We start from the raw sequence: 57,671 nt of genomic DNA on the forward strand, positions 1-57,671 counted from the left end.
GGCTGCGGTTGTTGGCTGCGGTTGTTGTTGGCTGCGGTTGTTGGCTGCGGTTGCTGATCGAGGTTGTTGGTTGCGATTGCTGATCGAGGTTGTTGGTTGGAGTTGTGCGCGCGGTTGCTGTTCAGAGCGGCTCGTCTGGCTCGCTTTGCGCACCGATGCCGGCGCGCGCCGCTGCCCGCGCTTCGCGGCTAGCACGCCGCCGTTCTGCGAAGAACGACTTCAGTGCGGCGCCGCATTCGCTTTCGAGCACGCCGCCCGTTACCTCGGTGTGGTGATTCAACTGCGGGTTCGCGAACGCATCGACGACGCTCCCGCACGCGCCCGTTTTCGGATCGCGTGCGCCGAACACAACCCGGGCGATGCGCGCATGCATGATCGCGCCGGCGCACATCAAACATGGCTCGAGCGTCACATACAGTTCGCAGCCCGGCAAGCGATAGTTCTGCGCAACTTGCGCCGCGGCACGCAACGCGACCATCTCCGCATGCGCCGACGGATCGTGCGCGCCGATCGGATGGTTGAAGCCCGTCGCGATTACTTCGTCGCCGCGCACCAGCACTGCGCCGACGGGCACTTCGCCGGCCGCGCGCGCCTCTTCGGCGGCGGCCTGGGCGAGCGCCATGAAGCGGCGGTCGCGGTCGGAGATGGGGGTGGGGATGCCGGTGGGCGGTGCAGCCGGATCGCTTGCGGCGGTTGCGGCGGTTGCGGCGGTTGCGGCGGTTGCGGCAGTTGCGGCAGTTGCGGCAGTTGCGGCAGTTGCCGGAGTTGTGGCAGTTGCCGGAGTTGCCGGAGTTGTGGCAGAGGCAGCGGTTTCAGCAGAGGCAGCGGTTTCGGCAGGTGCAGCAGTTTCGGCAGTCGCCGCGGCTGCGGGGATCGCGGCAGTTGCAGCAGGAGCACCAGACGCAGCGGTTTCAGCAGAGGCCGTTGCAGTTGTAGTTGCGGGCGAAGGCTCAGCCACGGCCGACTGCGCGACCAGCGGCCGCCCTGGCGCGGACACGCCAGTGGCGTCGACGCGCGGCGTGCCCCCCGCGCAAGCACCGCTCGCCGTGTCAACGCCCTCGACAACAGCAGGCGATCCATCCGACGCCTTGCTGCCCTCGATCCGATCCGGCTCGGCATGCGCCGCGCCCCGATGGACGACGGGCTCGCTCACCGCGACCTCGCAGCGACGTTCTCCGCGCCGGACACAACCGACGCCGCGCTTTCCAATCGAGACGTTTCGTCATTGGAAGCACGCTCGGACAGCCGTTCGGCGATCCGACGGCAATATTCGCGCGGCAACGCCATAGCGCTCCCGCGCAGCGATTCCAGCGCCATATCGAGCGCCAGCATGCGCGCCTGGAGGCGACAGCGCGTAGCCTTGTCGCTCACGGCATTCAGCTCGGCCTGCAAGTCACGCAACGCGCGCAACTGCTCGACGGCAGGCGGCACGAAACCCGCATTTTTCAGAATCCGGTTAGCGACGCGCACCTCTTCCGGGACGAGTGCATCGTCGTCGAGGCAAAGCGGCGCGCCCGCGCCCGGCAAATCGTCGAACTCGCCGCGCGCGGCGGCGGCGGCAATACGCTGTTCGACTAACGCATCAAGCAATCTCATCTGCAATCCACTACGTTGCGGCCCAAGGCATTCTATCAGGGCGCGCGACGGTTGCCTCCGCCGGGGCGACAGGCGCCGCCGCCCCTTCGCATCTTGCGCGGACATTTCGTGGATGCTGTGTATGCGGCGTTTGTGGACGCAAGCCGGCCATGTGAGCGCGCCGAGCGTGCAATCAATTCGAGCCCAGTTCCGCAGTACCGCCGGGCCCTCGTACGATCCACAGCAAGCCCGAGAGCCCACGATGCGGACTTCCCTCCCCTATGACTCGGCAGCTTCGAGCGGCCACCGCGCAAGCGCGATATGCCGGGTACGCCCCAACAAGCTATGTATCAACGCAAAACCGCGCACATTCCAGCAGACCGGCTCGACCGGGCGCGGCGCAGCCCACGGCAAACCGTAAGCCAACGTCACATGCGGCGTAAAAGCCACGGCCCCCGAGCCCCGATGACTGTCGAGGCCGCAGCTCTCCAACGCGCTGCGCAATGCATCATGAAGCGCATGCAGGCCGACGACGCCCTCAGTTCCCGTCAGCACCAATGGCCCCGGCCGTGGCTTCGAAGCGAAGCTCTCGACCGTATCGAATTCGACGGTAAACGGCGCCACCCGGACCGACGCGGCCGCCTGCATGGCCGCCGCCACCTGGGCCTGCGGCAGCCCACCTGCAAAAGTGCCGAGATGACGCAGCGTGACGTGCAACCGATTGGCGGCGAGCGGCTTGCCGCGGGCGCGCGCCTCCCCGCAAAGCTCCTGCGCGAGCTTTGAAATGCTGGCCGCCGTGCTAGTGTCCGGAAACACAGCGAAGAACAGACCGTCTGTCGGTGTTGGCGGCGCCTCGAGCCCGGGCAACCACAGTTGTTCAGGCATCTTGCTCCTGCGTGGTGAAAGCCGGCATCTACACGGATCCTCCTTCACATTAACTGGCCATTAACTGACTCGGGGGTGCTGCGAGCGCGAAAGCCACACTGCTGCCCCCCCAAAAAAAGCTTGCCGTACCAAACCGTCTACGTAGAATACTGTACATTCATACAGTATCGGCGGCAACGTGAAATTGGAAAAAAACCAGAAGAAGTTCTGGCAGAGAAAACAACAGGTCCACCTCAATGAAAGACGACGTCGCGCAGGTCCCTTTTTCTACGGCGTTCTTGTACTGGCTGCGGCTCGGCTTCATGAGCTTCGGCGGTCCGGCGGGCCAGATTGCGCTCATGCATGAGGAACTCGTCGAACGAAAGCGCTGGATCTCGGAAAAGCGCTTCCTGCATGCGCTGAATTTCTGCATGGTGCTGCCGGGCCCGGAGGCGCAGCAACTGGCCACGTACATCGGCTGGCTCATGCATCGCACGTGGGGCGGCGTGATCGCGGGCGGACTGTTCGTGCTGCCGTCGCTCTTCATTCTGATGGGCCTTTCGTGGGTCTATCTCGTGTTCGGCAGCGTCCCGGCCGTGGCCGGCGTGCTTTATGGCATCAAGCCGGCCGTGACGGCGATTGTCGTGTTCGCCGCGTATCGCATCGGCTCGCGAGCGCTCAAGAACGCGTGGCTATGGACGATCGCCGCCGCCGCGTTTCTCGCGATTTTCGTCGGCAATGTGCCCTTCCCGCTGATTGTTCTCGTCGCCGGCATCATCGGGTACTTCGGTGGCAAATATGCGCCGGCCCGCTTCGCGATGGGCGGGAAACACGCCGCCGCCGCACAGCTTCATGGTCCGGCGGTGATCGACGACGACACGCCGACGCCTCGCCATGCGCTCTTCACCTGGAAGCGCTTTTTTATTGTGCTGGCGAGCTTCGTCGCCCTTTGGCTCGCGGCGATCGGTACGCTGGCAGCGCTCTACGGATGGAGCGGCGCGCTCACGCAAATGGCCTGGTTTTTCACGAAGGCCGCGCTGCTTACGTTCGGCGGCGCCTACGCTGTTTTGCCGTACGTCTATCAGGGCGCGGTCGAGCATCAGCATTGGCTCACGGGACTTCAGATGATCGACGGCCTCGCACTCGGCGAGACGACGCCCGGCCCGCTGATTATGGTCGTCGCGTTCGTCGGCTTTGTCGGTGGATGGACGAAAGCGATATTCGGTCCGCACGCGCTGCTGCTGTCGGCGGTCGTCGCGTCGACGGTCGTGACGTTCTTCACCTTCCTGCCTTCGTTCATGTTCATTCTGCTTGGCGGCCCGTTCATCGAGACCACGCACGGCAACCTGAAATTCACCGCGCCGCTGACGGCGATCACCGCAGCGGTGGTCGGCGTCATCGTGAATCTCGCGGTCTTCTTTGCGTTGCACGTTTTGTGGCCGCACGGCCTGCACGGAAGTTTCGACTGGCCGTCGCTCGTCATCGGGTTCGCGGCGGCGCTTGCCCTGTTTCGGCTGAAGGCCGGCGTGATACCGGTGGTGCTGACGTGCGGCGCGGCAGGGCTCGCGTTCCGGCTGCTTGCATGAAGCGCGGAACGCTGCTGCGTCGCTGCATCCGTCAAGAACAGGCCAGGTACTCGCGACACTAAGCGCGGAACGCCGCTTCCCGGCGTCCGCCAAGAACAGCCTTACGTACTCGCAACCAATAGCTCTTCAGCATTACTCGGCGGACGCAAACCGTCGGTCCTGTCCGCGAAGTAGCGCTGCGTGAGATCTGCCGCCGAAACGTGCTGGGCCTGCGTGAACCCGGCTTCGTACGCAAGAGCCAGCATATCCGCCGGCGTGAAGAAGCTGAGAAAGGGCGTGCCGCTTGCGCGCGCGCCCTTCTCCGCCATTTCCAGTCCGGGGCGTACCTCGGGGTCTGCCATCTGCAGCGGCAACAGGAAAGTCATGGCGAGCGTCGATCCGCGCGGGAAGGCCGCGACTTCGCGCAGCGTGGCCGCGTTTGCATCGCGTGTCAGATACATGCTCACGCCCGTCGAGACCACGATCGCCGGCTTGCTGCTGTCGAAGCCCTCGGCCATCAGCCGCTCGCGCCACGCTTCGCCGGCCTCGAAATCGACCGGCACGAAACGCAGCCACTGTGGAATGCCGAAGCCGAGCTCAATCAGCCGCCGACGTTTCCACGCCTGCGGCACAGGCTGATCGATCTCGAACACGGTGAGGCGTGAAGCAAGCTCGGGCCTGCGCTGCGCAAAACTGTCGAGGCCCGCGCCAAGTATCACATACTGATCGATTCCGTGCGCGGCCTGCTCGGCCACGAGATCTTCGATGAAGCGAGCGCGAGCCACGATCGACGCGCGAAACGGACGCGTGAATTGCGGGTCCATGTCGCCGCGCTGACGCCAGCCGTCGCCAGGGGCCAGCAGCTCCAGCCCAATGGAATCGTCGAAAACATGCGGCGCGGCGTCTGCCTCGGTATGCAACGCACGCCACAGGGCGACGCGGGCCGCGGTGCTGTCGGGTGCCAGCTCTCGCTCTTCGTTCATGATCGCCGATCCTCCTCATTTATGCGATGCGTGTGCTTCGCTTCATCGCCGGCTGGGGGAGCAGCAGCACAGAGCGCAGCACCGCAGTCTCAGTACGCGGCAACCCACGCACGGAAAGCTCCGCGCCATAACCTCTGCTCTGCGCGCCCAGCCCGCAGCAAACAAAAAGCATAGCATCGGCACACAACACCATACAGATCCCCACCGCGCCGAATCGCCACTCAACATCCGATCCATCCACCTCTCTATGCGATCATCCTATGAACCAGACCAGACCTCAGGGAGATCGCCATGAGCAGCAGATGGTTTTCGAACTTCGCGAGCTATCTTTCGACGATGACCGGCCGTCCGGGCACCTTCGTCATCGCCGTCTCGCTCGTGATCGTGTGGGCCGTTACGGGGCCGTTCTTTCACTACAGCGACACGTGGCAGCTCGTGATCAACACATCCACGACGATCGTCACGTTCCTGATGGTCTTCCTGATTCAGAACACGCAGAACCGCGATACGGCCGCGATGCAGATCAAGCTCGACGAACTGATCCGCGCGATCGAAGGCGCGCATAACGCGCTGCTCGACCTGGAGGAACTCGAGGAAAAGGACCTCACGCGCTTTCGCAAACAGTACGAAAATCTTGCGAAGGACGCGCGCGTCGCGCTGCGCAAAGGCGGCAGCGATACCGATTCCCCGTTCGTCGACAATCGCGACATGAGCGACGAAAAGCGGAGCGACGACGACAAGCGCCACGGCGACCATGACGACGACAAACACGACAAGCGAGACACACAAAACACACCAAACCCACACGAGCGAAAAAACTAGCCCACGTTTCCCAACGCAACGCAACGCAACGCGGCCAGGCGAGGCGAACCACGCACCCATCGATAACAGCAAAGAAGGCCGCTTCGCCTCACCGCACCACCGCGTCTCCCTTCAAACGAAACACGGCCACCGCATCGTTCAACTCGCGGCTCTGCTCCTCAAGCGACACCGGCGAAACGTCGAGCGCTTGCCGCGCACCGACGCTCATCCGCCGTGCAGGCCCTTGCAACACGCGCGCGCAATCCTTGTGAATTCCGTTTAAGATCGAACGCTTCGCGCGGCTTCACGCGCGCTCGCGCGTCGGCACCTGATCCGCCTTACGCCAACCACGCTGCAACAGAAAACCATGAACATCGCTCAAGCCGTTGTCCCCGCTTTCGCACCCCCAAGTCCGCTTCCCGCACTCCTGGCCTGACCCGCGCATGCTCAGCTATACCGGCGGTCTCGTCCTCGTCGCGGCCCTGCTTCATGCAAGCTGGAACGCGTTGCTGCACGGCAATCGCGACCGTTTCCTGTCGATGACGTGGATGAGCATCGCCATCGCGGCGGTCAGCACGGTCATCGTTCTGTTCGCGCCGCTGCCGGCCGCCGCGGCGTGGCCGTATGTGGTCGCATCGGGGCTCGTGCATATCGGCTACAACGCGAGCCTCGTGCACGCGTACCGACGCGGCGATCTGGCGCAGGCGTATCCGGTCGCGCGCGGCTCGTCGCCGCTTCTCGTCACGCTCGGCGCGGCGCTGTTCGCTCACGAGGCGATCGGCCCGCTGCACGCGCTCGGGATCGCGATGATCTCCGGCGGCATCATCGCCATTGCACTGCAAGCGGGGCGCGTGTCGCGCGCGGGCGTGCTGGCCGCGTTGACGACCGGCGCGACCATCGCGCTGTACACGGTGATCGACGGTATCGGCGTGCGGCTGTCCGGCGGCGAGGCGCTTGCCTACACCGCGTGGATGTTCCTGTTCTACTGGCTGATGCCGCTGCTGTTCATCGCGAGGCGCGGGCTGCCCGCGCTGTGGATGCCGATACGCTCGGCGCCGGCGGCGGTCGGCTCGTCGCTCGTGGGCGGGCTTGTGTCGGTGGCGGCGTACGGCATCGTGATCTGGGCGATGCAGTCGGGCGCGATGGGCACCGTCTCGGCGTTGCGCGAGACCAGCGTGGTGTTCGCCGTGCTGATCGGACGCGTGTTCCTCGGCGAAACGGTCAACGGCAAGCGCTGGCTTGCCTGCGTGGTGGTCGCGGCCGGCGCGGTTTGTCTCGGGCTTTGATGCTCAAGCCCTCGCCGCGCCGCGCTTGCCGCACTTCCTGCGCACCTTACATCGGCGGCGCGACGCCATCCTTTTCGACGACCACGCGCTGAGCGACATACGCGCCGCCCTGCGATGCGGCGGTTGCCACGACGAACACCTTCTTGCCCGGCGTCAGATCCGAACGGGCAGCCGGCGTGAAGGTCACGACAGGCACGTTCGGCGGCACCGTCACCTCGTTGCTGCCGCCCTTGTACGAGAGCTTCAGGTTGCGGCCGCTCGTGCCCTGGACCACCGTGTCGACGTTCGCATTCGTCATCGTGCTGTTGGGGCCGAGGTCCCAGCCATAGTGACCCTCGCCCGTGCCGCGCGCGGCTTCGGGGAAGACGACGACTTCGGTTGCGGTGAGCTTGCCGTCGGTGCCGGTCGTCGCGGCCGTGCCGACGAACGAGCCCGGCTTGATGTCCGAAAGCTGCATCGACTTGACCGCCGATACGGCGACAGCCGGCTTCAGTTCAATCGATACCGTGTCGCCGCTGCGGCGATGCACCTTCAGCACGTCGCCGTCGAGCGAAACGATATCGCCGCGAATGCGCGACGGTTTGGCGGCAGGCGTCTGTGCGAGCGCGGCGCCGGCAAAGACGAGCGTCGCGAGCGTGATGCCGATTTTCAGGCGAATAGACATGAATGAATGCTCCGTGAGAAACGATCGAAAACGATCAAAAAGAACTGCAAAGCGGGGACTGCACAAGCGAGCACTGCAAAACGACAATGTATAAGCGAGTACTGCAAACCGAAACTGCAACACCCTGAACGGCCCGCTGCAAATCACGAACCGCCGAACCAGTTATAGCCCTGGTTCTCCCAGTAGCCGCCGGGATAGTCGTTCGTCACGCTGATCGCGACGATATGCTTCGGATTCTTGTAGCCGAGCTTGGTCGGCATGCGCAGCTTCATCGGGAAACCATATTTCGGCGGCAGCGTCTCGCCGTCGTAACCGAGCGTGAGCTGCGTCTGCGGATGCAGCGCCGTCGGCATGTCGATGCTGGTCCAGTAGTTGTCCGCGCAATGAAACGACACGTATTTCGCGGTCAGATCGGCGCCCGCTTGCTTGAGGAACGAGGCAAAGCGCACGCCGTCCCAGCGGCCAATCGCACTCCAGCCTTCAATGCAGATATGGCGCGTGATCTGACTTTCCTGCGGCAACGCGCGCAGTTCGTCGAGTGTCCACACGCGCTTGCCGTTGGCAAGGCCGCTCACTTGCAGCCGATAGCTCGCCGCGTCGACCTCGGGCACGTCGTCGATATCGTAGAACGCGTTGAACGGAAACGGCCGCGTGATCATCGACTCCGGATAGGTCGGCGCGAGCGTAGTCGGACTGAAGAGCAGCGCCTGCACGTCGTCGTTGAAGGACGACATCTTGCGCAACATGCTGTTCACGGACTTGTCGTTCGTCAGATCGCAGCCCGACAGCATCGCGATTCCGCCGAGCGTGAGAATGCGCTTGCCGAGCAGGCGGCGTGCGGGATTCTTGAGCTCGTTGCGCGCATCCTTGATGATGGTCTCGGCATGCGACGAAGCAAACTCGCTTAGCCTTCCTGACTTGTTTCGAAGCGTCATGATCAGCGCCCCCGAATCATTACGAGAAGCGAGCGCGGCACGAGCGCCACCATCGCCACATGCACGACGAAGAACGCCACCAGTACGCTCATCCCGACGAAATGCACGACTCGCGCGTTGTCGTATCCGCCCATCAGCGTGCGCAGCAGCGGGAACTGCACGGACTTCCAGATCGCGAGCCCCGACAGGATGACAAGCACAATATCGACGATCACCACGAGGTACGCGAACTTCTGCACCGCGTTGTAATGCGCGAGGTCGTCGTGCCCGAGCTTGCCGCGCAGCGCGGCGGCGAGATCGCTCATCAGCGAGCGCATGCTGAGCGGCAACAGCTTGCGCTGCAAACGGCCCGAGGCAACATTGAGCGCGACGTACACGGCGAAATTCGCGACCAGCATCCACATGATCGCGAAATGCCATTGCAGCGCGCCGCCGAGCCAGCCACCCAGCGTGATCGCGGCAGGAAACCGCAAGCCCGCGAAGATCGGCGAAGCGTTATAGATTTGCCAACCGCTCATCACCATCAGCGTGACGGCGAGCGCGTTGACCCAGTGTGAGATCCGAACCCATGCGGGCTGAATCGTGGCATGACGAATCCTGGCGTAATTCAAGGCGGCCTCGTGGTGGATAGCTGCAAAAAATCGGCACTGTCATGGGCGTTAACAGCGCGTGTGGGCAGCTATTCCATCGCACGATAAATTTATTTCGGCTCCACCCTTCATACGCCAAACGGATACAGGTCCGGCGCGCGTTCGGTCGCGCGCGTGGCCAGCGGCTCGACGGCGCGCGTCGTGTCGAACCAGACATAGGCATCGAATTGCTCGGGCAACACGGCTTCCGCATAGTGGCTATGCAGTTCGGTCTCGGGCCGGTAAATCACGCCGATAAAGCGTTCGAGCCGAGCCTCGCTCAAGCGCGCGCGCAGCAGCGCGTCGGCGTCGCTCGACAGGTCCACGACGCAGCGCGGCTCGCCGGACGCATGAAACTGATATTCGTAACTGTCCTCGCGTGAAGGCCGCACCGCCTTGATTTCCATTGGACCGTCCCAGTCGGATGCCGCGGCGACGTCGCCAGCATGCGTGCCGAATCCGATCAATGCCGCGGCGTCACCGAAACGTTCGCGGCATAGCTGCCCCACGTTCAGCTCGTTGCGCACGCGGCCCATTTCGGTCGCGGCCGCGTTGCCGATGTGCGAGTTATGCGCCCACACCACCGCGCGGCTGTCGGGGCCTTGCGAGTCGAGCAGGCTTTCGAGCGTCTCGAACATGTGCGTGTCGCGCAGGTTCCAGCTTGCGGCGGAGCTGCGGTACATGGTCCGGTAATAACGTTCCGCCGATGCCACGAGCCGCGCATTCTGCGTCGCATCGAACCAGTGCTCGCCGTCGACGTTGGCCTCGTCGAGCCGTTTGCGCAACAGGTCCTGCAACTGCTGGATCACCGCATTCTCGCAAGTCCTGAAGCCCGCTGAAAACGCCGCGCGTCCGTACACTTGCGGGTCCTTCTGCCACGGCGTGAGGCAGCCGTAGCGCTCGCGTGCGATCCTGGCCGCCTCGGGATCGGTGCGATCGAGATAATCGAGCACGGCGGCAATCGACGCCGACAGGCTATACATGTCGAGCCCATAAAAACCACAGCGCCGTCCGTCGCTCTGCTGTTCGTTATGCGCGCGCAACCAGCGGACGAACGCCGCGAACTCTTCGTTGCGCCACATCCATACCGGAAAGCGCTGGAACGGCGGCTCGCCGTTGCGCGGCTCGCGCGCGCGTGCGTAACTGTCGATGACTGCGGCATCGGGCCAGTCCGCTTCCACCGCGACGATCGTGAAGCCATGCCGCTCGACGAGCCGCCGCGTAATCGCCGCACGCGCCCGGTAAAACTCCGACGTGCCGTGACTGCATTCGCCGAGCAGCACGACTCGCTTCGTGCGCAGATGATCGAACGCGTCGGCGAAGGTTTCGTCTTCGGGCTCAGGCAGCGGACGCGCGCTCGCTGCGATCAGGCCGGCGAGCGAATGGGGTTGGCGCTGGGTTCGCGCTTGCTTAGGCGTTGGTCTTTGCGTTGGTCTTTGCGTTCGCGCTCGGGTTGGCCCTCGCTGTTGCCCCTGCGGCTCATCCACCGAAACCCCACCACCCGCTTCACTCGACTGCTCAGCACCCGCCGCCGCAACGCCGTCTTCCTCCGGCCAGCCCTGCTCGCCGATCAGCGGCACGAAATGCACGCCGCAGATGTCCTCTTCGTCGAACTCCGTGTCGCTGCGGCGCGTGACCTTGATAAGCCGCTGCGTCTCCGTCGACGCCCCCACGGGCATCACGAGCCTGCCGCCGATCGCCAGTTGCTCGCGCCACGCCCGCGGTACATCCGGGCCGCCGGCCGCCGCGATGATCGCATCGAACGGCGCCGCGGCGGGCCAGCCGCGCGTGCCGTCCGCGTGATGCACGGCGACATTGTGGAAAGCGTGCTTGTGCAGCGCTTGCCGCGCGCTGTCGGCGAGCGACGCATGCCGTTCGATGCTGTCCACGTGGGCCACAATCCTCGACGCGACGGCCGCCGCATAACCCGAACCGGTGCCGACGTCGAGCACGCGATCGCCCGGCGACAACTGAGCCGCCTCCAGCATGCGCGCGACGATCACCGGCTGCGAGATGGTCTGGCCATCGTCCAGCGGCAACGGCGTGTCGCTGTAGGCAAACTCGGCAAGCTCCGGCGGCACGAACAGATGCCGCGGCACCTCGCGCATCGCGTCGAGCACGCGCGCATCGCGCACGCCGCGCGCGGCGATCTGGCTTTCGACCATCTGCTGCCGCGCTTCGTCGAACGCCTCTTCATTGACTGTCGATTCGTCCATCATGGGCCTTCACGCATCACGATGCCATTGCGCGGCACGCCTTCGCGCACGCGCGGCACGACGCAGCACAATCCTTGCAGTGCTGCGCTTCGTGCTTTTCGCATTCCGCTGCGCAGGCGTCGCAAATGTCGGCACACATGCGGCAGATCGTGGCTGCCTCGCTGCTGCCGCGCGCCATCGCGGCCGATGCGAAGTGGCAAGCCGCCGCGCAATCGATGTCGAGTTCGATGCATCGGGTCATGTCGGCCACGCCCTCTTCCGCGAGGCAAGAGCCGGCGCAGTGGCCGCAGGCGAGCGCGCACGCATCGCAGGCTGAAATACAGGACTGAAACTGTTCGTGCGTCATGGTGACCTCCATCTGACGAGTCGAATTTTCAATCGACGACGCAACGCGCTCACGCGTCGCGCGTCCTGCATGATGAGCAGCAAAGCGCATTCCGGCTGCGGTTTTTCTGCTTGGGCAGCAGCGTCGCGCAGCAGCGTTTCTGTGCCAATGCGCTCGCGATTCGCAGGCGCGGGTATTAGGCAAACCTCGCGTGCCGATGCGTGTCAGCGCCGCAGATTTCTCACGTCCACTTCGGCCAACGTCAGTTGCACGGTCTTGCCGCTCTCCCACGCGTTCGCGCCCTTCACGACTTGCGGCTCGGCGATGTCGGCGCGCTTGCGTCTCTCTTCGACGGTCGACGTGCGAAACCGCGTGTCGCGGGCGTCGAGCATGGGCGGATTGATCTGCCCGTCGCGTGTGAAGCCCATCATCAGTTGCGGGATGCCGAGCGGCAGGCTCGCGTCGCGGTCGATCTGCCATGTGTGCCACGTCTTGCCGTAGGTCGTCACGAGGTCCTGCATCAGCGCATGTTCGGCGAGTTCGGGAATGCGCGGCGCGACGAGTTCGCCCGACTTCACCTCGTAATGATGGCTGTGCCAGAGCTTCTTTTCGTCGTCGGGCAGCGACCTGAAAATGCGCTCGCTGACGATGTACTCGATGCCGATCAGCTTCGCGTTGCTCTCGTTGGAATCGAAGATCACGCACTGGTGAAAGTCCTCGGTCACATGCGTGCAGAAGTGATGCGCCTCGACCTGGCGGCCCATGTCGTCGGCGTAAAAATGAAAGCCGTTCAGGTAGGCGCTCATCGCGTCGATCGGCTTGCGGTTCTGCAACACGTCGGCGCCCGCGTCGAGCGCCTTGCTCTTTGCGCTCTTTTGCGACCCCGGCGGCGGCACGCCGAGATTGTGCTGCGCCCGCGCCTCGGGCACGAAGAGGCTCGCGAACGGCAGCAGCAGCACGCTTTTGAGTATCGACGACGTGAAAGCGCGGCGGCAGCCGCACGCGGCAGGTCGGTTCATACGGGTTTCCTCCACGGATGGGCGCGGCCGGCGCGTGGCAGTCCGGCTTCGCGCGGCGGTTCGGTTTCAAGGCGAGGCGGCGCTGACGCGTCCGCACGGCGGGTTGCCTGGCGGCGGCGCCGTCGAAGGCTCAGGCTCAGGCCCGGCCTGATCAAAACCAGCATCGCCTATGCCCAGCCGCGCGCGATTCGCAGCAAGCCGGCCGCCAGCCGACCGCCCGCCCGAGCCGCAAATCCCGCCAAGCCGGCGCGGTCCAATCCGCCCAATCCCCCCAACGGCGGGCGATGCGCACGAACACACGGACAAAAACTATTGGATTTCTCTAGAGTTGATGGATCGCCGGCCAATGGCGGCTGGCGAAGCCGCGCTAACACGCAGCGCGGGTCATCCAGAGGAAACCAGGGAAAAACAAATGGGAACGTCTCTTTACAACGATCGATCGACCGGCCAACACGGGCACGGCACCTCGAGGCTGCATCTATCCGGTGCGCCGCTGACACTCAAGCACACGATCCACCCCGAGCAGATTCGCGACAATCTGCCGGCGGGCCAGGGCGGTGTCGGCTTTCTCTTTCACGCTACAGACTGGGATACGCTTGCTTTCTCCTTTCACAATGTCAAAACCCGAAGCGAGTCATTCGAAGAAGAGCTTTGGCGCACGAAGCCTTTTATCGCGTCGCCGATCTATTCGGGCTCGCAGATGATCGGCGCGAACATTGCCTGCCCGGTGCCGCTCGAGCTTTGGCTCGGCAGTCCGCGCGGCATCAAGCGGTTTCGCGAAACGCAATTCTTCCCCGCGCTGGAACTGGCGAGGCAGGCTGGCTTGAACATGGTGGCAATGGGCGCCTCGACGCCTTATGCCTGCAACTATGGGGCGCTGCCGCGGCAGACGAAGCCGCCCCACATCACCACGGGCCATGCTGCGACCGCGGCCATGCTGAAGGACTGGGCGATTCACTGCTGCAACGAGCTCGATCTCGAGTTCGGCAAGACGAAGCTCGCGCTCTTCGGCGCGGCCGGACGGCTCGGCACCACGGTGGCGAAGTATCTGCTGTACAAGGAAACACCGACGGAACTGGTGCTGATCGACCTGCCCGACAAGGTCAATCTGCTGGCGGACCAGGCGCGCGAACTGATGGCGGCCGACCTGCTCGGGCGCACGAAGGTATCGGTCCACACCTTCAGCCCCGACACGCCGTTGCCGCAGTTCGACGGCGCGATCCTCGCGAGCAGCACCAGCGTGCCGTATCTCACCGCCGCCGATCTGAAGCGCGCGCGCTTCTGGATCGACGACTCGCATCCGCGCGCGGCAAGCGTGGAAGCGGAACTCGCGTCGCGCGGACATACGCTATATATTGAATGCTTCGCGCGCGGCCCCGCCGGTCTCGATTCGAGGTTCCCGTTCCGACTGCCCACCACGCGCGACTGCTATACCTGTTTCGCCGAGGGCTATGCCGCCTGGCAGGAAGGGATTGCTTCGGACTTCATCATCGGCAGTCCGCCTGTGTGGTCCGTCTCCTATACTCATGGCCTGCTGAAAAAGTACGGATTCTCGGTCGGACCTTTTCACGGCAAAGACGGCTCGGCGATCAACCTCGATCTGGGCGTGACTGCAAATATGACTTGACCGGGTCGTCAATGTCTCTGGAGGCCAGATGATCATACCGCGCGAAAGCATGCAGGACGTGCTTGAACGAAGCCGGTTTGCAATTCGATGGGGAGGCGTACTCGGCCTCGTGTGCCACCCCATCTATTACCTGGTCTGGACTTACATCCTGCCGCAGCCGTACGACAACCTGGCGCTGCGTCTGAGCGCCGCGTTGCTCTGCATTCCGTTGATCTTCCAGGCGCGCTGGCCGAAGCGCTTCAACCAGTACCTGCTGATCTACTGGCACATCTGCCTGATCTACGTGCTGCCGTTCGTTTGCACGTTCCTGGCTATCCGGAATTCGTTCTCCACCATGTGGATGATGACGGAGGTCATGATGATCTTCATCATGGCGCTGTGCATCGACAACCCTTTCCTGCTGATGGGCTGCATCGGCATCGGCATGCTGTCGGGCGCATGGGCCGCGGTGGCCAGTTCGCCCGCTCCTATCGTGCTCAGTACGGCGAATCAATCGGATCTCGCGGTGCTGCCGGTCGTCGTGCTGTGCAGCATGGCCTTCGCTCATGCGATCAGCAAGGGACGCATCTTTGTCGAGAAAAATCGCGCGCTGCAGGCGCTCGCCGGGTCGATCGCGCATGAAATGCGCAACCCGCTCAGCCAGTTGAAGCACGTTCTGGATCGCGTCGAAGAAACGCTGCCCGCGCTCACCGAAACCGGCCGCGGGCCCGCTCTGTCCGGTGCAGGCGCGGGCCTGCTGTACCGGCATATCGCGCATGGGCAGTTGTCGATCGAGCGCGGCCTGCGCGTGATTGCGATGACGCTCGACGAAGTCAGCGCGAAACAGATCCGCTCCGACTCGCTCACTTACCTGAGCGCGGCGGCCACCACGCGCAAGGCGCTCGACGAATACGGCTTCGCGGATAAAAAGGAGCGCGGCAAGGTTCGCCTCGTCGTGCTCGAGGATTTCATGTTCAAGGTCGACGAAACCGTCTACCTGTTCACGCTTTTCAATCTGATCAAGAACGCGCTGCATCACATTGCGCCGCTTGCTTCGGCCACGCTCACGCTGACGGTGGACCGGCATACGGTCACGGTGCACGACACCGGCAGCGGCGTCGCGCCGGAAATCCTGCCGCATCTGTTCGAGCCGTTTCGCACCGCCGGCAATTCGGCCGGCACTGGCCTCGGGCTCGCGTACTGCCAGCGCGCGATGCGTGCGTTCGGCGGCAGCATCGCGTGCAAGTCGGAGCCCGGCAAGTTCACGCAATTCACGCTGCAGTTCCCGCCCGTCACCGAAAGCGAGGTCGCCGCGCACGAGCGCGCTGTCGTTGCGCGCGCAACGACGGTGCTCGACGGCAAGCACGTTCTTCTCGTCGACGACGACGCCGCTCAGCGCATCCGCACGCGACGCACGTTGTCGAAGGTCGGCATGCAGGTGAGCGAGGCCGACAACGGCCATGCGGCATTGACGATGCTGCGCGAAGCGACGGCTTACGACCTCGTGCTGATGGACGTCAACATGCCGGTGCTCGACGGCTACACCACCACCGAACAGTTGCGCGCCGACCGCGATCATCCGAACTGGAACGTGCTGGTTGCCGCGTACACGTCGGAGCCGGGCAACATCGCGCGAGTGCTGGCGCGCCGTGCCGGCATGGACGACATGATCAGCAAGTCGTGCAGCGTGATGGAACTGTTCACGTCGCTGCAGGCGCTGTTCGAGAACGGCAACCGGCGCCATCTGAACCAGCGCTTCGACGACTTCTCCGGCAAGTCGATTCTCGTCGCCGACGACGACACCTACAGCCGGCTCGTCGCCAAAGCGTATCTGGAGCGCTTCGGCGCGAGCGTCGTCGAAGCCGAACATGGACAGGCGGTGCTGGAGCGGCTCGACGAAGAACCCGTCATCGATGCGATCGTGGTGGACATGAACATGCCGGGCATGGGAGGGCTCGAGACGGCCGCAGCCATTCGCGCGCGCACCGACGCGCACGCGAGCGTGCCGATCATCGCGCTCACGAGCCAGTCGGATATCGGCTCGGTGCAGGCGTGCATGAGCGTGGGGATGAACGAGGTCATGGTCAAGCCGGTGCAAGGCGGATCGCTGTACGCGTGTCTCACGAGGCAGTTTGCGCAACAGCGTGGTGGTGGCGGCAACAGTGGCAAAAGTGGCAACGGTGCCGGCGCGGCGGTCGAGCTGCGGCGCTTGCCGACGCTGCTCGACTCCGGCAACGCGCAAAACGCAATCCTCGACAACGATCTCCTCGACACGAACCATCTGCGAGAACTGGCCGCGCTCGGCCTCATCGACGAGACGTTTTCAAGCGGTATCGAGCAGATTCGCACGCTGATTTCGCAGCTTCGTGCGCACGCCGCGGATCGCGATCTGGACGCCACGCATGGCGCGCTGCATCTGCTGCTCGGCGCGAGCGGCAACATCGGCGCGAAGGCGTTGCACCAGTACACGCGGCAAATTTATCCACGCACGCTCGAAGGCACATGGCCCGCGGAACCCGACTGGCTGGAACGGATTGGCGAACTCGGCGAGCGCTCGACCGAGGCGCTGCGTCGGTATCTCGAGTCGGTGACAGTAAGGCCTGGCCTGCCCGAATCGTCAGGCGATCCCGCGTCGGCAAGCGCGAACGGCATCGCGATGCGCGAGCATTAACTAAGACTAAGGCGTCCGCGTCAAAGGCGCGAGTCAGATCGCGCCGTTGTCGCGCGCTTCGCCGACGCCACTCTGCACCCGGCCTCTGATGCCCGGAAAGCGCATCGTCACGGTCGTGCCCTCGCCGACCGCCGATTCGATCCGCAGCCCGCCGCCGAACGATTGCATGATGCGGTTGCAAAAGATCATGCCCATGCCGTGACCGCCGCGGCCGGCGTGCGTCGTCACCGGATCGAGCAGCAAGCGCGCCTTGACCTCCGGTTCGATGCCCGGACCATTGTCGTGCAGACGAATTTCCGGCTCCGGTTCGCTTACCACTTCGACACGCAACGAAGGCGCGGGGCAACCGTCGAGCGCGCGCAACGCATTCGAGATCAGCGACGAGAGAACCAGCGCGACGCAATTGGGCATCGCGTGAATGACAAAATCGCCGCGCGCGTCGACGGCGACCCATTCGCGCTGTGCGCCCGCAAACGGATACGAGTCGAGCAAGGTGGCGATGAGGCGCGTCGCCTTCACCTCGCGCGCCGCGCTGCCCGACGCCGGCTGCGGGCCGCCACTCTTGTGCACCGTCGCCCAGAACGACGAGATCAGCGTCAGGCAATACTGCGCGTTGTTGAGCATGGACGTGGCCGCGAGACCGATCTCGCGCTGACGCTCGGGATCGTAGTCCTGCGCGACGTCGTTCTCCACCGAGCGCGCAAAGAGCGAGATCGCGGCGAGCGGCGTGTTCAGTTCGTGAGCGAGGAACGCAAGCGTCTCGTCCATCGCGAGCAGCCGCTGCTGACGCGTTTCGCGCTCGGCGTAACGCGTCACCGCCTGCCGCAGCACCTCGCGCACGGACTCCACGCGAAGCGGCTTTTCGAGGATGCGGAACAGGTCGCCGGTATTGAAGGTTTGCAGCAGCATGTCCTTGTCGGCATACGCCGTCACGAGGATGCGCACGATCTGCGGATACGTTTCTCCGACTTCGCGCAGCAGATGGCCGCCGTCGCGGCCCGGCATGCGAAAGTCGGTGACGAGCACGGCAATCTCGGGACCCAGATCGTGCAGCAGCGCCATCGCTTCGTCGGCGTCGCGCGCGAGATGCACGCGGTAATCGTCGCGGACGGCGCGGGCGAAGTGGTTGCGCGACATCTCATCGTCGTCGACGAACAGGACGGAGAACGGTGTTTGGAGCGGCGCGGGCGTTGCCGTCTGATTTGTCGTTTGGGTTGAATCGCTCATTGCGTTTTCGGGCACATCCATTCGTGGATGCCGACAGTCGGCGGTCGATTGCATTCTACCGTTGCGGCGCGAGCGCATCGGAAAAGCTTGCGGGGCTACGCAAAACGGCGAAGTCATTGCGACCGGATGAGGCCGCGTTTGCAATTGATCGGGCAATTGATCGGCAATCCATTCCGCAATTCATTTCATTACATATCGCATGCACTTTTGCAAACAAGCCCAATACAATAATTACATTGAACCGACACTCCGCCTCAGTTGCGCATTCAGCACGATAATTGCTCCAGGATTAACACCGATAACGCTGCGCGGATTCCTGCAGACGCTTAAAGGTCGGCGTACACTCGCGCTCGAAGACCATGCCACGGGCGTGTCGGTCATCGGCATCGCGCGCGGCTTACCGAAAACGGAATGGAGACCAGGAGAACAATCCATGAGCTGGACACGCGAGCAGAGAAACGTCACGATCGCCGCCTATCTCGGCTGGACACTCGACGCATTCGATTTCTTTCTGATGGTTTTCGTATTGAAAGATATTGCAGCGGAATTCAATACGAAAATCCCCGATGTCGCGTTCGGCATTATGCTGACGCTGATGATGCGGCCGGTCGGCGCGCTGATTTTCGGCTGGCTCGCCGACCGCTACGGCCGCCGGCCCACGCTGATGGTGAACATCGCGTGCTTCTCGCTGCTCGAATTGCTGTCTGGCTTCTCCCCTAACCTCGCCACGCTGCTGGTGCTGCGCGCGCTGTTCGGTATTGCGATGGGCGGCGAATGGGGCGTGGGCGGCGCCTTGACGATGGAGACCGTGCCGCCGAAGTCGCGCGGCATCGTCTCCGGCTTGCTGCAAGCGGGCTATCCGAGCGGCTACCTGCTCGCGTCGGTGGTGTTCGGCCTCTTCTTTCCGTATATCGGCTGGCGCGGCATGTTCTTCGTCGGCGTGCTGCCCGCGCTGCTCGTGCTGTACATTCGCGCGCACGTGCCGGAATCGCCCGCGTTCAAGACACTCGAAAAGCAGGCACGGCCCGGCCTCGTCGCCACGTTGAAAAAGAACGTGAAGCTGTCGCTGTACGCGATCGTGCTGATGACCGCGTTCAACTTCTTCTCTCACGGATCGCAGGACCTGTACCCCACTTTCTTGCGCGTGCAGCATCAGTTCGACGCGCACACGGTGTCCCTGATCACGATCACGCTGAACATCGGCGCGATTTGCGGCGGGCTCTTTTTCGGCATGTTGTCGGAGAAGATCGGACGCAAGCGCGCAATCTTTATCGCCGCGCTGATCGCTCTGCCGGTGCTGCCGTTGTGGGCTTTTTCGAGCACGCCGGTGCTGCTTGCAGTGGGCGCGTTCCTGATGCAGATTTCCGTGCAAGGCGCATGGGGCGTGATACCGGTTCATTTGAACGAGATCTCGCCCGACGAAATCCGCGCGACCTTCCCTGGTCTCGTGTATCAGCTCGGCAATCTGATTGCGTCCGTGAACGGACCGCTGCAGGCGAGCGCCGCCGAAGCCCACGGCAACAACTATGCACTCGTGATGGCCGTCGTGATCGGCGTCGTCGCGCTCGTGATCTGCGCGCTGATTCCGTTTAGCCGCGAGCGCCGCGGCATCGACATGACGCAGTCGGCCGCGCATGTCGGCGAACACGTGCAAGGCCGCCCCGTTGGAGGACAGCTTTAAGCGTTCGAACCAAACAACTGTTTCGCCGCGCGGTTATCGGGCACAATAGACGACAAGGCGGCTCGAACCGCCACGGCACGCAGCCTGTATGCACAGAGCACCACGGCATACATAGCGCGCGTGCCGCTTGAACTAGCGCATAAGCGCAGGCCAAACAGAGTACCGATCAGCACCGATTCATACGAGGCCGTTCCGATTCGTCGGAACGGCCTTTTTATTTTTCGCGCGCGAAGCGTTGCGCCCAACCTTGAGTCTTCTAGAGGAGTTAATCGACACGCAACCCTTGCTCAGCTTCACCATCCTTCATATCCTGAAAAAAACGGCTGTTTCAAATTGACATTTGAATCGCCTGTTTGCGGGCCGGGCGCCCGGCAACTGGGAGACGCAACATGGCAGGTCGCACAACAAGCCGGCACGCCGGCGATACGAAGTCACGCATTCTCGACGCCGCTGAGACGCTCTTCATCGATTGCGGATACGAGGCCATGTCGCTGCGGCAGATCACTTCGCGCGCCGAAGTGAATCTCGCGGCGGTCAACTATCACTTCGGCAGCAAGGAATCGCTGATTCACTCGATGCTGTCGCGCCGGCTCGACCGCCTCAACGAAGAGCGCGTCAAGCTGCTCGATCGCTTCGATCAGATGCTCGGCGAGCGGCTCACCTGCGAGCACGTGCTCGGCGCGATGTTCATTCCGGCGCTGCGGCTGTCGCGCGATCCGCGCGTCGGCGGCAAGGCGTTTTTGCGCTTGCTCGGCCGCGCTTACACGGACCCGTCCGCCTTCATTCGCGACTTTCTGAATGCGCACTATGCGTCGGTGGCCGTGCGTTTTTTCGACGCGTTTCAGCGCGCGTTGCCGCATCTGCCGCGCGAGGAACTCGGCTGGCGTCTGCACTTTGCGATCGGCGCGTTGTCGGGCGTGCTGGCGGGCGCCGACACCGAGAGCCTGATCGCGGAGTTCTCGCAGGGCAAGTCGATGAACGACCTGCAACTGATCGCCCGTCTTGCATCGCTGATGGTCGCCGCACTGAAGGCGCCGCTGCCCGACGCGTCGCAACTGGCGATGTTCGCGGCGGTGCTCGGCGACGCGACGGATACGGATGCCGAAGCGGATGCGGACAGCGACGCGAGCACCGCCACGGCCGCGCAGAACAGCCAACACGCTACGAACGATGCCGCGAACGAAGCACATCGCGACGCTGACGACTCAGCGAGTTCATCTGCTTCGCGAGGCAACCCAGGCATGTCGGCTGCATCAGCACATGTACATGCACATACACATGCACATACACCGGCACATGCGAGCCTCGACGGCGAGTCTCGCGGCAGTGCGATAGAAGCCTGTCCGTTGCAGCAGGTGTGGCACGGCGCGACATAAAAACGCCGTTCGACAAAAAGCAGGCCAAGCGCCAATCGACGCCAAGCCTGCTCGCACAACATCAAAAAAACGAACCGTCCACGCGCCGTGGATGCGTTCGCACGCATCATCGAAACAGGGAGGAAACGTCATGTCGTGGTTCGTTCTACTGCTGGTCGTCGGCGCGCTTGCGCTCGTGTACGTTCAGGCACGCGCGCTCTGGTGGCTGGTCTTCATGGTCGCGTGGGTCGCCGCCGTACGCCTGAGCGGGGCGGCGGGCGTGGCCGCGACCACGCTGTTCGCCGTCGTGCTGGTGCTGCCCGCCCTCGTGCTCGCCGCGAAGCCGCTGCGCCGCGCGTGGCTTGCGAAGCCGGTGCTCGACACGTTTCGCAAGATCCTGCCGGACATGTCGCCGACCGAGCGTGACGCGATCGAAGCCGGCACCGTCTGGTGGGACGCCGAACTCTTCTCCGGCCGTCCGCATTGGGACACGCTGCTAGGCTACGGCCCAGCAACATTGACGGCCGAAGAGCAGTCCTTCCTCGACAACGAATGCGAACAGCTATGCGACCTCGCGAACGACTGGGAAACCACGATGGTGTGGCAGGACCTGTCGCCGCAAGCGTGGCAGTTCATCAAGGAGCGTGGCTTTCTCGGCATGATCATTCCGAAGCAGTATGGCGGCAAGCAGTTCTCCGCGTACGCGCATTCGCAGGTCATCATGAAGCTCGCCACGCGCTGCTCGGCCGCGGCCGTTTCGGTGATGGTGCCCAATTCGCTCGGCCCCGCCGAACTGCTGATGCACTACGGCACCGACGAGCAGAAGAACCACTATTTGCCGCGTCTCGCGCGCGGCGATGAAATCCCCTGCTTCGCGCTGACGAGTCCCTACGCCGGCTCGGACGCCGCCGCGATTCCCGATGTTGGCATCGTGTGTAAAGGCATGCACGAAGGCCGCGAGACGCTCGGCTTTCGCGTCACCTGGGACAAGCGCTACATCACGCTCGGGCCGATTGCCACCGTGCTCGGCCTCGCGTTTCGCGCGCTCGATCCCGACCGTCTGCTCGGCTCGAACGACGAACCCGGCATCACCTGCGCGCTGATTCCGACCGATCATCCCGGCGTGAACATCGGGCGCCGTCACTGGCCGCTTAACGCGGTGTTCCAGAACGGCCCGAACTCCGGCAAGGACGTCTTCATTCCGCTCGACTGGGTGATCGGCGGACGCGCGCAAGTGGGCAACGGCTGGCGCATGCTGATGGAATGTCTCGCGGCGGGCCGCGCGATTTCGCTGCCGTCGTCGAATGTGGGAATGGCGAAGCTCGCCGTGCGCGGCACGGGCGCGTATGCCGCCGTGCGCCGCCAGTTCCGCACGGCCGTCGGCAAGTTCGAGGGCGTGCAGGAAGCGCTCGGCCGCATGGGCGGCAATCTGTACGTGATGGACGCCGCGCGCCGCCTGTCCGCGCATGCGGTAGATCTCGGCGAAAAGCCTTCGGTGATTTCGGCGATCGCGAAGTATCACATCACCGAGCGCGCCCGCATGGTCATCAACGACGCAATGGATGTCACCGCCGGCAAGGGCATTTGCATGGGGCCGTCGAATTTTCTCGCACGCGCCTATCAGCAGGTGCCGATTGCGATCACCGTCGAAGGCGCGAACATTCTCACGCGCTGCCTGATCATCTTCGGTCAGGGCGCGATTCGTTGCCATCCGTACGTGCTGAAGGAAATGACCGCAACGCGCGAAGCCGACCGCGCCAAAGCGCTGCGCGATTTCGACGACGCCTTCTTCGGCCACGTCGGCTTCACGCTGTCGAACGTGGTGCGCAGCGTCGTGTACGGCATCACGGGCGGCGCCTTCATCGCCACGCCGCGCGCCGCGCATGCGCCGCTGCACGCGTACTATCGCGCGGCCACGCGCATCGCCACGGTTTTCGCGCTGCTCGCGGATGTCTCCATGTTCGTGCTCGGCGGCGATCTGAAACGCCGCGAACGCATTTCGGCGCGTCTTGGCGACGTGCTCTCGCAGCTCTATCTGATCTCCGCAACGCTGAAGCGTTTCGAGGACGAAGGCCGTCAGGAAGACGATCTGCCGCTCGTGCGCTGGGGCGTGGAGGACTCGCTGTATCGCGCGCAACAGGCGCTCGACGGCGTGCTCGCCAATTATCCGAATCGCCTTGCCGCCGGCCTCGTGCGTGTGCTCGCCTTTCCGTTCGGCCTGCCGCATCGCGAGCCGTCCGACCGCCTCGGCAGCGCGATCGCGGAACTGATGCAGACGCCGGGCGCGGCGCGCAACCGGCTGGTGTCCGATTCGTACGTGCCGCATCCCGACGTCGATGCGCTTGGCTACGGCGAACTCGTGTTCGAGCTGAACCCGCGCTTCACGCAGATCGAGCAGAAGCTTCGCGAAGCGGTGAAAGCGCGCCGCCTCGAGCCCATGCCGCAGAGCGTCGTGCAACTGGGCGCATGGGCCGACGCCGCGCTGCAGCAAGGCCTGATCGACGCCGACGAGCGCCGCGTGCTCGACGAGTACGCGCGCTACGCGGCACACGTCGTGAAGGTCGACGACTTCCCCGCCGACTTCGACCTGCTCGCCAGTCTGCAACGACGCAAGGACGCACTCGAAACGGCGCTCGAAGTCGCGCTGTGACGCGCAGCAGGGCTCGGGCCTCGCCATGAAAAAACCTCGCTGCGAAACACGCCGATGCGCGAAACTCAGTGCACACTGACGGACGTGCGGACGTGTCCAGCGGAGCAACCAACAACATGAACGACTCTTACCTGAACTTCGTCAATTCGCCGTTCGGCGCGCGTCTTGCGCGTTCGCTGGGTCTGCCGAAGCCCGAGGTGCTGCGCCGCTATCGCGCGGATCGCCCCGAGTTCAACGGCCTGATTGCGATCGGCGCGGGGCGCGGGCCGCATCTGCTGGATGCGCTCGCGAATCTCGTCGCAAGCATCGGCGTGACGAGCGTCGCGCATGAAAGCGCCGGCTTGTGGATGCCGCTCGCGCATCGTCACGGTCTGATGACGGGGCGTTTTCAGGCGGCGGAGGCAGGCTCGGCCACGCGTCTTGCCGCGTTGATCTTCGATGCGAGCGGTATCGAGGACAGCAGCCAGATGGAGCCGCTGCATGCGTTCTTCCACGACACGCTGCGCTCGCTCGGCAAGTGCGGGCGCATCGTCGTGCTCGGGCGGCCGCCGCAGGACTGCGCGAATCCGCGGCAATGGACCGCGCAGCGCGCGCTCGAAGGTCTCACGCGTTCGCTCGGCAAGGAAGCGCGGCGCGGCATCACCGCGAACCTGGTCTATGTCGGCGAAGGCGCTGAAGCGCGGATCGAGGCCACGCTGCGCTTTTTTCTGTCGCCGCGCTCGGCGTACGTGTCGGGTCAGGTCGTACACATTACCGCCGACGGCCCCGACTCGAGCGCCACGCGTTCGCTTACGAAAGACGGCAAAGCCGCGGCCTTCGATTGGCAAGCGCCGCTCGCGAACAGGCGCGCGGTGGTGACGGGCGCGGCGCGCGGCATCGGCGCGGCCATTGCAAGCGTGCTCGCGGCGCAAGGCGCGCATGTGATCGGCATCGACATTCCGTCGGCACGCGACGCGCTCGACGCGACCATGCGCCAGTTGAACGGCACCGCGCTCGCCTTCGACATCGCCGCGCCCGAAGCGCCCGCTCAGATCGCCGCCGCGCTCGACGATCTGGGCATCGACATCATCGTGCACAACGCCGGCATCACGAAGGACAAAACCATCGCGAAGATGACCGCCGCTATGTGGCAGAACGTGATCGACATCAACCTGTGCGCGCAGGAGCGCATCGACGACGCCTTGCTCGCGGCCGGCATTCTGCGCGACGGCGGCCGCATCGTCGCCGTGTCGTCGATCAGCGGCATTGCGGGCAATCTCGGGCAGACCAACTACGCGACGTCGAAAGCGGGCGTGATCGGCCGCGTGCAAAGCATGGCGCCGTTGTTGCGCGCGCGCGGCATCACGATCAACGCGGTCGCGCCGGGCTTCATCGAAACGCAGATGACCGCGAAGATGCCGTTCACGCTTCGAGAAGCCGGCCGCCGCATGAATTCGCTCGCCCAGGGCGGCCAGCCGGTCGACGTCGCGCAGACCATCGCGTGGCTCGCGCATCCGGGCTCGGGCGGCATCAGCGGCCAGGTGGTGCGCGTGTGCGGACAAAGCCTGATCGGAGCCTGACCATGCAAGAACCCGGTGATCCGTTCGGCGGCCAGCACGCGTCGACTCTCGCACAACGCGATGCAGTCCGGCCGAAGACCGTCGTAATCGATACCTTGCCCACGCCGGCGCGTCTTTATGCGCGCGCGTTGTCGGGCGTCGTCAAGCGCGGACGTCCGGCGCAGTTGCCGGCGTTGCGTCTCGTGCGCCCCGCCGTCGCGCTCGATGCCGGGCCCGCGTGGCGTTATGCGCGCGTGTGCGGCTTCATTCCCGAACACGGCGTGCCGCTCACGTATCCGCATCTGCTCGCGTTTCCGCTGCATCTGCTGATGCTCACCGATCCGGCGTTCCCGTGGCCCGCGGTCGGGCTGCTGCATCTCGCCAATCATGTGCGTCTGCGCCGGCCGCTTGCGTACAAGGACGTTTTGCGCATCGAAGTGGAGTTCGGCGCGCTGCTGCGTCACGACAAGGGCCAGGCGTTCCTGCTGCATACGCGCATTTACCGGCGCGGCGAAGCGGTGTGGGACGGCGACAGCGTTTATCTGAAGCGCGGCGTGGCGGCGAGCGGCGCGCCGCTCGATCCGCTCGTGGTGGATGCCGCCGCGTTGCAGCGCATCGCGCGCTGGCAGCTCGCGCCGCAACTCGGCCGCGATTATGCGAGCGTGTCCGGCGACTACAACCCGATCCATATGAGCGCGCTTTCCGCGAAAGCGTTCGGCTTCCCGCGCGCGATCGCGCATGGCATGTGGACGCTCGCGCGCGCGGCATCGTCATTGCAGCCGCCGAAGCCGCTTGCCGAAGCCACGCTCAGCGCCGAATTCAAGTTGCCGATGCTGCTGCCCGGCGAAGCAACGCTATGGAGTGCGTCGTCCTCGCTGATCGAACGCGATATCGAGGTGCGCGACATCGCCGGAGAAAAGCCGCATTTGCGCGGGCGCATGCAATGGAGACTGCAATGAACGCATGTCCTGCAATCAGACCCGCGCCGGAACAACGATAGCGGCGCTTGCCGCTGTCTACGCGAGCCAAATCAATCCAACACGCCACAAGAAGGAGCCGAGCATGCCTCACCCGCTGCCACCCGTGCGCCGCGTCGCGATTATCGGCGGCAACCGGATTCCGTTTGCCCGCTCGAATACGGCCTACGCGACCGCGTCGAATCAGGACATGCTGACCTTCACGCTGCAAGGACTGATCGACCGCTACAACCTGCATGGCGAACGTCTCGGCGAAGTCGCGGCGGGCGCCGTCATCAAGCATTCGCGCGACTTCAATCTCACGCGCGAATCCGTGCTGTCCACCACACTCGCGAAGGAAACACCCGCGTACGATGTGCAACAGGCGTGCGGCACGGGTCTCGAAACCGCGATCCTCGTGGCCAATAAAATTGCGTTGGGACAGATCGACGTGGGCATCGCAGGCGGCGTGGATACGACCTCGGATGCGCCGATCGGCGTGAACGAGAACCTGCGCAAGATTCTGCTCGAGGCGAACCGCGGCCGCAGCACGGGTCAGCGTGTCGGCGCGCTGGCGAAGCTGCGGCCCGGCATGTTTTTCAAGCCGCTGTTGCCGCGCAACGGCGAGCCGCGCACGGGTCTTTCGATGGGCGAGCATTGCGAACTGATGGCGAAGCGCTGGAACATCTCGCGCGAGGCGCAGGACGTGCTCGCCTACGACAGTCATCGCAAGCTCGCCGAAGCGTACGCGCGCGGCTTCGTCAACGATCTGATGACGCCGTACCGCGGCCTTGCGCGCGACAACAATCTGCGCTCCGACCTCACGCTCGAAAAGCTCGCTTCGCTCAAGCCCGCGTTCGATCGCGACGCCGGTACGCTGACCGCCGGCAATTCGACGCCGCTCACCGACGGCGCATCGGCGGTACTGCTCGCGAGCGAGGACTGGGCCGCGCGCCGCGGGCTGCCGGTGCTGGCGTATCTGAGCTGGTCGGAAACGGCGGCCGTCGACTACTTCGACAAGAAAGAGGGCCTCTTGATGGCGCCTGCGTATGCGGTGCCGCGCATGCTCGCACGCGCGGGACTGACGTTGCAGGACTTCGATTTCTACGAGATCCACGAAGCGTTCGCCGCGCAAGTGTTGTGCACGCTCGCGGCATGGCAGGATGACGAATATTGCCGCACGCAGTTGGGCCTCGACGGCCCGCTCGGCGCGATCGATCGCGCGAAGCTCAACGTGAACGGCGGCTCGCTCGCGACGGGTCATCCGTTTGCGGCGACGGGCGGGCGCATCGTCGCGGGTCTTGCGAAGATGCTCGCGCAGCTCGATAAGCCCGCGGGCACCGCGCGCGGATTGATCTCGATCTGCGCGGCGGGCGGCCAGGGCGTGGTGGCTATTCTGGAGCGCTGACCGGCGTCGCGCGAACCATAAGCAAAGCACTGCACAAACAGCACACAAACATATGAAGCCCAGGCTTCAGGAGACGACCGATGACCGAGCCCACTCAAGCCTCGCCCTCGCCCGCCGCTGCGAATCAGGCAAGCGGGCGTGCCGGGCGCGCGCCCAACACCGACGGCATCTGGTACGCGTCGTACCCCGCCGGCGTGCCGCATGAAATCGACGTCAACAAGTACGAGTCGCTCGTGCAATTCTTCGACGAATGCATCGCGCAGTTTCGCGAGCGCGTTGCGTACGTGAGCGTCGGCGCGAGCATGACGTATGGCGAACTGGGCCGCAAGGCGACGGCCTTCGCCGCGTATTTGCAGAGCATCGGCGTGAAGCCCGGCGAACGCGTCGCGATCATGCTGCCCAATACGTTCCAGTATCCGGTGTCGCTGTTCGGCGTGCTCAAAGCGGGCGCCGTCGTGGTCAACGTGAATCCGCTCTACACAGTGCGCGAGCTTGCGCATCAGTTGAAGGACAGCGGCGCGCAAACCATCATCGTGTTCGAGAACTTTGCGAAGACAGTACAGGACGCGCTGCCGGGCACGAAGATACAGAACGTGATCGTGACGGGACTCGGCGACCTGCTCGCCGACGGCCTGAATATCAAGGGACGTCTGCTCAATTTCATGCTGCGTCATGTGAAGAAGATGGTGCCCGAGTATCAGTTGCCGCAAGCGGTGCCGCTTCTGAAGGCGCTCGCCGTCGGCTATGCGCGGCCGCTCACACCGGTTCGCCCGACGCATCACGACATCGCGTTTCTTCAGTACACCGGCGGAACCACGGGCGTCGCGAAGGGCGCGATGCTCACGCATCGCAACATCATCGCCAATCTGCTGCAGGCGAAGGCGTGGTCCGAAGGTCAATTGAGCGGCGAGATAGAAACGGTGCTCACGCCGCTGCCGCTTTATCACATCTATTCGCTGACGGTGAACGCGCTGATCTTCATGGGACTCGGCGGGCGCAACATCCTGATCGCGAATCCGCGCGACATGAAGCGCGTGATGATGATCATCCGTCATGAGAAGTTCACCGGCATGACCGCGGTCAATACGCTGTACAACGCGTTTCTCGAGAACGAGGAATTTCGCAAGCGCGATTTCTCCGACCTCAAGCTCGCGATGGCGGGCGGCATGGCGACGCAAAGGTCGGTGGCCGAACGCTTCAAGGCGGTGACGGGCAAGCCGATTATCGAAGGCTACGGCTTGACCGAATGCTCGCCGATCGTGTCGATGAATCCCGTCGACGTCTCGAACCTGCGCGACTTCGAAGGCTCGATCGGCTTGCCCGCGCCGTCGACGCAAGTGCGCTTCAGAAAAGACGACGGCAGTTGGGCGGACATCGGCGAGGCAGGCGAATTGTGCGTGATGGGACCGCAGGTCATGAAGGGCTACTGGAACCGCCCTGAGGAAACCGTCAAGGTGATCGACGACGAAGGCTGGCTCGCGACCGGCGACATCGGCGTGATGGATTCGCGCGGCTTCATTCGTCTCATCGACAGGAAGAAAGACATGATCCTCGTGTCGGGCTTCAACGTTTATCCGAACGAGATCGAGGACGTAATCGCGGCGCACCCCGACGTGCGCGAAGTAGCGGCAATCGGTGTGCCCGACGACGCCCAGGGCGAGCGCGTGAAGGTGTTCGTCGTGAAGCGCAATCCGTCGTTGACCGCCGAACAGGTGATCGCGCATTGCCGCAAGAACCTGACGGGCTACAAGGTGCCGAAGGTCGTGGAGTTCCGCGATGAGTTGCCGCAAACCAATGTCGGCAAGATTCTGCGCCGCGCGCTGCGGGACGAGGAACTCGCGAAGCAAAAGTCTGCCTGACTCCCAAGGCGCTCGCGTGAAGCGTTGCGCCACCTTTCGGGAGAGTTTTGATGACGCCTTGCCTGTTCGCACGCTTGCGGTTGTTTCGCGCGATGCGCTTGAACGCGACAGCCGCTGTTTGCGCGCCGCCGGCTCAGCGCGACAAGCTGCCGTTTCGCAAGCTGCGGTCCGGCGCGTTCGTCGCGTGCGCCGTAGCATGTGCAATCGTAAGCATCGGCGTCTCGCCCGCCTTCGCACAAAACGACGACAAGCCGCCGCCGCTCGAAACCGCAAGCGCGGTCAAGCCACCTTCCACGCCCGCTTCGCAAGTCGGCAAGTTGACGCTCGATCAGCAGGTCAAATGGCTGCGTGCCGCGCAACAGAGCGGCACGCTCGAAGCGCTCGACGACGCGCAACTGGTCGCGCTATTCAAGTCGCTCGATCCGCTCGCGCTGCCTCGCTATATCAAGGAAGGTCCGAACGGCTACGCGTCGTATGAGTTCACGATGTCGCGCTCCGAGCGCGTTCGCGGCCAGTGGCCCGACAAGCCCGATCACATGCTGGTGCGCGTCGCGCACGACCCGCTGCGCATCTACGCAAAGTGGCTGCCCGACGGCGGGCACGCGGGCCAGGAAATCATCTACGACGAGTCCAAGCGCAGCGACGAAATGTATGGGCACCTCGGCGGCATCATGAACGTGATGCCGTTATGGACGTCGTTGAACGGCGCGCTCGCCCGCTCGCAATCGAATCACCAGGTGCGCGATCTCGGCACCGAATACATCGCGCAGCAGTACCTCGCCGAGGGCAAGAAATTTATCGAGGCCGGCTTGCCGCGCTCGATGCAGATCGACGTGCAGACCATCGACGGCGTGCGCGTGGTCGCGTTCACGTTCGAGACGCCGACCGGTCAGCCGCAGTTCTACGCGAAGAAGGAGACGCTCGGGCTCGATTTGCGGCATCCGTATTTCCGCACCGTCGAGTCTTATGACAACGACGGCCGCATCTTCGAGAAGATCGTGTTCGAAACCATCACGCCGAAAACATTCGACGACTCCACTTTCGACCCGCAAAACAAGGCCTATAAGTTCTAGTCCTAGCGTCGTCGCGGCTCAACGCGGCGCGAATACGAAGCTGACGTGAGCGGGCTTGGCATCGGCGGACTGCGCGGCCTGTTCGTGACTATGCTCGATGCGATGCGTCGCGCGAGTCGCGAGTTCTTTCAACACGAAGTAATCGGACGCGCGCGTCACGCCGATCAGCCAGCGCGCCGCGTTTGCATTGGCAGCCGATCCGTGTAGCAGCGGCGAAAGCGTGGTGTGCCATAGCAAGCCGATGTCGTCGCCGGTTTCGAAAGTGGGCAGGTTCATCGCGGCGGCGTAGCGGGCAAACGCGGCGCTTGACGGCAGCGTCGAATCGGCAATCGCGAAGGTGTCGCCGCGTGCCGCCGCGTGTCCGAGCCAGGGCCACACGGAGCCTGCCGTGGTGGAAAGCCATGCGCTCGTCATCATGAAAGTGCGCCGGTCCATGCTCGTGCTCCGGTTGTTCGATGCGGCTCATTTCGCCGCTTGCACCACGTTGCGCTCCACTTTGCGCTCATGTTGCGCTTACGTATAGCCGCGCCGTCCGCGCCACGCCGCCGGCCAGATACCCTGCTTGCCCGGCGCAAGAATGCCGTTCGGGTCGAGCGCGTCCTTGATCGTTTCCGAGAGCCGCAGCAAGGCGCCTTCGTTGAAGCTGTACTGCGCGGCGGCGAAATCCATATACGCGAGATGCGCGCGGTATTGTCCGTAACCGGCCGCGCGCGCGTCGCTCATCAGCGAGCGCAATAGTGCGCCGGCCTGCTCGACCTGGTTCGCGTCGTCGCGATCGAAAATCGCCGCGAAGATGTGATGCAGATGACGCACGCCCGCCGTGAATCCGCCGTAGTAATCGAAGCCGTATTCGGCCGCGCGCGCCTTCACCATGAAGTACTGGCGCAGCGCATCGCGCCCGGTCGCCGGGCACACCGGCGCGAAGTCCACATGCGCGCCCGCGCCGCCGCGCCAGTCGAGCATGCGAAACGCGCTCATCGCCGGAATGCCGGCCAGATTGCGATCGCCGCCCGCGGTGGGCTCGGCGTCGCCCGCATAACGCTTCGCGAAGACTCGCGCCTGCGGCACGCGCGCGAACGCGCGCTCGACGATCGCGTAGCGTGCGTCGATCAGCTCGGGCGTGCCGTACAGCGCGAAATGCAGATTCCAGCGGCCGACGTTCAGCTTGTCGAGCATCGCCGTCACCGCGCTTTCCGGCATCGCGCCCGGACCGTCGTACCACTGCGCGCGCGCCGACAGTCCGGCAGCGCGACGCAAACCGCCTTCGATCACCGCATGATTGCGGATCGTCTCGTCGAGCCGCAACGGCCGCAATATTTCGACGATGGCTTCGAGATCCGTTTCATGGCGAAACTGAATTTCGCCGAGCAGATACGCGGGCGGTGCGGGCATCAGCCACACGCCGATCTTGGTGACGATGCCGTAGTTCGACTGCATGAACATCGCGTCGAACGACGGCCCGTAACCCGGCTGATAAAGCTGCCATGCGGTGCTCGTGTCGATGCCGCCCATGCCGGTGCGCAGCACGTCGCCGTTGGCGAGTATCACTTCCATGCCGCACTGCGTGGCCGCATGATCGCCATACGACGTGTAGCCGAAGCCGCGCTCCAGCGTATTGCCGACCACACTGCCCCAACCCGCCGCCGGTGGATCGACCCACAGCCGATAGCCTTTCTCGCGCAAGTGCGCGTGCAGATCGAAGTAGCTCACGCCCGGTTCGACGAGCGCATACGCGAGCGATTCGTTGACCTCGAGGATGCGCTTCATCCGTTGCAGATCGAGCACGACCGAACCGGTCAGACGCGGCGCGGCGCCGCCGTACGCGAAGTTGCGTCCGGTGGAAACGGTCCACAACGGAATGCGATATTGATTGGCAATGCGCAGCACCGCACGGATTTCATCGACGGATGCGGGCAGCAGCGCGGCGCTCGCCGCGAACGCCTCGCGCTCGCCGGGCGCGAACGGGTCGAGATAGGCCGACAGCGCGGTCGCCGAATTCACCACATGCTGAGCGCCGACGATCGCGCGCCAGGCAGCCAGCGCCGCGTCGAACTGCGCGGCGGAAAGGTTCGGCGGCAAGGTGCGGTTCAAGGGGTCTCCGTTTGTGGCGCGCGCGTCGCTACTGCCACGCTTCCGGCTTGCCGCCGAGCGCGCTGCAGACGTCGACGGCAATCGAGCGCAGCTTGCCCTCCGCGATCGGTCCGGACAACGCGTAGCCCATGCCGTCGCTGATCCAGTAGAAGGTGCGCCGGTTGCCGTCGCGCAGCAGACGGAACGCGTTCTCATCGCGCGCGGTGCCGGTCACGTACAGCGTGAGGCGCGCGCCGCCGCGGTTCTCGTACATGAACTGCGCGGCCGGTCCCGCCTCGCCGGGCAACAGGCGGCCGCCCACGAGCGAGTAGCCGTATTCCTGCAACGACGGCACCGAAAGCGGCCGGTTCAGACGCTTGGAGAGCCAGGCGATCAGATGCTCTTCCTCGCTCGCCGCCACTTCCACCGGATGTCGCCGCTCGGGCGTATAAACCGCATACGCGATGTCGGCGCGTTCGGCGAAACTGGGCGCGCTTGCGCCGAGACCGTTCCATACGCCGCCCGTCAAACGCGGCGCGAGCGGGCCGAGCGCGAGCGCGAGGCCGGCGCCCGCCGCGAGCCAGCACGCGGCCACGCCGACGCGCCGCCACCACGGCGTGCGCGGACGCAGCACGATGACGGCGGGGTCGTCGGCGGCATGAGGTTCATCGGGTCCGCCAGGCTCGGCATAATCCGCCGATGCGCGCTCCGCTTCGCCAGGCGACACGCCGCACAACACGCGCAGCGCGGCCTTTTGCGCGCGCCAGGCGGCCACCCGCGCGGCCGCTTGCGGATGTCCGGCGACGAGCGCCGCGATGCGCTCGCGCTCGTGATCCGGCATCTCGCCGTCGACGAACGCCGACAGCGCTCGCAGGTCCACCCCGTCGGGCAAGCTGGAATCGTGGTCGTCGTGGTCGTTATTCATCGCGGATTTCTCACTACTTTCAACGGCGGCGGCTTGCGCGCCGGCCCTTGCGCGGGCCCCTCCAGCAACGCGCGCAGATGCTCGCGCCCGCGCGACAGCCGCGACATCACCGTGCCGACGGGCACACCGAGCGCCTTCGACGTCTCCTGATACGTCAGTTCCTCGACGCACACGAGCAGCAGCACCTCGCGCTGTTCGAGCGGCAGGCGATACAGCGCGCGCTGCAGATCGCGCAGCACGAGACCGTCGACCTCGCGTTGCGGCGCCTCGAGATTGCGCCACGGGGCGCTTTCTTCGTCGACGGCGATTTCGCGGCGGCCGCGCAGCTGATCGATATAAAGATGCCGCAGGATGGTCAGGAGCCACGCGCGCAGATTGCTGTTCGGCCGGAACGCCGCCCAGCGCGCGAGCGCGCGCTCGGCCGTGTCCTGCACGAGGTCATCGGCCCACGCGCGGTCCCCCGTCAGCGCGCGCGCATAGCGGCGCAACTGCGGGAGCCACGAAATCACTTCGGCTTCGAAGCTCACCCCGAGCGCAGCGCTCAGTAGCCGCCGCTGCTGCCGCTGCCGCTCGTGCCGCTGCTGGACGCGCCGCTGTCCGTCGACGAGCACGCCGTGGTGGCGAGCGAGCCCAATGCGAGTGTGAAAAGCATGACGATCATGCCGAGGATGCGAGTGCGTTTCATGTGAGTCTCCGTTGTCATGCAGGGCGCTTACTCCCGTCCCATGCGAGGCTGTCGATCAAACTGGGTGCTCCATCTTTCCCGCACCGTCCCTCTCTTAACGCTGCAGCCAGGCGATTTATTCCGACGATGCATCCCGCCGTGCCAGCTTTTTCCGCCATCGGCATCGGGAAGCGCCCGCTGTGGCCGAAGAAGCCGGGCAATCATCGGCTGATTTGGTAACTCAACGTTACAGCCCATAGTTACCAGGTGCTTATGTGGGCGCAAGCCGTTATAGTGGACGCAGTTCGCCCGCCGACGCGTTCCGCCCCGCACAGGGTAGAATCGCGGCGAACAACCGTCTTTCTAACCTGAATTGTCCATGGCTTCCGCAGAATCGCATCCGCAAAACGACTTCATGAACGCCGCGCGCAAAGAACGAAAGCGCGTTGAGATTTACCTTGTCAACGGCATCCGCCTGACAGGGTGCATCGAGTCGTTCGACCAATATCTGGTGATGCTGCGCACGCCCGTCGGCCTGCAGGGCATCTACAAGCGCGCCATCTCGACGATCCAGCTCGATACCGGAACCCGTCCGGCTCCGCGCGCGGGCCGCCCGTCGCATGGCGAGCACACCACCCGCGGGCCGCACGGCTCGCGTGAGCCGCGCGAGCATCGGGAACCGCGTGAACCGCGCGAATCGTACGGCGCACCGTCTGACCGGCCCGCATCGGAGCGCGGCAGTTCGTCCGATACGCCGGTGGTCGTCACGCGCCGGCGCCGTCTGTTCGGCACGGGCGGCGACGGCGGCAACCACGGCAATCACGGCAGTGGCGGCAGCAACGGTAATGGCAACGGCAACGGCGGCCACGAGTAAGCAATAAGCGGCGCGCAGCGCCGCTTACTTCTGCAGAGGGCCGAGCCGCTGCAGAATTTTCTCCACCCTCGCCACCTGTTGTTCTGACAGCTCGAACCTGCATTTGACCGCCAACAGACGACGCCGCCAGTAGCCGGCGTCCAGCATCCGTTGCGTCGGCTGTTTCGTTGCCCAATCCAGATGATCCAGTTCTGCTTCCACCACGTGTGAAGCGTTGAAACGCCTTGTGCGCACGTGTTTCGTGTTCATGGTGTTCGCTGCCTTGTTGTTGGTCGTTTGAGTTTGCGCCCCTCCCGAAGCTGGACAGTGTCGTTGCGCCGCATGCGGTGCGATGGGCCGGTCCACGCGACCGTCCGATGATGGTTGTTTTCCGCACTGCATTCCTGCGACACACGGAAAACGAGCCGGCGAACCTACGTTTGAAGTTTTTCTTTACTAGATGGCGCGGTGTTGGCGTTGCGCGTCGCGGTCCTATGCCATCCGGCTAATGTCGCCGGCGCAGTGTTTGCGCTATGCTGGATCGTCGATTACGTCTAAGGGAGCCCGTCATGACGAGCAAGAAGCACACTGCGCCGCCGTCCACCGGAAACCAGCCGGAGCGGGTGCTCGACTCTACGGAAAGCCGCCTCGACGAGGCGCTGGAAGAAAGCTTCCCCGCGAGCGATCCGATTGCCGTCCACGAGAATCACGCGCCTCGTGCGTCGGAGGCGCAACCGCATTCGCCGGGGCAAGCGCAGAAGCCAGGGGAAGAGAAGAAGCGGCGCTAGCGCGCAACGGCAACGCAGTCGCGCGCCACGAACGCATGGCGCGCGCAGGCACAGTGCGCAATTCGCAAGCGCCTTCGGCACGCGCGCCGTGATGACGCCGGCCGACAGATACGCTGATTTATGCCAAGGACAAAGCCGGTCGAGTAACGCCTCGTATGAAAGCAAGCCGAGCGAGCGTATTGAGCATCGCCCACCCGGCTTATCTGGTGCGAGCAGACCGTCAGACGGTCAGCCGCTTCCGCCTCAATGCACCGGCAAGCCGCTTTCAAGCTGCCGCTGCAGTTCGCGCACCTGACGCTGCGCCGCACGCAGTTGCTCCTGCGCGGCAGCCTTTTGCTGCGCGAGCGCCACGGCTTCGGCGCGGGTCTGTTGCTGCTGGTTGGCCACGATCGTCTGCTGCTGGCGCGCAACATCGAGGTCGGCCTGCAGGCGATTCGCACGGTTCTGCGACAGCGCGATCATGCGTTCGGTGAACGCCTTTTGCGCCTCGAGTTGCGTGCGGCGAATTTCCACGTCCGACAGTTGCAGCGTCTGGCGCGCGAAATCGCGGTAGATCATTTCGGCGCGCGCCGCGTCCTGCGTCTTGATGACACGCCAGAAGTTCTTTTGCTGGAAGAGCGCGACGTAGTACGTCATCTCCTTGCCGTGGAACAGCAAGCTCGCGCCGTAGCTGCCGTTGTACGTGGTGCGCAGTTCGCTGAGGTCCGAGCCCTTGATCATCTGCTGCAATTCGGCGACGTTGCCCGCGGCGGATTGCTTCGCTTCGTCCGGCGTGAGCGCGGAAGTCTGAACCTGAGGCTGCGCAGGCTGCGTCGACGGCAGCGCGACTGTCGCACCCGGTTGGGAAACGACGCCGGATGCGCCATTGTTGTCAGACTGAGACTGAGACTGAGGCAAAGACTGAGCCTGTGCGCATGCGCCGTGTGCTACCCCCAACGCCATGATCGCGGCAACGGCGATCTGTCGTAGTTTCGACTTTTGGTCCATGTAATTCCTGCTTCGACAGTTTTTGTTTTAGTTCCCAATCGTCTCATTATTACTCACTTTCGCGGGTTTCGGGCTCTTCGTCGAAAATTTGGTACTTGCGCATTTTCTCCCACAGCACCTTGCGGCTGATGCCCAGATAGAGCGCCGTGTCCTGACGCCGCCAACTGTTGGCGTCGAGTGCGGCGATCACGCGGTTGCGCTCCGCCATGTCCCATTTGCTGCGGTCCACCAGCACTTCGGCCGCGCTCTCGGCCGGCACCGGCTGACTGCTGCGGGCAAGCGCGAGCAGACGCTGCAGGCGCGCGGCGTCCCATGCGCCGATCTGCCGCACCGTCACGCCGATCCGTTCGGCGAGATTGCGCAGTTCGCGCACGTTGCCCGGAAAATACGTATCGGCGACGGCGTCCGCGAGCCAGTACGGCAAATCCGGCAAGCCGGCGAGGCGCTCGGCGCCCACCACATGCGCGATAAACGCCTTGAAGATCGCGATCTTGTCGACGGCGCCCCGCTCTTCCAGCGACGGGATTTTCAGCTCGATCACGGCCAGCCGGTAATACAGATCCGCGCGAAAAGTGCCGTCCTTCACGAGCTGCGGCAGATGCTTGTTGGTCGCGGCGACGAGCCGGAAGTCGAGCTTCACGGGTGTCGCCGAGCCAATGCGCGTGACGGCGCTGTCTTCGAGCACGCGCAACAGCTTGACCTGCTGATAAAGCGGCAAATCGCCGATCTCGTCGAGAAACAGCGTGCCGCCGTCGGCCTGCTCGAAGTAGCCTTTGTGCGCGACCACCGCGCCCGTGAACGAGCCCTTCGAGTGCCCGAAAAACAGCGACTCGAACAGGCCATCCGGAATCGCGCCGCAATTCACCGCGACGAACGGGCCCTTGCCGTAGCGGCTATGTTTTTCGTGCAGCAGTTGCGCGATGCGCTCCTTGCCGACGCCGGTCTCGCCGTGCACCAGCACGCTCGTGTCGCAGTCGGCGAAGGTATCGACTTCGTGCAGCAGCGTCTGCATGCATTCCGAGTTGGCGATGATCGCGTCCGACTCGTGCGTCTTCGCGCTGTGCGCGCGCATTTGCAGCACGAGCTTCGTCACCATGCCGCGCAACTCGGCGCACGTAAAGTCGAGCGGCAGAATGTGCGAATACTCGGCGGGATACATCGACGGATCGTGGTCGCGCGGCGCGGCGCCGACCCACACGACCGGAATGCCGTGAGCGGCCTGCCAGTCGCGCACGATCAGCGCGCCGCTGTCGATCACCGAGACGCTGATGATCGCGAGCGACGGCCGCTGCGCGGTCCGCTCGGGCGAGATCGCGATGTCATCCGCACGGATCACTTCGACGTCGAAGCTCGCCATGCAGCGCGCGACCCGGTCGACGATGTCGGCCTTGCCCTCCCAGACGTAAATATCGAGTTCCTCGATTTTGGTGGTGGTTCTCATGGTCGCCGAATCAATAAACCAGTTGTGCCTGACCGCAGGCAAGTCCGAGGCTGTGAACCGTGCTGACGCCGACCTGCACGCCGAGGAGTTGCAGAAGCGGAACGAGCAGCAGGTCGAGCGAATTCAGTACGGGCGTGAGCGTCCCGGCGAGCGCGCCAACGAGCGGCGCGGCAAGAACGGTGATGTCGAGGCCGAGCGCGCTCGCATGCATCGAGCCCGCGAGGCCGGACGCGAGCTGGCCCACAAGACCGCTCGTCGCCGAACCGAGCGCGTTGGTGTTGGTGCTCTGAAAGTCGTCGGCATCGCCGGCCACGTTGTTAAAGCGCAGCACGCTCGACTGCGGCTGTATATGGAGGTTAAAGCCGTTCGCCGGCGAACTGGTGCCGACCGTCACGTCGATTACGCCTAGACTCAGCAGCGGCACGCTCACTGAAGTCAACGACGCGGGCGTCGAGCAGGTGGTCGGCACGCTGCTATTGGTCAGGTTGCTGGACGCGTCGCCGCCCACGCACATCGACAGCAGGCCTGGCCTGACGTCGATCCCGCTATAGCTCGTCGACTTCTGCGTCGAACACTGCGTGCTTTGCAAGCCGGCGGTGCCGGGCGCGACTTCGAGGTAAATCGGCAGATTGAGAAGGCTCACGTTGACAAGCGAAGGAAATCCCGCCCCGAGCCCGAGCTTGGCGTTGACCAGTTGCACGTTCAGATAAAGCTGCACCGACGCCGAATGCGCGCTCGTCCGATAGCGGCCGTCCGGATAGGTGCCGGCCTCGCCCACCGCGATCACGGGCGGCTTCAGAACCCGCGCTTGCGCCGTGACGTTCGCGACCGGGCTCAGATTGAGCGCGGTGCCCAGGTTCACCGCCGAGCTGCCGTGCGCGATCTCGGCCGCGATCATCAGCGCGTCGAGCGCGTTGATGGTGGCGGACGCGGCCGCCTCCGGGTTCGCCAGACCGATCGCGAGCAAGCCGTTTGCGCTCGTCGTGTCGCCGAGCCGGATCGCCGTCGATCCCGTCGATGCGCTCGCAATCGCGCCTAGCGCGCTGGTCGCGCTCGCGCTCGCCACGTTGCTCTGACCGAGCACGGTCGCCATCGCGGTGGCGAGCTGGCTCACCGTCACCTGCGTCTGCAGCAACTGCGACATCGACGCGACGCCCAATGCGGCCGCCAGATCCGCCAGCTTGACCTGCGCGGTGGCGAGCCCCTGATAAGAGCCGACGTCGAGATTCAGGCTGGTGCCGAGCAAGCCGTTCAGCAATCCGTTGAGCAGACCGCCGGAAAGGCTCGCCACCGACGTGCTCAGCGAGAACGAGCTGATGTTGGTCGCCTGCGCGACGGCGCTCGCGCTCAGGTCGCGCGCCTGGCCGATCAGAAACAGAAACGGCACGGGCCGGCTCGCCACCACTTGCACCGCATTGAGCGGCGTGCCCGACGCAACGAAATACGACTGGCCCGCATTGGCCGACGGGTCCCATCGTCCGCAAGTGACCTGGACCGTGCCGTCGCCCGGCAGGCCGTTTGCGGTTGCGTTCAGCCGCGCCATGCTGGCGGCCGCCGCGCAGCCGCCCGCGCTGCCGATCACCTGAGCGCCGGCCGCCGCGGCGAGATCGGCGGTTCGCTGCAAATCGCGGCGCGCGTAATAGAAGTGGCCGATGTCCACGGCGCCGAGCGCGATGACCGCGACGCTCACGAACACCGCCGCCAGCAGCGCGATCGCGCCGCGCTGCCGGCGCGGGGTGAGCGCAAGGGCAGCGCCTGCGCGACGATGCGTGCGCAGCGATCGCGAATGACAGCGGACGGAATCGGCTGATCGCATATCAGTTCTGCGGCAACTGGCCCGTGAGCCCGCCGCCTTGGCCGCCGCCGCTGCCCTGATTGAGCGCCGAACCGTACAGATCGGGAATGCGAGATTTGAACGACTGCATGTAGCGTCGGTACGCGAGCCCCGCCTCTTCGCCGAGCATCGGCTGAGGGGCCGCGGCTTGCGCGTTGCTGCGCTGAAGCTCGAGCCATGCGGATGTCGAATGCCCGACTTCGCTGCGTGCGACGGCCGGCTCCCCCGCTGCCGCCGACTGAGCCCCCGCGTGCGCGGCCGCGCCGGCTGCGAGCACGAGCACCGACGCGCGCACTGCAAAGCACCACGAGCGCCACCGCATCCCGTTTCTTTCGTTATTTTTCACGCTACCCTCCGCGGCCGCGCCGCCTGTTATTGTGCGAACCGTTGCAAGAGACGCGGCGCCGGTTCCATCGTGTTCTGCGTGCTCGCGACCGTGCCCGCCGGCGCGTTTCGCGCACTCGACGGAACCGTCATGCCGGCGGCGGCAGCGCCCGCATGCGCACCGTCGCGGCTCGCGGCGGCGACTTTCGCCGCATCGCTGCGAATCGCCGCGCGCACGTCGAGCGCGAGCTTCTGCTGGTTCATCAGCGCCTGTGCAGCGGCCGCCTGCCCGTTCGCCAGCAGAAAAAGCGCGACATTGCTGACGACCTTCGGGTTCGTCGAATCGAGTTCCGCCGCCTTCATCAACGGCACGCGCGCGCCAGCGACGTCGCCCGCACGCAGGCGCGCGTAACCGAGGTCGGAGAGCACCGTCGCATCGGTCGGCGCGAGCTGCGCCGCCTGTTGCAACTCGCTCGCCGCGCGGCCGAAGTCGCCCTGTCCGCCCGCGATCAAACCGAGCCCGCGATGCCCGCGCGCCGCCAGCGGCGTCTGTAACAACTGCGCGTAAGCGGCCGCGCTCGCCTCGGGCTGATCGGTCATGCGCAATGCGTCCGCGCGCAACAAGATCGAATCCGGCGTGACGCCGTACTGCTTCTCGAACGCGTCGATATGCGCGAGCGACGCGAAGTAAAGCCCTTGCGACTGCATCCGGTCGATCAGACCCAGGTACATGCCCGGCGTGTCCGGCGCCGGATCGCGATTGGTCCGCTGCAGCATGGCCTGCCGCTCGGCCTGCGGACCGATGCCGTAGCCGGACTGCTGCGACGCGCACGCGCCGAGCAACGCGAGCGCCAACGCACTGCAAGCGCAGCGCATCGCACGCGCGGAATAGTTCGGTATCTTGATCAATTGCATTGCTGTTTCCTTACCGATGCATCGACTTCAGCGAATGGGACACCGACATAACACCCGGCCCCGCGGTGACGATCATCAGCGCGGGAAGCAGTGTCAGGATCATCACGCCGGTCATCTTCACCGCCATCCGGCCGATCCGTTCGCGCAGCATCGCGCGGCGCGTTTCGCGCAGGCGGTCGCCGAACTGCTTGAGCGGTTCCTGCACTGCGCCGCCGTGGCGGTCCACCTGAATCAGCAGGCGCACCACGGCGCGCAGGTCTTCGTTGTCGAAGCTGGACGCAAGTCGCGACAGCGACTGCTCGCGCGTGCGGCCCGCGGCAAACTGGCCTTGCGCGATTTCGAGTTCGCTCGCGAGCACGAGCAAGACGCCGCGAAAATCGTTGACCATCACCTGAAGGCTTTGATCGAGCGAGAGGCCGACGCCCTGCAAGAGCCGCAAGAGATCGACGAGCATCGGCAATTCGTCGACGACCGCGCCGCGACGCGCCGCCGCGCGCCGGCGCAACACCAGCTTCGGCGCCATCACGCCGCACATGAACGCGACGATCACGACGAGCACATAACGCGGACCGTCGACATGCGCGTGCGCGATCGGGCCGGCGACGAGCGGCAGCACAATCGCGCCCGCGATCCGCGCCATCAGGAACAGTCCGCGCGCGCGGGCATCGACGAAACCGCACTGTTCGAGAAGCCGCCGGTCCTCCTGCGCGACGACCTGCCGGCCAACCGATGTGTCGAGCCAGCGCGTGCCGGCGTCGGCGCATCGTTCGAGCAGGCCTTTCATGCCGCGTGCGCGCTTGACGTTGGCCGAAGTGCCGCGCGAGGACGATGTATTCAGCGCGTGCGCGGCATTGGACGCATTGGGCGCATGCGACCCGCTAGCCAGATTGGCCACGCTAGCCACGCTTGCCGCGCTCGATGCGTTCGCAGCGCCGCCCTGCGCGGCATTCGCCGCATTGCCCGCCTGCGCGCCACGAGCGCCCGCGGCCGCCGCGCTTTGCAGCGCGCGCCCGTCGAGCGCGTGCGCGAGCGTGCGAGCGCTGCGGCGTGCCGCGGCAAGACGCGCGACCAGCAGGCCGGCAAGCAGCAGCAAACCCGCGGCGGCGAACGCAAGCGCGAGAGCGAAGAGTTCGTTCGGCTGCATCGTCAGGCCCTCAACCGGGCGAGCCGGTACAGCAGATACGCGCCCGTCAATTGCAGCGCGAACGCGAGATAGAGAATCTGGCGGCCGCCCGGATCGAACCACATCGAGCCGAAATAGCGCGGGTTCGTCAGAATCAGAAAGCTGCCGATGCCGACGGGCAACATGCCGAGCACCCACGACGACAGCCGCGTTTCCGACGACATCGCGACGAGTTCGCGTTCGGCCTGCTCGAGATCGCGCATGAACGACGACATGCGGTCCAGCATGACGTCCGCGCGGCCGCCGTATTTAACGGAGAGCCGCAGCACCGCGCCCACCAGTTCGAGTTCGCGCGCGCCGTACAGGACCGCGACGTGAGACAGCGCGCGGTCGATCTCGACGCCGGATCGGAGCATTCGCGAAACGTGGTCGAGGCATTCGCGCAGCGGCGCCTCGGTGGTTTGCAGCGAGGCCTGGAACGCGGCGGGCACGCTGTTGCCGAGCGTGATCAGACGCACGATGCCGTCGAGAAACGACGGCAGTTGCCGCACGATCGCCTGACGGCGCCGGCTTGCGCGCATCGACATCACGAAGTAGAGGAACACCCCGCAGCCCAGCAGCGTGATGCCGGCGGCGAGCGGGCCGCCCTGGCTGCCGGCCACGAGACACAAGGTCGCGATGACGGCTGCAACCGCGGCGAGCGACGCGCGCGCGTTGCGCAGTCCGGCGCGGTTGAGCCTCGCGCCGATTGCATAGCGCACGCGTGCGCCCAGATAACGCAGATGCGCGTCCCAGCCCGCGTCGGCGGACGGCGCTTGCGGCGCGAACGCGACGCCGGGCGCGGCGCGGCGTGCCGAAGCGGACGCCGATCCCGCGGCCGCGCCCGAAGACGAAGACGAAGCGCCGCCCGAAGACGATGCGCCACGCGGCGCGCTTGCAGCACCGCTTGCACCACCGCTCGCAGTCGCTGCGCCCGATGCCATCGCCGCGCCGCTCATCGCGGCCGTCGACGCGACGCTCATCCGGCTATCGATAAAGCGCTCCGCGCTCGCCTGCTCCTTGCGTTGCGCGCCGCGCTGCAGGACGAGCAGCGCAAGCGCCGCGCACAGCAGCGCGAGCGCGGCAAAGATCAATGCGGCGCTAGACATTGAAGCCGCCGCCGAAACCGCCACCACCGCCGCCACCAAAACCACCGCCGCCGCTACCGCCGAAGCCCACACCCCCGAGCGGCTGACGGAAGCGCGCGAGCTTCGGCGAATGCGGATGAATGCCGAGCGACACCCATTGATCGAGCTCTTCGCCGTCCGCGGACAGCACCGGCTCGTAGCGGTACAACTCCTGCGTCGCGATGATGTTGTCCGACAGGCCCGTCACTTCGGTGATCGACAGAATGCGGCGGCGGCCGTTCGAAAGCCGCCCGATCTGCACGATGAAGTCAATCGCGTTGGCGATCTGACGGCGCAGGCTCGACTCGGTGCCCTGGAAGCCCGCGAAGCCCGCCAGCATTTCGAGCCGGTACAGACACTCGCGCGGCGAGCTTGCGTGAACGGTGCCCATCGAGCCGTCGTGGCCCGTGTTCATCGCCTGGAGCATTTCGAGCACTTCGCCGCCCCGCACTTCGCCGACGATGATGCGGTCCGGGCGCATGCGCAGCGTATTGCGCAGCAGGTCGCGGATCGTCACGACGCCCGCACCGTCGAAGCCGCCCGGACGGCTTTCGAGCCGCACCACATGTGGATGGTTCAGCGACAGTTCGGCCGTGTCCTCGATCGTCACGACACGCTCCGGCTCGGGGATGTGAAAGGCCAGCGCGTTGAGCAGCGACGTCTTGCCCGAACTCGTTCCGCCCGACACCAGCACATTGCAGCGCGCCATGACCGCGGCTTCGAGCAGCGCGCCGATTTCGGGACTGTAAGTGCCGTTGCCGAGCAGATCGTCGGGACGCAGCGGGTCCTTGCGGAATTTGCGGATCGACACGATCGGCCCGTCGATCGACAGCGGCTCGATCACCACGTTGACGCGTCCGCCGTTCGGCAGGCGCGCATCGACCATCGGATTCGATTCGTCCAGACGCCGGCCGATCGGCGCGAGAATGCGCCGCACGATGCGCAGCAAATGCGCGTTGTCGGCGAAACGCACCGGTATCTTCGTGAGGATGCCGTGGCGCGACACGTACACGTCGTTATAGCCGTTGATCAGGATGTCTTCGACGGCCGGATCGTTGAGCAGATCCTCGATCGGTCCGAAGCCCGCGAGCTCCTTGGTCAACGCGTCGGCAATCGCGCGCACCTCGGCCTCGTTGATCGGCACGCGCCGCAGCCGCACGAAGCTGTCCATTTCCAGATCGACGAACTGATTGATCGCGTTGCGCGACCAGCGGCCGAACTCCGAGCCGAGTTCCTCGATACGCGTGAGCAGATGTTCGTGCGCGGCGTTCTTGATGTCCTGGAACTGCTGGCTTTGCGCAAACGACGGCGCGTTGTCGGCGAATTCGATTTCTTTTGCCATCGTCTATGACCGTCTGGAAGAAGTTGGGATGAAGCGTTTGAGCGCGCCCAACGCGAACTTGCCGCGCGCCGGCGCGCTCGTGTGTGCCGGGCCCGCGAGCCGCTCGATCAGCGGCTCGAGCGCGCGCACGTACGGGTCGCGCGCGGCGGCATCGGCGAGCAGCAAGCCCTGGTTCGCCGTCTGCCCGAGCGCCACGCGGCGATCGGGCAAGCTCGCGACGAGCGGAATCTCGAGACGCTCCGCGATCTGCGCGGCGCCGAGGCCGAGATCCGGGTCGAACTTGTTCACGATCAGCCTGACGTTGGTCGTGTCCGTGCCCGCATCGCGCAATGCCTCCAGCACGCCGACCGCCGATACGATCGACGCCACGCCCTGATCGCAGACGAGCCACGCTTCGTCGGAAGCACGCACCACGTGCGCGATGAATTCGATGTTCGAGAAGCCGCCGAGGTCGATGATCTGCTGGTCGAAAAACGCGCGCAGCCGGTTCAGGAGACTGATCGACGACGAATAGGAAATCTCGCGCATGTCGGCGAGATTCGGCGGCAGCGTGGTGAATGCGAGGCCGCTCGTGTGATGCGAAAGCGCCGTGTGCACGAAGGTCTGATCGAAGCGCCGCAGATTGCGCACGGCTTCGACGAAATGAAAGTCGCTGCGGGTGTTGAGCATCAGCAGGCCGTCGCCGGCGGGCAAGCCGAGATCGAGCAAGGCCGCCTGCCTGCCCTGCTGCGCGTCGCGCCGTTGCAGCATGACCGCGAGATTGGTCGCGAGCGTGCTCACGCCCATGCCGACGCGCGCGCCGAGCAGCGCCGTCACGCGGCCATGCCGGCTCACCGGTTCGACCAGGTTGTCGAGCACCTGCTGCGTAATGCGCAGCGCGTCGGCGGCGGGCGCGGTCAGATCGATGAAGTCGCGCACGCCCGCGCGCAACGCAGCCAGCGCGCTCTCCGGCTCGGCGAGCGAACCGATCGCGACGATCTGGAGCCCCGGATACTGCGCGCGCACCGCGTTCGTCGCCGCGCTCGCCGCCGCGCCGCGTCCGCCCGAAAAGTCGACGAATACGAGCGACGGGTTGAGCGTCGCGATACGCTGCGTAAGAATCGACGGATCGAGCGTGACCGCCTCGACCGCGCCCGCGGCAAGCAAGGTCTCCGAGAGCCAGTGCACATGTTCGTCGGCGAGCGACGCAAACATGAAATAGTCGGTGACGGCCCGGTCAGTCAACGAGTGCGTTCTTGCGTTCATCGTGCCCATCCTCTTGCGGCATCGGCGCAACGACGCGTGCCTTTGCCTTTCGTTGCCCGCCGCAGCCTAACTGCGGCAGACGCGCGCCGATCTTGCAGCGGCAAGCCGTGCGCGCGCCGCGAACTGCCGCCTGGCCGCGCGCGTTCATTTCGAAAATCCCGGCGCCGCGTCGCGCGCCGCCACGCCGCCGATCAGCGAGCGCCACACCGGCGCGTTGCGCTGCTCCGACTGCTCGCCCGGCGTGGCCGGCAAGGTCGCGCCTTTCGCGAGCGGCGACACCAGATGCGGCGTGACGATGATCACCAGTTCCTTGTCGTTCTGCTGATAGTTGAGCTGCTTGAAGAACGCGCCGATCACGGGCAGGTCGCCAAGCAGCGGCACCTTGGCCACGTTCGAAATCGTTTCGCGATCGATCAGCCCGCCGATCACGAAGCTCTCGCCGTCGCCGAGTTCGACGGTCGTGTCGGTGCGGCGCGTGGTGATCGCGGGCACCGATACGCCGCTGATCGTGACCGCGTTCGCGAAGTCGAGCTGGCTCGCTTCGGGCGCGACCTTGAGCGCGATGCGCTGCGGGCTCAACACGGTCGGCGTGAGCGTGAGACCGACGCCGTACGGCTTGTATTCGATCGACGTCGTGCCGAGACCTTGCGGAATCGGCACCGGAATTTCGCCGCCGGCAAGAAAGCTCGCGCTCTGACCGGACAGCGCGACGAGCGTCGGCTCGGCCAGAATTCGCGCGAGGTTGTTGCTTTCCATCAGGCTCAGGTCGGCGAACAGGCCGTGCGTGGCCGAGTTGAACACGAGATTGAACGCCGACGAAATCGGCGCGACCGAACTGAACGACGGCGTGGAGCCGTAGGTCGCCGAGGTCAGCGCCGACGGCGCGAAGGAGCCGAACGTGAAGCCGTTGTTCTGCTTGAGGATGTTCAGGCCGACCTGCTTGAGGACCGTGCGGCTGAACTCCACCACGCGCACGTCGACCTGGACGACCGAGCGGGTCGCGATTGTCGAGGTGTCGTAGATTTGCGCGCTGTTTGCGGCGCTGTTTGCGCTGCCGTTTGGTCCGCTGTTTGCACTGCTTTTTGCTCCATTGGCAGTGCCGATGCCGCCCGCGCCGCCCAGCGCCGCGCGCTGATGTGCCTCGATCTCGGCGGCGGCGGCGGCGCGGTGATGCGCTTCCATCGTCGGCGCGGCGCCCGTGATCAGTGCGGTGTCGCCGAGCACCTTCACGGACGGCGTGCCGGGCCCGAGCAAACTTTTCGCGGCCGGCGAGCTCACGTTCACGACGTACGACAAGGGCGCGTCCTTGCCCTGCTCCCACAACATGACGTTCGTCGTGCCCGGCGATTTGCCGATCAGCAGCACGCCGCCCGTTTTGTCGCCCTTGATGATGAGCACGTCCGCGACGCTCGGATCGCCGATCGCAACGCGCCGCAGCGTATGGCCGCCCGCAAGCGACTGCTGCGAGCCGACGGCGACGTCGAGCTGCTCCGCGCCGCCCGCCGCAAAACTCGCGGACGACATCGCCATCGACGAGCCGCACAGCAGCGCCGTTAATCCGTACCCGAAAATGCGTTTGTTCATTTTTTTATGGACGCGCGTGGCCGCGCGGCTCCCTGAAACCGCTATCGGGCGACCGTCTCGGCGCGCCCACCCCGTATCACTTCGATGACGCCGCCCGCGCTTCCCGCATGATTCACGACGCGCGTGACGGGCGGCGCAGCATGCGGCGCGGCGGGCGTGCGTGGCGCGGCATTGCCCGCGCCGCCCGACAGCGCGTCGAGCGAAACGCCGGCGGCCGCGCGCGTCGAATCGCCGGACGGCGCGGCGTCGCCCGCTCGCGTCGATGTCTTCAGCACCGCGGGCAGCGGCGCGAAGGCGGCGGCGTCGATTACTTCGGCATCCTTGGGATTGCGCAGCGCGAACACGAGCCGCCCCGAACTTTCGGCGAGCGTCAGACGGTCGACATCGGCAACCGGCACCGCGAGAACCGCTGTCCTGACCATGCCGTTCGGATCGCCGGACGTGTCGCCGGCAGCCGTCGCGTTGCCGAACGCGAGCACGCGCACCTTCGACATCAACAGACGCGCCTGGGTACGCTCGATCTCGCCGCCGCTGCCCATATTGCCGTCGCGCTTGAGCGTGAAGAACACGTCGACGAAATTGCCGGGCCGCAAGCGGTTGCCGACCGCATTCGATTCCTCGACGCGCACCGCGACCGCGCGCTCGCCCGGCTCGATCCGCTCGGCGAGACCGGACGACAGTTGCTCCTCGAGCACCGGCGAGTCCGCGCCGATGTCGGCGGCGGGCACGCGCCCCGCGACCAGCGAAGGATCGGCGAACGCGCCGTTGGGGTTGATCGGCAACGGCTGAACACGCAGCGCATCGGCGCCGATCGGCTTGCCCGCGGGCAGCACGCGCATCGCCACCACCACCGGAAACACCGTTTGCTTGACGGACGCGACCGGCGCGGGCGCGGGCCGGCGCAGCAACATCACGGCGAATACGCCGAGCAACAGCGCGACGGCAATCAGCGCGCCGGCAACGATGCGGGTCAGCTTCAGCATGGCCGGGCGCGCCATGAATCGCGCGAGGCCATGCGGCCGTCATGCGCGGACGAGCGAGCCGGAGTCGACGGAATCGGAGCGTGTGCGTCAGTCAAAGTATGTTCACCGGATTGAGTTGCACCGTGGCGGTACTGGTCAGGTTGTCGGGCAGCACGAGCCCGAGCAGAGGCAGGTTCGGCACGAGCGGATGCGCCGCGTAGCTGTAGGTCAGGGTCACGGCAATGCAGGTCATGGCCGGCTGGTAGCTGCATGCGGCGGGCACGGTCTGGCATGCGGCGGTGCTGATCATCTGCGCGACCATGTTTGTGGCGGTCGTGCACGCGGCTGCGGCGCGCAGATTGATGGCGGCGGGGACGTCGTTCGCTTTCTGATAGTTCAGCGCGGCGCGCGCGCCCTCCTCGCTTGCCAGCGTGAGACTCTGCTGCGCGACGAAGATCAGACTGAAGGTCACGATCGCATAGAACACGCAGAAGAAGAGCGGGAACACGAGCGCGAATTCGATCGCGGTAGCGCCGCGCTGGGAACGGCGGGGGTGTGTGTTGCGTGCGTGTGCGTTGCGTGCGGGGACGCGCGGCGCGGCGTCGATACCGTTGGCGGGTATCGAGGCCAGTCTCGAGGCGGGTCTCGAATCGGCCTGCCTGCCGCGTTGCGGACGCGCGATCATCGGGCGCCTCCTACAACGAGTTGCGCGGCGAGCCATACCATCAACGGCACGGTGAGGCATGTGGCGAACGGCGTCGAGCGCCGGCCGGCCAGCTCGAAGGTAGGCGCCCGGCGTTGCAGCAGCGCGGCCACGCGCGTGCGCGTCGCGACGAGCACCCACAGCGCATGCAGCCCGGCGGCGACGCTCGCCACCGCCCACAGCCCGAGCAGCGCATGAACGCCGCACCACGCGCCAAGCACCGCGAACACCTTGACGTCCGCGGCGCCCATCACACCGAGCGCGAAAAACGGCAACAGGGCGATGAGGCCGACGGCGGCGCCGGCCGCGGCCTGAGCGGCGGAAATACCGAACGGAGAAATGTTAAATAGAGCGCACAAAACCGCCGTTATTAAACCGACAACGACAAGCGCATTGGAAATATGCCGGCTGCGGTAATCGCAAATGGCGACGCACGCACACCAGAGCATGAATACGAGAAGCGCGAAGGATACTTGCATATTAGAACTCGACAGACGCATCAATTCACCCGGATTGCAATCGCAATCCGGGTGCGCCTATCAGGCAAGATCCCGGCAGGAATAAGAACGTAAAACGTTAAATTAATAATGCCTTACGCCGTGCTTGCCGAGACCCCATTGCTTTATTTGCTAATGAGGCAAAAGCCCGGCGATCGTCTGGAATGCCGTATTGAGCTGCGTGCCCAGACCCTGCACTGTCGAACCGATAACGACGACGATCAGACCTGCGATCAGACCATATTCCAGCGCTGTTACGCCCCGGTTATCTCTCAGGAAGCTTGCGGTGAACTTTTTCATTGTTACCCTCGATTTTCGATTTATTCGTCATTCTGTGTGCCGCGTGTTGCAGCCAGGTCCAGCACGCACTGCACCGTTGGTCTCTCGTTCCGGTGCGCGTTGCTACCGTGCAGCATCTGAGCGTTGCGGCCGCCCCCAATAAAACGGATGTGCATGAGCTGTCTGTTCGATAACCCACCTCCCTCGTGAATCCGTCCGGCTTTTGGGCTTTATAGCTGAACAATCTTTTTTAAGCAATTCTCGTGTGCCCGCACGGATGATTGCCCGTTGGTTCTTCCCGTACACATAGGTTAACGGCTGTTCGTGCGTTGCAGCACATAGTATTAACCATAATTTTGAATCGGTGCACTAATTAACTATTTGAAAGGATGTTTCAAGCGGAACACGCCGCGATATGCGCTCGCGTTACGGCGAATTCCGTAACGGCGTCCCCGGCCCGTTACGTTACGCCGCTATCGCCAATGCGCCGCGGCGCCTTTTTCCCATGCATTTTCTGATTTAGCGCTTGCTCCATCGAATTCGGCAACGCCTTATTCGATAAGGCATTGCGACGCCCATTCGAAAATCTTCGCTATTGGTCAGTCGAAATGGCATGGGTCGTGCAGAGAGAGCCCGCAGCAGGACCACACACAACACATGCGATGCGAGGGCGACATGAACATTCAAACAATCGGCACGAACCACACGACCAACCTCAACGGAACAATCCGGATCACGAAGGCGGCGAACGTCGTCACGTTGCGCACCACGCTGATCGCGGCCGGCGTGGCGGCGCTGCTTTCGCTCGGCGCGTGCGGAGGCTCGGGAAGCCTCAGCTCGGGCACCGGCAGCAACGGCAGCGGTTCGGCAGGCGGTACGCTGTCGACCGGGAGCGGCAGCGGCTCGATGGGCTCGGCCGGTTCGGGTAGCGGCGGTTCGGGCGGCCAATCTAATACAAACACCAGCACGAATACGAATACCGATCCGAACACGCACACCGATCCCGGCACCGACCCGAGCACGACGCCGGTCGCGAATGCGATCGGCACCGTGGTCGGCAACTCGGGCGGCGTGATCGGCGACGTCGGCTCGACGGTCTCGGGCGTCGGCACGGTAATCGGCTCACAGACGCTGCCGGGCGTGAGCCCGCAGACCACCCAGGCCGCAGGCGGCATCGTCAACGAAGTCGGCGTTGCCGTCTCCACGCTCGGCGGCGGCGTCACGCAGGGGCTCGGCCAGCTCGGCACAGGCGGCAACGCGGTCGGGACCACGGTGTCGAGCCTTGGCGGCGTCGTCGGACATGCCGGCGGCGCGGTGACGGAAACCGGCAAGCTCGTGACGAGCCTCGGCAGCGGCCCGCTCGCTCCGTTGTCGGCACTCACGACGCCGCTGGGCGGCGCGGTCGGCACGCTGGGCGGCGCGGTCACGAACGGCGGCAGCGTGCTCGGCACGGCGCTGTCGACCGGTCCGGTGCAGCAGGTCACGCAGACGCTGAGCACGGCGATTACGCCGATCACGTCGATGGTGGCATCGACGACACAGACCGTCGGCAACACGACGGGTCTCGGCGCGCCCGTCAACACACTGCTGTCGACGCTCGGCGGCGGGCTCGGCCACGCCGGCGTACTGCTCGGCGCGAGCGGCGGCAATCCCGTGACGACCGCGCTCGGACGCACGGTGACGGATACGGGCGCGACGGTCGCGTCGGTTGGCGGTCTTTTGACGGGGGGAACGGGCGGCAACCCGCTCGCGCCGCTGACGGGGGCGCTTGGTGGGTTGGGTGGCTTGACGGGGGGAACCGGTAGCGGGCCGCTTGCGCCGCTGACGAGTGCACTTGGTGGGCTTACTGGCGGAACGGCTAGTGGGCCGCTGGCTCCGGTTACCGGCGTGCTTGGCGGGTTGACGGGTGGCACTAGCGGCGGGCCACTTGCGCCGGTTACCGGTGTTCTCGGCGGCTTGACGGGCGGCGCTGGCAGCGGGCCGCTTGCGCCAGTTGCCGGCGTACTCGGCGGCCTGACGGGTGGAACGGGTAGCGGGCCTCTTGCGCCAGTTACCGGTGTGCTCGGCGGCCTGACGGGCGGAACGGGTAGCGGGCCGCTCGCCCCTGTTGCCGGCCTGGTCGGCGGCCTGACGGGCGCGGTCGGCGGCGCATCGGGCGGCACCAACGCGCTTGCGCCCGTGACCGGCATTCTCTCCAGTGTGACGGGCGGACTCAGCGGCGCGGCCGGTGGCGGCGCCACCAGCAGCCCGCTTGCACCCGTCACCGGCTTGCTGTCGACCGTGACCGGCGCCATCGGCAGCGCCACTGCGCCTGCAGCGGCAACGTCGAGCGCGCCGGGCGCCGCGCCCGCGGGCGTGTCGCTCACGGCGACCTCGGGTAATGCGGCCACGAACAATCCGCTCGCGCCCGTGACGTCGCTGGTGGGCGGTCTGCTCGGCGGATTGTCGAAGAAGTAAGAAGCGCAACCGCTCGCGCGTCGCCGCGCGCTCAGTGCGGCTGGCGCGGCACGCGCCGGGCGGCGACACGCACGAGATGAACTTGCAATCGACTCACATCCGCACAAGCTCGCCTGCGGCACGGACAGCGATGTTCAACGGCGGCCTTCGCGCCTGCTTTGAATGCAGTTCCACGGATTTGGGCACAGCGTCGAACACGGCTTCAGATACGGCTTTGAGCACGCTTCCAACCGGGCTCGACACACGGCTTCGAATGCAGCTTCGAACACGGCTTCGAACCCGGCCTTAAACACCACGCGCCGCCACCCACCACACAAACGGCACGTTCCAGCAGCAAACACGATCGCCAGAAAAGGCATTGAGGAGCACACATGTCCACGCACCGCCTGTTTAACCGCCGCCCCGCCGCGAGCGCCTTTCTGTCGCTGCGCACTCCGTTGATCGCGGTGGCCGTCGCCGGCCTGCTCGCCGCGTGCGGCGGCAGCACCGTCAACTCGCCGCCGACAGCGAGCACCGGCACCGGCGGCGGCTCGGGATCGACCGGCGGCGGTGGCACCACGACGACCACGACCGGGACTTCCGGCGCCGTTACCGGCGCGGCCAAGACGACCAACGACCTGGGCGCGTTGATCGCGGCGCAGACGATTCCCGGCCTCAGCCCGCAAGTCACGCAAGGCCTCGGCAACGCCGTGTCGGGCACGAGCGCCACGCTGAACTCGCTTGCCAATGCGGTGACGAGCGGCGTCGGCCAGATCGGCGCGACGCCGAACCCGGTCGGCACGACCGTCGCGGGCCTCGGCTCCGTGGTGAGTTCGACGAGCGGTGTCGTGCAAGGACTGAGCACCGCCGTCGACGGCCTGGGCAGCGGTAATCTCGCGCCGCTGTCGCCGGTGACGACGCCGCTGGCCGGCGCGCTCTCGACCACCGCAACGGCGCTCAACGCAGGCGGCGCGACGCTCGGCAATACGCTTGGCTCCGTGCCCGTCCAGCAGGTCACGCAGCCGCTCAGCACCGCGATCACGCCGATCGTCACAACCGCGGGTCTCGTCACCCAGGCGGTCGGCACGCAGACGGGATTGGGCGCGCCGGTCGGCGGTCTGCTGGCTCAGGTGGGCGGCGCGCTCAGCTCCGCCGGCTCGCAGGTCGGCGCGGCGAGCGGCAATCCGGTCGGCGCGGATGCGGGCGCGCTCGTCGCCTCGCTCGGCAACACGGTGACGAACGCCGGCGGTCTCGTCAATCCGAACGGCCCGAACGGCGCACTGCCGATTCCCGGCCTGATTACGAGCCTCGTCGGCAACACGAATCTGAGCGTGGCCAACGGACCGCCGTCGAACAGCAGCCCGTTGAGCCCGCTGCAAAGCGTGCTGGCCAGTCTCGGTCTGGGCGGCAATCCGCTCGGCTCCGTGTCGACGCTGCTCGGCGGCACGCCTCTCGCCGGTCTCGGCTCCGGCCTGAGCGGCGCACCGCTCGGCTCGCTGACATCGGCGCTCGGCGGCACGGGCAGCGCAGCGAGCCCGCTTGCGTCGCTGCAGTCGCTGGGCGGCGCGCTGTCCGGCATTGCAGGCGGCGCAGCGGGCGGTACGACAAGCGGTGCCGGCGGCGGCGCTCAAGCGCTCGGGCCCGTGACGGTTCTCGTCGGGCAACTTACCGGCACATTGAGCGGCGCGGCGGGCTCGACGGCTTCCGGCGGTTCCGCTGGCGCATCGGGCAATCCGGCGAGCGGGCTGACGACGCTGGTCGGCGGCCTCCTGCCGGTTAATCGTAAGTAGTCCGCATAAGCGGTGCTGATGCGCGGATGCGGCGCGCGTGGCATCGGCTGGGACACTTCACGGTTCCCGCCGATGCCGCTCGCAAAGACAGTGAGACTCATCGCGCGACGCCTGCTGAAACGAACACGCTTCGATTGCGCGGCTGCGAGGCTCGCCGTCGATGCCCGCGACACTCCGCGCGACGGGCGCTGCATTCAAGCTTCGCGCACTGCATGACGTAATACGTGGTGGGACGGCAAAGTTCGTCCGGCCATACATAAGCGGGCGCCGTCAGGCGGCAAGGCCATGCCGCGCATCGACAGGCGCCCGTAAAACAAGATGGCATACGAGGACAATCCGATGAAACTCGGGTACGGCAGCACCTGGACCTTCGTGCTTGCGGCGCTCGCCGCGAGTGCATGGCAAGCACCGGCGCACGCGCAATCGCGCCCGGCACCGACGGCAGGCGGTAGTACGCTGGGCGGCAATCCGCTGGGCGGCAATCCGCTCGACTCCCTCCCCCAGATCAAGGCGCCCGACAAAGGCCCGAACGTGACCGTGCAGGTCGCGCCCCAGGCGCCTCAACTCCAGGAACTGCTCGCGCGCCATCTCACGCCGACGCGCGTGCAGGTCGAAGGCGTCAAGTCCATTCCGTTCGACGACGTCGCGCAGCGCTTCACGCCGCTCGTCGGCAAGGACACGACCATCGGCGATCTGATCCAGGTGGCCAATGGCGTGACGAAGCTCTACCAGGACCGCGGCTTCGCGCTCTCGTTCGCATTCATCCCCGCGCAGACATTCGACGACGGCGTCGTGCGCGTGACCGTCGTGGAAGGCTACGTGTCCGCGGTCAAGGTGACCGGCAAGGCCGGCGCCGTGGAAGACCGGATTCGCGCGATCGCCAATCGCATCACAGCCGACCGGCCGCTGCGGCGCGCGACCTTCGAGCGCTACATCAACGTGCTCGGGCTGTTGCCCGGCGTGAAGGTCGCGGCCAACGTGCCGCCGCCGCAGAACACCGACGGCGCGACCACGCTCGAACTCAACGTGGAGCGAAAGCCTTTCGACGTCAGTACGGGCATCGACTTCAATCATCCCGGCGTGCAAGGTCTGCTGACCGCGACCGAGAACGGCCTCACCGCGCTCGGCGAGCAACTGAGCGTGTCGGCGCTGCTGCCGAAAGGCCGCGACAACGTCACCTATCTGGCCGCGCATGCCACGGTGCCGATCGGCAGCAACGGCCTGATTTCGAAGCTCGACGCGTCGCACTATCGCGGCAATCCGGTCAACAATCCGGGTTTGCCGTCGTATGTGGAGCGGACGGTCATCAACGACAAGATCGGCGGCTCGCTCGCGTATCCGCTTCTGCTGAGCAATACGCAAAGCGTGATCGGCACGGCTTCCGTCTACGCGTCGCGCAACGAGGACCGCTATCACAATCAGGTGAACGGCGCGCAGATCGGTCTGCGCTCGCAAGTGCGCGTAATGCAGTTGCAAGCCGATTACGCGAGCGTCGGAACCGGCCAGGTGCGCCGCGCGAGCATCAATGTGGCGAAGGCATTCGACATTCTCGGCGCGTCGAAATCGGGCGATTCGAACGTGCCCGGCACCAGCATCAACAATCCAGCTTCGATCAATTTCGTGCGCACAGGTGCGAGCTTTTCGCAAACCAACGAGTGGCCGCTCAAGATCGGCACGGCGATTTCGCTGACGGGGCAGTACAGTGCGGTGTCGCTGCCCACGTCCGAGCAGATCGCCTTCGGCGCGCAGCGTTTTGCGCAGGGCTATCAGCCGGGCGAAGCGTCGGGCGATTCGGGTTGGGGCGCCATGTTCGAGATCAACCGTGCGTTCACGCCGGGCTTCACTTATCTGCGCACGTTCACGCCCTACGTTTCGTTCGACATGGCGCGCGTCTATCTGCACGCGGGCACGCCGTCGCCGTCGCGGCTTGCGTCGATTGCGTTCGGCTTTCGCCTCAGCGACGCGAAGTATTACAGCCTCGATCTTTCCGTGGCGAAGGCGGTCGGCGATGCTCCAGTGGAAAGCGCGTCGCGCAGTCCGCGTATCAACGCGACGTTCTCGTATCAGCTCAATTGAGCGGCGAGTGCCCTGCTCCGATTAGAGGTTCCACTATCAAAGCGTGCGCGCACTTTCGCGCGCACATCACGTATTCTGCATCGATCGCATCAAGCGGCCGCCCCAGAGCCGCCAGCCGAACCCCGTGTGCGGCGCGCGTCGGGAGACCTGAAGGGCATCACGCGGCTCGCGCCTCACGCGATGCCAATAACGCTGCGCGACCACGATCGCGCCGTCTTTTATCAAGGAGGAAGACAATGATGCAGTTCACCCAACGTGCCCGCGCGATCGCGCTTCGTACAGCGAAACAGGCTGCGCTCGCCGGCGTGCTGCTCGCGAGCGCCGTCACCGCGATGGCGCAAGCCGACACGCCTGTGGGCACCTGGCAGACCATCGACGATCACACCGGCCAACCGAAGGCGCTCGTGCAGATCGTCGACAGCGGCAACGGCACGCTGAGCGGCAAGGTGATTAAAGGACTCGGTCCGAACGACCAACCCGATCGCCGTTGTACCGCCTGCACCGATGCGCGCAAGGATCAGCCGATTCTCGGCATGACGATCATCGATGACATGAAAAAAGACGGCGATGCCTGGGATCACGGGCAGATTCTCGACCCGGAAAACGGCAAGCTCTACAAGTGCAAGATGCACCTGGAAGACGGCGGGAACAAGCTGGTGGTGCGCGGGTATATTGGCGTGTCGTTGCTCGGGCGCTCGCAAACGTGGGTTCGTCAGCAGTAGCGAAGACGCGCTAACCCGGCGCGCGAGCGAAAAAAGAAAACGGCCGACGAGATGATCGT

General features: G+C 65.2%; 51 protein-coding genes. 19 read left to right on the top strand and 32 right to left on the bottom strand.

Annotation, left to right across the window (positions count from 1 at the left end; translation table 11 throughout):
* Window positions 1-121 precede the first annotated feature (121 nt).
* The 3 genes from tadA to P0D87_RS06000 form a co-directional block, all read right to left on the bottom strand.
* Window positions 122-658: a tRNA adenosine(34) deaminase TadA gene (gene tadA, locus P0D87_RS05990; RefSeq protein ID WP_321175807.1), complete on the bottom strand. Its 537-nt coding sequence runs from the start codon at window positions 656-658 to the stop codon at window positions 122-124.
* A 491-nt stretch (window positions 659-1,149) separates the two neighbouring features.
* A complete protein-coding gene (locus tag P0D87_RS05995; RefSeq protein WP_006051782.1) occupies window positions 1,150-1,596 on the bottom strand; it encodes a DnaJ family domain-containing protein in 447 nt (148 codons plus the stop codon).
* Between the two features lie 258 nt (window positions 1,597-1,854).
* Complete coding sequence (locus P0D87_RS06000) at window positions 1,855-2,460, bottom strand: 2'-5' RNA ligase family protein (RefSeq protein ID WP_053858194.1); 606 nt, start codon at window positions 2,458-2,460, stop codon at window positions 1,855-1,857.
* A gap of 236 nt (window positions 2,461-2,696) precedes the next feature.
* Between P0D87_RS06000 and chrA the strand changes: the two genes are divergently transcribed.
* Window positions 2,697-4,025: a chromate efflux transporter gene (gene chrA / locus P0D87_RS06005; RefSeq protein ID WP_053858195.1), complete on the top strand. Its 1,329-nt coding sequence runs from the start codon at window positions 2,697-2,699 to the stop codon at window positions 4,023-4,025.
* A gap of 101 nt (window positions 4,026-4,126) precedes the next feature.
* Here the strand turns inward: chrA and P0D87_RS06010 are convergent, their stop codons facing one another.
* The gene (locus P0D87_RS06010) at window positions 4,127-4,987 is read right to left on the bottom strand and encodes a class I SAM-dependent methyltransferase (protein WP_053858196.1); all 861 of its coding nucleotides are present in this window, start codon (window positions 4,985-4,987) and stop codon (window positions 4,127-4,129) included.
* Window positions 4,988-5,278: 291 nt separating this feature from the next.
* On the opposite strand from P0D87_RS06010, the gene P0D87_RS06015 reads away from it, so the two are divergent.
* Window positions 5,279-5,809, top strand: a complete 531-nt coding sequence (locus P0D87_RS06015) for a low affinity iron permease family protein (protein WP_006051786.1) — start codon at window positions 5,279-5,281, stop codon at window positions 5,807-5,809.
* An 88-nt stretch (window positions 5,810-5,897) separates the two neighbouring features.
* On the opposite strand, the gene P0D87_RS06020 is transcribed toward P0D87_RS06015, so the two are convergent.
* Window positions 5,898-6,041, bottom strand: a complete 144-nt coding sequence (locus tag P0D87_RS06020; RefSeq protein WP_171799850.1) for a hypothetical protein — start codon at window positions 6,039-6,041, stop codon at window positions 5,898-5,900.
* A gap of 190 nt (window positions 6,042-6,231) precedes the next feature.
* Between P0D87_RS06020 and P0D87_RS06025 the strand changes: the two genes are divergently transcribed.
* Window positions 6,232-7,074: an EamA family transporter gene (locus P0D87_RS06025; protein WP_053858197.1), complete on the top strand. Its 843-nt coding sequence runs from the start codon at window positions 6,232-6,234 to the stop codon at window positions 7,072-7,074.
* Between the two features lie 46 nt (window positions 7,075-7,120).
* Here the strand turns inward: P0D87_RS06025 and P0D87_RS06030 are convergent, their stop codons facing one another.
* From P0D87_RS06030 to P0D87_RS06055, 6 genes are all read right to left on the bottom strand, one after another.
* Complete coding sequence (locus P0D87_RS06030) at window positions 7,121-7,738, bottom strand: hypothetical protein (protein WP_053858198.1); 618 nt, start codon at window positions 7,736-7,738, stop codon at window positions 7,121-7,123.
* A gap of 143 nt (window positions 7,739-7,881) precedes the next feature.
* Window positions 7,882-8,673, bottom strand: coding sequence for a molybdopterin-dependent oxidoreductase (locus P0D87_RS06035; protein WP_053858199.1), 792 nt, complete (start codon window positions 8,671-8,673; stop codon window positions 7,882-7,884).
* A gap of 2 nt (window positions 8,674-8,675) precedes the next feature.
* Window positions 8,676-9,284: a cytochrome b/b6 domain-containing protein gene (locus P0D87_RS06040; protein ID WP_053858200.1), complete on the bottom strand. Its 609-nt coding sequence runs from the start codon at window positions 9,282-9,284 to the stop codon at window positions 8,676-8,678.
* 107 nt (window positions 9,285-9,391) lie between these two features.
* On the bottom strand, window positions 9,392-11,518 hold the full coding sequence (locus P0D87_RS06045) for a protein-L-isoaspartate(D-aspartate) O-methyltransferase (protein WP_053858201.1): 2,127 nt from the start codon (window positions 11,516-11,518) through the stop codon (window positions 9,392-9,394).
* A gap of 16 nt (window positions 11,519-11,534) precedes the next feature.
* On the bottom strand, window positions 11,535-11,864 hold the full coding sequence (locus P0D87_RS06050; RefSeq protein ID WP_082367054.1) for a four-helix bundle copper-binding protein: 330 nt from the start codon (window positions 11,862-11,864) through the stop codon (window positions 11,535-11,537).
* Window positions 11,865-12,067: 203 nt separating this feature from the next.
* Entirely contained in the window at window positions 12,068-12,862 is a 795-nt protein-coding gene (locus tag P0D87_RS06055) for an OBAP family protein (RefSeq protein ID WP_053858203.1), read from the bottom strand.
* 412 nt (window positions 12,863-13,274) lie between these two features.
* Between P0D87_RS06055 and P0D87_RS06060 the strand changes: the two genes are divergently transcribed.
* Together P0D87_RS06060 and P0D87_RS06065 are read left to right on the top strand one after the other, a co-directional pair.
* A complete protein-coding gene (locus P0D87_RS06060; RefSeq protein ID WP_029971643.1) occupies window positions 13,275-14,489 on the top strand; it encodes a hypothetical protein in 1,215 nt (404 codons plus the stop codon).
* Window positions 14,490-14,517: 28 nt separating this feature from the next.
* Entirely contained in the window at window positions 14,518-17,139 is a 2,622-nt protein-coding gene (locus P0D87_RS06065) for an ATP-binding response regulator (protein WP_053858204.1), read from the top strand.
* Window positions 17,140-17,172: 33 nt separating this feature from the next.
* Here the strand turns inward: P0D87_RS06065 and P0D87_RS06070 are convergent, their stop codons facing one another.
* Entirely contained in the window at window positions 17,173-18,366 is a 1,194-nt protein-coding gene (locus P0D87_RS06070; RefSeq protein WP_029971641.1) for a hybrid sensor histidine kinase/response regulator, read from the bottom strand.
* 433 nt (window positions 18,367-18,799) lie between these two features.
* Here P0D87_RS06070 and P0D87_RS06075 point away from each other — a divergent pair, with 433 nt between their 5' ends.
* The 8 genes from P0D87_RS06075 (at window position 18,800) to P0D87_RS06110 (ending at window position 30,886) form a co-directional block, all read left to right on the top strand.
* Complete coding sequence (locus P0D87_RS06075) at window positions 18,800-20,047, top strand: MFS transporter (RefSeq protein ID WP_053858205.1); 1,248 nt, start codon at window positions 18,800-18,802, stop codon at window positions 20,045-20,047.
* 389 nt (window positions 20,048-20,436) lie between these two features.
* Window positions 20,437-21,423 (top strand): TetR/AcrR family transcriptional regulator, encoded by a 987-nt coding sequence (locus P0D87_RS06080; protein WP_053858206.1) that lies wholly within the window; start codon window positions 20,437-20,439, stop codon window positions 21,421-21,423.
* A 130-nt stretch (window positions 21,424-21,553) separates the two neighbouring features.
* Complete coding sequence (locus P0D87_RS06085; protein WP_053858207.1) at window positions 21,554-24,052, top strand: acyl-CoA dehydrogenase; 2,499 nt, start codon at window positions 21,554-21,556, stop codon at window positions 24,050-24,052.
* Between the two features lie 116 nt (window positions 24,053-24,168).
* Window positions 24,169-25,611, top strand: coding sequence for a 3-oxoacyl-ACP reductase (locus tag P0D87_RS06090; protein ID WP_053858208.1), 1,443 nt, complete (start codon window positions 24,169-24,171; stop codon window positions 25,609-25,611).
* 2 nt (window positions 25,612-25,613) lie between these two features.
* On the top strand, window positions 25,614-26,549 hold the full coding sequence (locus P0D87_RS06095; protein WP_053858209.1) for a MaoC/PaaZ C-terminal domain-containing protein: 936 nt from the start codon (window positions 25,614-25,616) through the stop codon (window positions 26,547-26,549).
* A 103-nt stretch (window positions 26,550-26,652) separates the two neighbouring features.
* Window positions 26,653-27,954 (top strand): acetyl-CoA C-acetyltransferase, encoded by a 1,302-nt coding sequence (locus P0D87_RS06100; RefSeq protein WP_053858210.1) that lies wholly within the window; start codon window positions 26,653-26,655, stop codon window positions 27,952-27,954.
* An 80-nt stretch (window positions 27,955-28,034) separates the two neighbouring features.
* Entirely contained in the window at window positions 28,035-29,813 is a 1,779-nt protein-coding gene (locus tag P0D87_RS06105; protein ID WP_053858211.1) for an AMP-binding protein, read from the top strand.
* 92 nt (window positions 29,814-29,905) lie between these two features.
* Entirely contained in the window at window positions 29,906-30,886 is a 981-nt protein-coding gene (locus tag P0D87_RS06110; RefSeq protein WP_408636776.1) for a DUF1571 domain-containing protein, read from the top strand.
* 18 nt (window positions 30,887-30,904) lie between these two features.
* On the opposite strand, the gene P0D87_RS06115 is transcribed toward P0D87_RS06110, so the two are convergent.
* The 5 genes from P0D87_RS06115 to P0D87_RS06135 form a co-directional block, all read right to left on the bottom strand.
* A complete protein-coding gene (locus P0D87_RS06115; RefSeq protein WP_053858213.1) occupies window positions 30,905-31,321 on the bottom strand; it encodes a hypothetical protein in 417 nt (138 codons plus the stop codon).
* Window positions 31,322-31,399: 78 nt separating this feature from the next.
* Complete coding sequence (locus P0D87_RS06120; RefSeq protein WP_053858214.1) at window positions 31,400-32,977, bottom strand: FAD-binding oxidoreductase; 1,578 nt, start codon at window positions 32,975-32,977, stop codon at window positions 31,400-31,402.
* Window positions 32,978-33,005: 28 nt separating this feature from the next.
* Entirely contained in the window at window positions 33,006-33,881 is an 876-nt protein-coding gene (locus tag P0D87_RS06125) for an anti-sigma factor family protein (protein ID WP_408636761.1), read from the bottom strand.
* Entirely contained in the window at window positions 33,878-34,408 is a 531-nt protein-coding gene (locus tag P0D87_RS06130; protein ID WP_053858215.1) for a sigma-70 family RNA polymerase sigma factor, read from the bottom strand. Before P0D87_RS06130 ends, P0D87_RS06125 begins: the two co-directional genes overlap by 4 nt.
* Window positions 34,409-34,422: 14 nt before the next feature.
* Window positions 34,423-34,566, bottom strand: a complete 144-nt coding sequence (locus P0D87_RS06135) for a hypothetical protein (protein ID WP_171799851.1) — start codon at window positions 34,564-34,566, stop codon at window positions 34,423-34,425.
* Window positions 34,567-34,924: 358 nt separating this feature from the next.
* Between P0D87_RS06135 and hfq the strand changes: the two genes are divergently transcribed.
* Window positions 34,925-35,419 carry an RNA chaperone Hfq gene (gene hfq / locus P0D87_RS06140; RefSeq protein ID WP_053858216.1) on the top strand — a complete coding sequence of 165 codons (495 nt, stop codon included), beginning with the start codon at window positions 34,925-34,927 and terminating at the stop codon, window positions 35,417-35,419.
* A 24-nt stretch (window positions 35,420-35,443) separates the two neighbouring features.
* Here hfq and P0D87_RS06145 read toward each other — a convergent pair whose 3' ends face one another.
* Window positions 35,444-35,668 (bottom strand): hypothetical protein, encoded by a 225-nt coding sequence (locus tag P0D87_RS06145; RefSeq protein WP_053858217.1) that lies wholly within the window; start codon window positions 35,666-35,668, stop codon window positions 35,444-35,446.
* A 299-nt stretch (window positions 35,669-35,967) separates the two neighbouring features.
* On the opposite strand from P0D87_RS06145, the gene P0D87_RS06150 reads away from it, so the two are divergent.
* Window positions 35,968-36,186 carry a hypothetical protein gene (locus tag P0D87_RS06150; protein ID WP_053858218.1) on the top strand — a complete coding sequence of 73 codons (219 nt, stop codon included), beginning with the start codon at window positions 35,968-35,970 and terminating at the stop codon, window positions 36,184-36,186.
* A 243-nt stretch (window positions 36,187-36,429) separates the two neighbouring features.
* Here P0D87_RS06150 and P0D87_RS06155 read toward each other — a convergent pair whose 3' ends face one another.
* From P0D87_RS06155 to P0D87_RS06220, 14 genes are all read right to left on the bottom strand, one after another.
* On the bottom strand, window positions 36,430-37,173 hold the full coding sequence (locus P0D87_RS06155; RefSeq protein ID WP_053858219.1) for a DUF2968 domain-containing protein: 744 nt from the start codon (window positions 37,171-37,173) through the stop codon (window positions 36,430-36,432).
* Between the two features lie 49 nt (window positions 37,174-37,222).
* Window positions 37,223-38,614 (bottom strand): sigma 54-interacting transcriptional regulator, encoded by a 1,392-nt coding sequence (locus P0D87_RS06160; protein WP_053858220.1) that lies wholly within the window; start codon window positions 38,612-38,614, stop codon window positions 37,223-37,225.
* Between the two features lie 10 nt (window positions 38,615-38,624).
* Entirely contained in the window at window positions 38,625-40,430 is a 1,806-nt protein-coding gene (locus tag P0D87_RS06165; RefSeq protein ID WP_053858221.1) for a TadG family pilus assembly protein, read from the bottom strand.
* 1 nt (window position 40,431) lies between these two features.
* Window positions 40,432-40,794: a DUF3613 domain-containing protein gene (locus P0D87_RS06170; protein ID WP_006051818.1), complete on the bottom strand. Its 363-nt coding sequence runs from the start codon at window positions 40,792-40,794 to the stop codon at window positions 40,432-40,434.
* 26 nt (window positions 40,795-40,820) lie between these two features.
* Window positions 40,821-41,687, bottom strand: coding sequence for a tetratricopeptide repeat protein (locus P0D87_RS06175; RefSeq protein ID WP_053858222.1), 867 nt, complete (start codon window positions 41,685-41,687; stop codon window positions 40,821-40,823).
* Between the two features lie 10 nt (window positions 41,688-41,697).
* Window positions 41,698-42,831: a type II secretion system F family protein gene (locus P0D87_RS06180; protein WP_053858223.1), complete on the bottom strand. Its 1,134-nt coding sequence runs from the start codon at window positions 42,829-42,831 to the stop codon at window positions 41,698-41,700.
* A 2-nt stretch (window positions 42,832-42,833) separates the two neighbouring features.
* On the bottom strand, window positions 42,834-43,958 hold the full coding sequence (locus tag P0D87_RS06185; protein WP_053858224.1) for a type II secretion system F family protein: 1,125 nt from the start codon (window positions 43,956-43,958) through the stop codon (window positions 42,834-42,836).
* The gene (locus tag P0D87_RS06190) at window positions 43,951-45,318 is read right to left on the bottom strand and encodes a TadA family conjugal transfer-associated ATPase (RefSeq protein ID WP_053858225.1); all 1,368 of its coding nucleotides are present in this window, start codon (window positions 45,316-45,318) and stop codon (window positions 43,951-43,953) included. The genes P0D87_RS06185 and P0D87_RS06190 overlap by 8 nt, the downstream gene beginning before the upstream one ends.
* A gap of 3 nt (window positions 45,319-45,321) precedes the next feature.
* Window positions 45,322-46,563: a fimbrial protein gene (locus tag P0D87_RS06195; protein ID WP_053859039.1), complete on the bottom strand. Its 1,242-nt coding sequence runs from the start codon at window positions 46,561-46,563 to the stop codon at window positions 45,322-45,324.
* A 144-nt stretch (window positions 46,564-46,707) separates the two neighbouring features.
* Entirely contained in the window at window positions 46,708-48,147 is a 1,440-nt protein-coding gene (locus P0D87_RS06200; RefSeq protein ID WP_053858226.1) for a type II and III secretion system protein family protein, read from the bottom strand.
* Between the two features lie 41 nt (window positions 48,148-48,188).
* Window positions 48,189-49,130: a Flp pilus assembly protein CpaB gene (gene cpaB / locus P0D87_RS06205; protein ID WP_053859040.1), complete on the bottom strand. Its 942-nt coding sequence runs from the start codon at window positions 49,128-49,130 to the stop codon at window positions 48,189-48,191.
* Window positions 49,131-49,221: 91 nt separating this feature from the next.
* Window positions 49,222-49,794, bottom strand: a complete 573-nt coding sequence (locus P0D87_RS06210) for a TadE/TadG family type IV pilus assembly protein (protein WP_149029178.1) — start codon at window positions 49,792-49,794, stop codon at window positions 49,222-49,224.
* Window positions 49,791-50,291, bottom strand: coding sequence for an A24 family peptidase (locus tag P0D87_RS06215; RefSeq protein WP_053858227.1), 501 nt, complete (start codon window positions 50,289-50,291; stop codon window positions 49,791-49,793). The genes P0D87_RS06210 and P0D87_RS06215 overlap by 4 nt, the downstream gene beginning before the upstream one ends.
* Before the next feature lie 150 nt (window positions 50,292-50,441).
* Window positions 50,442-50,609 carry a Flp family type IVb pilin gene (locus tag P0D87_RS06220; protein WP_006053275.1) on the bottom strand — a complete coding sequence of 56 codons (168 nt, stop codon included), beginning with the start codon at window positions 50,607-50,609 and terminating at the stop codon, window positions 50,442-50,444.
* 654 nt (window positions 50,610-51,263) lie between these two features.
* Here P0D87_RS06220 and P0D87_RS06225 point away from each other — a divergent pair.
* The 4 genes from P0D87_RS06225 to P0D87_RS06240 all read left to right on the top strand — a co-directional run bounded on the left by P0D87_RS06225 (window position 51,264) and on the right by P0D87_RS06240 (window position 57,612).
* On the top strand, window positions 51,264-53,045 hold the full coding sequence (locus tag P0D87_RS06225) for a collagen-like triple helix repeat-containing protein (protein ID WP_408636763.1): 1,782 nt from the start codon (window positions 51,264-51,266) through the stop codon (window positions 53,043-53,045).
* Between the two features lie 371 nt (window positions 53,046-53,416).
* Entirely contained in the window at window positions 53,417-54,814 is a 1,398-nt protein-coding gene (locus P0D87_RS06230) for a collagen-like triple helix repeat-containing protein (RefSeq protein ID WP_053858228.1), read from the top strand.
* A 339-nt stretch (window positions 54,815-55,153) separates the two neighbouring features.
* Complete coding sequence (locus P0D87_RS06235) at window positions 55,154-56,890, top strand: ShlB/FhaC/HecB family hemolysin secretion/activation protein (protein WP_053859043.1); 1,737 nt, start codon at window positions 55,154-55,156, stop codon at window positions 56,888-56,890.
* Between the two features lie 236 nt (window positions 56,891-57,126).
* Window positions 57,127-57,612 (top strand): DUF2147 domain-containing protein, encoded by a 486-nt coding sequence (locus P0D87_RS06240; protein WP_029971605.1) that lies wholly within the window; start codon window positions 57,127-57,129, stop codon window positions 57,610-57,612.
* Window positions 57,613-57,671: the final 59 nt, after the last annotated feature.

This window comes from Paraburkholderia sp. RL17-368-BIF-A, assembly GCF_046054045.1.
Lineage (GTDB): Bacteria > Pseudomonadota > Gammaproteobacteria > Burkholderiales > Burkholderiaceae > Paraburkholderia > Paraburkholderia graminis.

Excerpts from the sequence above, each read along its gene's own strand:
- P0D87_RS05995 (WP_006051782.1), bottom strand. The coding sequence starts at position 1,596 with ATGAGATTGCTTGATGCGTTAGTCGAACAGCGTATTGCCGCCGCCGCC.
- P0D87_RS06000 (WP_053858194.1), bottom strand. The coding sequence starts at position 2,460 with ATGCCTGAACAACTGTGGTTGCCCGGGCTCGAGGCGCCGCCAACACCG.
- chrA (WP_053858195.1), top strand. The coding sequence starts at position 2,697 with ATGAAAGACGACGTCGCGCAGGTCCCTTTTTCTACGGCGTTCTTGTAC.
- P0D87_RS06010 (WP_053858196.1), bottom strand. The coding sequence starts at position 4,987 with ATGAACGAAGAGCGAGAGCTGGCACCCGACAGCACCGCGGCCCGCGTC.
- P0D87_RS06015 (WP_006051786.1), top strand. The coding sequence starts at position 5,279 with ATGAGCAGCAGATGGTTTTCGAACTTCGCGAGCTATCTTTCGACGATG.
- P0D87_RS06025 (WP_053858197.1), top strand. The coding sequence starts at position 6,232 with ATGCTCAGCTATACCGGCGGTCTCGTCCTCGTCGCGGCCCTGCTTCAT.
- P0D87_RS06030 (WP_053858198.1), bottom strand. The coding sequence starts at position 7,738 with ATGTCTATTCGCCTGAAAATCGGCATCACGCTCGCGACGCTCGTCTTT.
- P0D87_RS06035 (WP_053858199.1), bottom strand. The coding sequence starts at position 8,673 with ATGACGCTTCGAAACAAGTCAGGAAGGCTAAGCGAGTTTGCTTCGTCG.
- P0D87_RS06045 (WP_053858201.1), bottom strand. The coding sequence starts at position 11,518 with ATGGACGAATCGACAGTCAATGAAGAGGCGTTCGACGAAGCGCGGCAG.
- P0D87_RS06050 (WP_082367054.1), bottom strand. The coding sequence starts at position 11,864 with ATGACGCACGAACAGTTTCAGTCCTGTATTTCAGCCTGCGATGCGTGC.
- P0D87_RS06055 (WP_053858203.1), bottom strand. The coding sequence starts at position 12,862 with ATGAACCGACCTGCCGCGTGCGGCTGCCGCCGCGCTTTCACGTCGTCG.
- P0D87_RS06060 (WP_029971643.1), top strand. The coding sequence starts at position 13,275 with ATGGGAACGTCTCTTTACAACGATCGATCGACCGGCCAACACGGGCAC.
- P0D87_RS06065 (WP_053858204.1), top strand. The coding sequence starts at position 14,518 with ATGATCATACCGCGCGAAAGCATGCAGGACGTGCTTGAACGAAGCCGG.
- P0D87_RS06070 (WP_029971641.1), bottom strand. The coding sequence starts at position 18,366 with ATGAGCGATTCAACCCAAACGACAAATCAGACGGCAACGCCCGCGCCG.
- P0D87_RS06075 (WP_053858205.1), top strand. The coding sequence starts at position 18,800 with ATGAGCTGGACACGCGAGCAGAGAAACGTCACGATCGCCGCCTATCTC.
- P0D87_RS06080 (WP_053858206.1), top strand. The coding sequence starts at position 20,437 with ATGGCAGGTCGCACAACAAGCCGGCACGCCGGCGATACGAAGTCACGC.
- P0D87_RS06085 (WP_053858207.1), top strand. The coding sequence starts at position 21,554 with ATGTCGTGGTTCGTTCTACTGCTGGTCGTCGGCGCGCTTGCGCTCGTG.
- P0D87_RS06090 (WP_053858208.1), top strand. The coding sequence starts at position 24,169 with ATGAACGACTCTTACCTGAACTTCGTCAATTCGCCGTTCGGCGCGCGT.
- P0D87_RS06095 (WP_053858209.1), top strand. The coding sequence starts at position 25,614 with ATGCAAGAACCCGGTGATCCGTTCGGCGGCCAGCACGCGTCGACTCTC.
- P0D87_RS06100 (WP_053858210.1), top strand. The coding sequence starts at position 26,653 with ATGCCTCACCCGCTGCCACCCGTGCGCCGCGTCGCGATTATCGGCGGC.
- P0D87_RS06105 (WP_053858211.1), top strand. The coding sequence starts at position 28,035 with ATGACCGAGCCCACTCAAGCCTCGCCCTCGCCCGCCGCTGCGAATCAG.
- P0D87_RS06110 (WP_408636776.1), top strand. The coding sequence starts at position 29,906 with ATGCGCTTGAACGCGACAGCCGCTGTTTGCGCGCCGCCGGCTCAGCGC.
- P0D87_RS06115 (WP_053858213.1), bottom strand. The coding sequence starts at position 31,321 with ATGGACCGGCGCACTTTCATGATGACGAGCGCATGGCTTTCCACCACG.
- P0D87_RS06125 (WP_408636761.1), bottom strand. The coding sequence starts at position 33,881 with ATGAATAACGACCACGACGACCACGATTCCAGCTTGCCCGACGGGGTG.
- P0D87_RS06135 (WP_171799851.1), bottom strand. The coding sequence starts at position 34,566 with ATGAAACGCACTCGCATCCTCGGCATGATCGTCATGCTTTTCACACTC.
- hfq (WP_053858216.1), top strand. The coding sequence starts at position 34,925 with ATGGCTTCCGCAGAATCGCATCCGCAAAACGACTTCATGAACGCCGCG.
- P0D87_RS06145 (WP_053858217.1), bottom strand. The coding sequence starts at position 35,668 with ATGAACACGAAACACGTGCGCACAAGGCGTTTCAACGCTTCACACGTG.
- P0D87_RS06150 (WP_053858218.1), top strand. The coding sequence starts at position 35,968 with ATGACGAGCAAGAAGCACACTGCGCCGCCGTCCACCGGAAACCAGCCG.
- P0D87_RS06155 (WP_053858219.1), bottom strand. The coding sequence starts at position 37,173 with ATGGACCAAAAGTCGAAACTACGACAGATCGCCGTTGCCGCGATCATG.
- P0D87_RS06160 (WP_053858220.1), bottom strand. The coding sequence starts at position 38,614 with ATGAGAACCACCACCAAAATCGAGGAACTCGATATTTACGTCTGGGAG.
- P0D87_RS06165 (WP_053858221.1), bottom strand. The coding sequence starts at position 40,430 with ATGCGATCAGCCGATTCCGTCCGCTGTCATTCGCGATCGCTGCGCACG.
- P0D87_RS06175 (WP_053858222.1), bottom strand. The coding sequence starts at position 41,687 with ATGCAATTGATCAAGATACCGAACTATTCCGCGCGTGCGATGCGCTGC.
- P0D87_RS06180 (WP_053858223.1), bottom strand. The coding sequence starts at position 42,831 with ATGCAGCCGAACGAACTCTTCGCTCTCGCGCTTGCGTTCGCCGCCGCG.
- P0D87_RS06185 (WP_053858224.1), bottom strand. The coding sequence starts at position 43,958 with ATGTCTAGCGCCGCATTGATCTTTGCCGCGCTCGCGCTGCTGTGCGCG.
- P0D87_RS06190 (WP_053858225.1), bottom strand. The coding sequence starts at position 45,318 with ATGGCAAAAGAAATCGAATTCGCCGACAACGCGCCGTCGTTTGCGCAA.
- P0D87_RS06195 (WP_053859039.1), bottom strand. The coding sequence starts at position 46,563 with ATGAACGCAAGAACGCACTCGTTGACTGACCGGGCCGTCACCGACTAT.
- P0D87_RS06200 (WP_053858226.1), bottom strand. The coding sequence starts at position 48,147 with ATGAACAAACGCATTTTCGGGTACGGATTAACGGCGCTGCTGTGCGGC.
- cpaB (WP_053859040.1), bottom strand. The coding sequence starts at position 49,130 with ATGCTGAAGCTGACCCGCATCGTTGCCGGCGCGCTGATTGCCGTCGCG.
- P0D87_RS06210 (WP_149029178.1), bottom strand. The coding sequence starts at position 49,794 with ATGATCGCGCGTCCGCAACGCGGCAGGCAGGCCGATTCGAGACCCGCC.
- P0D87_RS06215 (WP_053858227.1), bottom strand. The coding sequence starts at position 50,291 with ATGCAAGTATCCTTCGCGCTTCTCGTATTCATGCTCTGGTGTGCGTGC.
- P0D87_RS06220 (WP_006053275.1), bottom strand. The coding sequence starts at position 50,609 with ATGAAAAAGTTCACCGCAAGCTTCCTGAGAGATAACCGGGGCGTAACA.
- P0D87_RS06225 (WP_408636763.1), top strand. The coding sequence starts at position 51,264 with ATGAACATTCAAACAATCGGCACGAACCACACGACCAACCTCAACGGA.
- P0D87_RS06230 (WP_053858228.1), top strand. The coding sequence starts at position 53,417 with ATGTCCACGCACCGCCTGTTTAACCGCCGCCCCGCCGCGAGCGCCTTT.
- P0D87_RS06235 (WP_053859043.1), top strand. The coding sequence starts at position 55,154 with ATGAAACTCGGGTACGGCAGCACCTGGACCTTCGTGCTTGCGGCGCTC.
- P0D87_RS06240 (WP_029971605.1), top strand. The coding sequence starts at position 57,127 with ATGATGCAGTTCACCCAACGTGCCCGCGCGATCGCGCTTCGTACAGCG.